The sequence below is a fragment of the Paenibacillus sp. JT22N12 genome, from assembly GCF_056269365.1.
Genome location: NZ_JBWDNU010000002.1, coordinates 865,070 through 922,740, shown reverse-complemented (window position 1 = coordinate 922,740; position 57,671 = coordinate 865,070). Strand labels below are relative to the sequence as shown.

Annotated in this window: 57 protein-coding genes, 1 other RNA gene and 1 pseudogene (2 of these 59 running past the window's edge); 8 read left to right on the top strand and 51 right to left on the bottom strand. The window is 52.4% G+C overall.

All coding sequences use genetic code 11. From position 1 onward, the window contains the following. The 3 genes from AC0YOA_RS09375 to AC0YOA_RS09365 form a co-directional block, all read right to left on the bottom strand. A protein-coding gene (locus tag AC0YOA_RS09375; RefSeq protein ID WP_475786367.1) for a DUF3397 domain-containing protein crosses the window boundary here: on the bottom strand, positions 1-313 show its 5' portion. 77 nt of this gene lie to the left of the window's left edge; only the first 313 of its 390 coding nucleotides appear in the window; its start codon is at positions 311-313; the stop codon falls past the left edge of the window. Positions 314-340: 27 nt separating this feature from the next. Then, complete coding sequence (locus AC0YOA_RS09370; RefSeq protein ID WP_475786366.1) at positions 341-1,294, bottom strand: ketopantoate reductase family protein; 954 nt, start codon at positions 1,292-1,294, stop codon at positions 341-343. 108 nt (positions 1,295-1,402) lie between these two features. Beyond that, complete coding sequence (locus AC0YOA_RS09365; protein ID WP_210037666.1) at positions 1,403-2,050, bottom strand: RsfA family transcriptional regulator; 648 nt, start codon at positions 2,048-2,050, stop codon at positions 1,403-1,405. Between the two features lie 270 nt (positions 2,051-2,320). On the opposite strand from AC0YOA_RS09365, the gene AC0YOA_RS09360 reads away from it, so the two are divergent. Beyond that, positions 2,321-2,557, top strand: coding sequence for a DUF2626 domain-containing protein (locus AC0YOA_RS09360; RefSeq protein ID WP_210037667.1), 237 nt, complete (start codon positions 2,321-2,323; stop codon positions 2,555-2,557). A gap of 87 nt (positions 2,558-2,644) precedes the next feature. Here AC0YOA_RS09360 and AC0YOA_RS09355 read toward each other — a convergent pair whose 3' ends face one another. Beyond that, positions 2,645-3,829, bottom strand: coding sequence for a class I SAM-dependent methyltransferase (locus tag AC0YOA_RS09355; protein ID WP_475786365.1), 1,185 nt, complete (start codon positions 3,827-3,829; stop codon positions 2,645-2,647). Between the two features lie 135 nt (positions 3,830-3,964). Between AC0YOA_RS09355 and AC0YOA_RS09350 the strand changes: the two genes are divergently transcribed. Further along, entirely contained in the window at positions 3,965-5,053 is a 1,089-nt protein-coding gene (locus tag AC0YOA_RS09350; RefSeq protein ID WP_475786364.1) for a hypothetical protein, read from the top strand. Positions 5,054-5,089: 36 nt separating this feature from the next. Here the strand turns inward: AC0YOA_RS09350 and AC0YOA_RS09345 are convergent, their stop codons facing one another. Continuing rightward, complete coding sequence (locus AC0YOA_RS09345; protein WP_475786363.1) at positions 5,090-6,367, bottom strand: extracellular solute-binding protein; 1,278 nt, start codon at positions 6,365-6,367, stop codon at positions 5,090-5,092. 127 nt (positions 6,368-6,494) lie between these two features. Between AC0YOA_RS09345 and AC0YOA_RS09340 the strand changes: the two genes are divergently transcribed. After that, positions 6,495-6,983, top strand: a complete 489-nt coding sequence (locus AC0YOA_RS09340) for a hypothetical protein (protein WP_475786362.1) — start codon at positions 6,495-6,497, stop codon at positions 6,981-6,983. A 45-nt stretch (positions 6,984-7,028) separates the two neighbouring features. Here the strand turns inward: AC0YOA_RS09340 and AC0YOA_RS09335 are convergent, their stop codons facing one another. Continuing rightward, positions 7,029-8,360, bottom strand: coding sequence for a PhoH family protein (locus AC0YOA_RS09335; RefSeq protein ID WP_210037672.1), 1,332 nt, complete (start codon positions 8,358-8,360; stop codon positions 7,029-7,031). Positions 8,361-8,476: 116 nt separating this feature from the next. Here AC0YOA_RS09335 and AC0YOA_RS09330 point away from each other — a divergent pair, with 116 nt between their 5' ends. Then, positions 8,477-9,022, top strand: a complete 546-nt coding sequence (locus tag AC0YOA_RS09330; protein WP_475786361.1) for a YhcN/YlaJ family sporulation lipoprotein — start codon at positions 8,477-8,479, stop codon at positions 9,020-9,022. A 62-nt stretch (positions 9,023-9,084) separates the two neighbouring features. Here AC0YOA_RS09330 and AC0YOA_RS09325 read toward each other — a convergent pair whose 3' ends face one another. The 7 genes from AC0YOA_RS09325 to AC0YOA_RS09295 form a co-directional block, all read right to left on the bottom strand. Then, on the bottom strand, positions 9,085-9,537 hold the full coding sequence (locus AC0YOA_RS09325) for a PNPOx family protein (RefSeq protein WP_475786360.1): 453 nt from the start codon (positions 9,535-9,537) through the stop codon (positions 9,085-9,087). A gap of 82 nt (positions 9,538-9,619) precedes the next feature. Continuing rightward, positions 9,620-10,555, bottom strand: a complete 936-nt coding sequence (locus tag AC0YOA_RS09320) for an LCP family protein (RefSeq protein WP_475786359.1) — start codon at positions 10,553-10,555, stop codon at positions 9,620-9,622. Between the two features lie 135 nt (positions 10,556-10,690). Then, positions 10,691-10,963, bottom strand: a complete 273-nt coding sequence (locus tag AC0YOA_RS09315) for a hypothetical protein (protein WP_475786358.1) — start codon at positions 10,961-10,963, stop codon at positions 10,691-10,693. A 48-nt stretch (positions 10,964-11,011) separates the two neighbouring features. After that, positions 11,012-11,326: a YlaH-like family protein gene (locus AC0YOA_RS09310; RefSeq protein ID WP_475768148.1), complete on the bottom strand. Its 315-nt coding sequence runs from the start codon at positions 11,324-11,326 to the stop codon at positions 11,012-11,014. Between the two features lie 114 nt (positions 11,327-11,440). Further along, the gene (gene typA / locus AC0YOA_RS09305; RefSeq protein ID WP_475786357.1) at positions 11,441-13,282 is read right to left on the bottom strand and encodes a translational GTPase TypA; all 1,842 of its coding nucleotides are present in this window, start codon (positions 13,280-13,282) and stop codon (positions 11,441-11,443) included. A gap of 67 nt (positions 13,283-13,349) precedes the next feature. Further along, entirely contained in the window at positions 13,350-13,832 is a 483-nt protein-coding gene (locus AC0YOA_RS09300) for a hypothetical protein (RefSeq protein ID WP_475768149.1), read from the bottom strand. Positions 13,833-13,940: 108 nt separating this feature from the next. Next, on the bottom strand, positions 13,941-14,600 hold the full coding sequence (locus tag AC0YOA_RS09295) for a TerC family protein (RefSeq protein ID WP_475786356.1): 660 nt from the start codon (positions 14,598-14,600) through the stop codon (positions 13,941-13,943). A gap of 161 nt (positions 14,601-14,761) precedes the next feature. On the opposite strand from AC0YOA_RS09295, the gene AC0YOA_RS09290 reads away from it, so the two are divergent. Further along, positions 14,762-15,466, top strand: a complete 705-nt coding sequence (locus AC0YOA_RS09290) for a TerC family protein (protein WP_475786355.1) — start codon at positions 14,762-14,764, stop codon at positions 15,464-15,466. A gap of 36 nt (positions 15,467-15,502) precedes the next feature. Here the strand turns inward: AC0YOA_RS09290 and thiI are convergent, their stop codons facing one another. From thiI to AC0YOA_RS09260, 6 genes are all read right to left on the bottom strand, one after another. Then, positions 15,503-16,723 (bottom strand): tRNA uracil 4-sulfurtransferase ThiI, encoded by a 1,221-nt coding sequence (thiI, locus tag AC0YOA_RS09285; protein ID WP_475786354.1) that lies wholly within the window; start codon positions 16,721-16,723, stop codon positions 15,503-15,505. Next, positions 16,720-17,883, bottom strand: coding sequence for a cysteine desulfurase family protein (locus tag AC0YOA_RS09280; protein ID WP_475786353.1), 1,164 nt, complete (start codon positions 17,881-17,883; stop codon positions 16,720-16,722). The genes thiI and AC0YOA_RS09280 overlap by 4 nt, the downstream gene beginning before the upstream one ends. A gap of 119 nt (positions 17,884-18,002) precedes the next feature. Continuing rightward, the gene (locus AC0YOA_RS09275) at positions 18,003-18,713 is read right to left on the bottom strand and encodes a lytic transglycosylase domain-containing protein (protein ID WP_475786352.1); all 711 of its coding nucleotides are present in this window, start codon (positions 18,711-18,713) and stop codon (positions 18,003-18,005) included. 160 nt (positions 18,714-18,873) lie between these two features. Beyond that, positions 18,874-19,260: a DUF4190 domain-containing protein gene (locus tag AC0YOA_RS09270; protein WP_475786351.1), complete on the bottom strand. Its 387-nt coding sequence runs from the start codon at positions 19,258-19,260 to the stop codon at positions 18,874-18,876. 9 nt (positions 19,261-19,269) lie between these two features. Beyond that, positions 19,270-19,482, bottom strand: a complete 213-nt coding sequence (locus tag AC0YOA_RS09265; protein WP_210037686.1) for a DUF1540 domain-containing protein — start codon at positions 19,480-19,482, stop codon at positions 19,270-19,272. Positions 19,483-19,535: 53 nt separating this feature from the next. Continuing rightward, positions 19,536-20,036, bottom strand: a complete 501-nt coding sequence (locus AC0YOA_RS09260; RefSeq protein WP_475768156.1) for a YpuI family protein — start codon at positions 20,034-20,036, stop codon at positions 19,536-19,538. A gap of 190 nt (positions 20,037-20,226) precedes the next feature. Between AC0YOA_RS09260 and AC0YOA_RS09255 the strand changes: the two genes are divergently transcribed. After that, positions 20,227-22,095, top strand: a complete 1,869-nt coding sequence (locus tag AC0YOA_RS09255) for a S8 family peptidase (RefSeq protein ID WP_475786350.1) — start codon at positions 20,227-20,229, stop codon at positions 22,093-22,095. Between the two features lie 91 nt (positions 22,096-22,186). Here the strand turns inward: AC0YOA_RS09255 and rnpB are convergent. The 28 genes from rnpB to AC0YOA_RS09115 form a co-directional block, all read right to left on the bottom strand. Further along, positions 22,187-22,622, bottom strand: an RNA gene (gene rnpB / locus AC0YOA_RS09250) — RNase P RNA component class A. 131 nt (positions 22,623-22,753) lie between these two features. Further along, positions 22,754-23,875 carry a Nif3-like dinuclear metal center hexameric protein gene (locus tag AC0YOA_RS09245; RefSeq protein WP_475786349.1) on the bottom strand — a complete coding sequence of 374 codons (1,122 nt, stop codon included), beginning with the start codon at positions 23,873-23,875 and terminating at the stop codon, positions 22,754-22,756. After that, complete coding sequence (locus tag AC0YOA_RS09240; RefSeq protein ID WP_475786348.1) at positions 23,851-24,633, bottom strand: tRNA (adenine(22)-N(1))-methyltransferase; 783 nt, start codon at positions 24,631-24,633, stop codon at positions 23,851-23,853. The genes AC0YOA_RS09245 and AC0YOA_RS09240 overlap by 25 nt, the downstream gene beginning before the upstream one ends. Before the next feature lies 1 nt (position 24,634). Beyond that, positions 24,635-25,462, bottom strand: a complete 828-nt coding sequence (locus AC0YOA_RS09235; RefSeq protein WP_475786347.1) for a hypothetical protein — start codon at positions 25,460-25,462, stop codon at positions 24,635-24,637. 121 nt (positions 25,463-25,583) lie between these two features. Beyond that, positions 25,584-26,711, bottom strand: a complete 1,128-nt coding sequence (gene rpoD / locus AC0YOA_RS09230) for an RNA polymerase sigma factor RpoD (RefSeq protein WP_210037692.1) — start codon at positions 26,709-26,711, stop codon at positions 25,584-25,586. A 33-nt stretch (positions 26,712-26,744) separates the two neighbouring features. Then, positions 26,745-28,580, bottom strand: a complete 1,836-nt coding sequence (dnaG, locus tag AC0YOA_RS09225) for a DNA primase (protein ID WP_210037693.1) — start codon at positions 28,578-28,580, stop codon at positions 26,745-26,747. A 38-nt stretch (positions 28,581-28,618) separates the two neighbouring features. Further along, positions 28,619-29,086, bottom strand: a complete 468-nt coding sequence (locus tag AC0YOA_RS09220) for a YaiI/YqxD family protein (protein ID WP_475786346.1) — start codon at positions 29,084-29,086, stop codon at positions 28,619-28,621. Positions 29,087-29,166: 80 nt separating this feature from the next. Continuing rightward, entirely contained in the window at positions 29,167-29,985 is an 819-nt protein-coding gene (locus AC0YOA_RS09215) for a pyruvate, water dikinase regulatory protein (protein WP_475786345.1), read from the bottom strand. A gap of 59 nt (positions 29,986-30,044) precedes the next feature. Beyond that, complete coding sequence (glyS, locus tag AC0YOA_RS09210) at positions 30,045-32,126, bottom strand: glycine--tRNA ligase subunit beta (protein ID WP_475786344.1); 2,082 nt, start codon at positions 32,124-32,126, stop codon at positions 30,045-30,047. Beyond that, complete coding sequence (gene glyQ / locus AC0YOA_RS09205; protein ID WP_210037696.1) at positions 32,119-33,006, bottom strand: glycine--tRNA ligase subunit alpha; 888 nt, start codon at positions 33,004-33,006, stop codon at positions 32,119-32,121. Before glyQ ends, glyS begins: the two co-directional genes overlap by 8 nt. 333 nt (positions 33,007-33,339) lie before the next feature. Beyond that, the gene (recO, locus tag AC0YOA_RS09200) at positions 33,340-34,086 is read right to left on the bottom strand and encodes a DNA repair protein RecO (RefSeq protein ID WP_475786343.1); all 747 of its coding nucleotides are present in this window, start codon (positions 34,084-34,086) and stop codon (positions 33,340-33,342) included. Between the two features lie 34 nt (positions 34,087-34,120). Further along, on the bottom strand, positions 34,121-34,276 hold the full coding sequence (locus tag AC0YOA_RS09195) for a YqzL family protein (RefSeq protein ID WP_475786342.1): 156 nt from the start codon (positions 34,274-34,276) through the stop codon (positions 34,121-34,123). 125 nt (positions 34,277-34,401) lie between these two features. Then, the gene (era, locus tag AC0YOA_RS09190; protein ID WP_475768167.1) at positions 34,402-35,319 is read right to left on the bottom strand and encodes a GTPase Era; all 918 of its coding nucleotides are present in this window, start codon (positions 35,317-35,319) and stop codon (positions 34,402-34,404) included. Positions 35,320-35,346: 27 nt separating this feature from the next. Next, positions 35,347-35,772, bottom strand: coding sequence for a cytidine deaminase (locus AC0YOA_RS09185; RefSeq protein WP_475786341.1), 426 nt, complete (start codon positions 35,770-35,772; stop codon positions 35,347-35,349). A 25-nt stretch (positions 35,773-35,797) separates the two neighbouring features. After that, positions 35,798-36,160: a diacylglycerol kinase gene (locus AC0YOA_RS09180; RefSeq protein WP_475786340.1), complete on the bottom strand. Its 363-nt coding sequence runs from the start codon at positions 36,158-36,160 to the stop codon at positions 35,798-35,800. After that, on the bottom strand, positions 36,160-36,657 hold the full coding sequence (ybeY, locus tag AC0YOA_RS09175; RefSeq protein ID WP_475786339.1) for an rRNA maturation RNase YbeY: 498 nt from the start codon (positions 36,655-36,657) through the stop codon (positions 36,160-36,162). Before ybeY ends, AC0YOA_RS09180 begins: the two co-directional genes overlap by 1 nt. After that, complete coding sequence (locus AC0YOA_RS09170; RefSeq protein WP_210037703.1) at positions 36,654-38,867, bottom strand: HD family phosphohydrolase; 2,214 nt, start codon at positions 38,865-38,867, stop codon at positions 36,654-36,656. The genes ybeY and AC0YOA_RS09170 overlap by 4 nt, the downstream gene beginning before the upstream one ends. 126 nt (positions 38,868-38,993) lie before the next feature. Next, positions 38,994-39,965: a PhoH family protein gene (locus tag AC0YOA_RS09165; RefSeq protein WP_210037704.1), complete on the bottom strand. Its 972-nt coding sequence runs from the start codon at positions 39,963-39,965 to the stop codon at positions 38,994-38,996. Between the two features lie 6 nt (positions 39,966-39,971). After that, entirely contained in the window at positions 39,972-41,165 is a 1,194-nt protein-coding gene (gene yqfD / locus AC0YOA_RS09160; RefSeq protein ID WP_475786338.1) for a sporulation protein YqfD, read from the bottom strand. A 31-nt stretch (positions 41,166-41,196) separates the two neighbouring features. Next, a complete protein-coding gene (gene yqfC, locus AC0YOA_RS09155) occupies positions 41,197-41,475 on the bottom strand; it encodes a sporulation protein YqfC (RefSeq protein WP_475786337.1) in 279 nt (92 codons plus the stop codon). Positions 41,476-41,653: 178 nt separating this feature from the next. Beyond that, positions 41,654-42,154 (bottom strand): hypothetical protein, encoded by a 501-nt coding sequence (locus AC0YOA_RS09150; protein ID WP_475786336.1) that lies wholly within the window; start codon positions 42,152-42,154, stop codon positions 41,654-41,656. A 55-nt stretch (positions 42,155-42,209) separates the two neighbouring features. Beyond that, complete coding sequence (gene floA, locus AC0YOA_RS09145; protein ID WP_379114069.1) at positions 42,210-43,205, bottom strand: flotillin-like protein FloA; 996 nt, start codon at positions 43,203-43,205, stop codon at positions 42,210-42,212. A gap of 17 nt (positions 43,206-43,222) precedes the next feature. Then, on the bottom strand, positions 43,223-44,608 hold the full coding sequence (locus AC0YOA_RS09140; RefSeq protein WP_475786335.1) for an NfeD family protein: 1,386 nt from the start codon (positions 44,606-44,608) through the stop codon (positions 43,223-43,225). Positions 44,609-44,726: 118 nt separating this feature from the next. Then, positions 44,727-46,079 carry an MATE family efflux transporter gene (locus tag AC0YOA_RS09135; protein ID WP_475786646.1) on the bottom strand — a complete coding sequence of 451 codons (1,353 nt, stop codon included), beginning with the start codon at positions 46,077-46,079 and terminating at the stop codon, positions 44,727-44,729. A gap of 176 nt (positions 46,080-46,255) precedes the next feature. Continuing rightward, positions 46,256-46,699: a GatB/YqeY domain-containing protein gene (locus tag AC0YOA_RS09130; RefSeq protein ID WP_475768175.1), complete on the bottom strand. Its 444-nt coding sequence runs from the start codon at positions 46,697-46,699 to the stop codon at positions 46,256-46,258. A gap of 16 nt (positions 46,700-46,715) precedes the next feature. After that, positions 46,716-46,889 (bottom strand): 30S ribosomal protein S21, encoded by a 174-nt coding sequence (gene rpsU, locus AC0YOA_RS09125; protein ID WP_188992903.1) that lies wholly within the window; start codon positions 46,887-46,889, stop codon positions 46,716-46,718. A gap of 162 nt (positions 46,890-47,051) precedes the next feature. Further along, positions 47,052-47,393 (bottom strand): histidine triad nucleotide-binding protein, encoded by a 342-nt coding sequence (locus AC0YOA_RS09120; RefSeq protein WP_210037710.1) that lies wholly within the window; start codon positions 47,391-47,393, stop codon positions 47,052-47,054. A 139-nt stretch (positions 47,394-47,532) separates the two neighbouring features. Further along, positions 47,533-47,922 carry a hypothetical protein gene (locus tag AC0YOA_RS09115; RefSeq protein ID WP_379114065.1) on the bottom strand — a complete coding sequence of 130 codons (390 nt, stop codon included), beginning with the start codon at positions 47,920-47,922 and terminating at the stop codon, positions 47,533-47,535. A 251-nt stretch (positions 47,923-48,173) separates the two neighbouring features. Here AC0YOA_RS09115 and AC0YOA_RS09110 point away from each other — a divergent pair, with 251 nt between their 5' ends. Both AC0YOA_RS09110 and rpiA read left to right on the top strand, forming a co-directional pair. Beyond that, entirely contained in the window at positions 48,174-48,761 is a 588-nt protein-coding gene (locus AC0YOA_RS09110; RefSeq protein WP_475786334.1) for a hypothetical protein, read from the top strand. 11 nt (positions 48,762-48,772) lie between these two features. Then, a complete protein-coding gene (gene rpiA, locus AC0YOA_RS09105) occupies positions 48,773-49,435 on the top strand; it encodes a ribose-5-phosphate isomerase RpiA (protein WP_475786645.1) in 663 nt (220 codons plus the stop codon). A 156-nt stretch (positions 49,436-49,591) separates the two neighbouring features. Here the strand turns inward: rpiA and AC0YOA_RS09100 are convergent, their stop codons facing one another. From AC0YOA_RS09100 to addA, 4 genes and pseudogenes are all read right to left on the bottom strand, one after another. Next, positions 49,592-50,209 carry a hypothetical protein gene (locus AC0YOA_RS09100; protein ID WP_475786333.1) on the bottom strand — a complete coding sequence of 206 codons (618 nt, stop codon included), beginning with the start codon at positions 50,207-50,209 and terminating at the stop codon, positions 49,592-49,594. 178 nt (positions 50,210-50,387) lie between these two features. Then, the gene (locus AC0YOA_RS09095) at positions 50,388-53,879 is read right to left on the bottom strand and encodes an AAA family ATPase (protein WP_475786332.1); all 3,492 of its coding nucleotides are present in this window, start codon (positions 53,877-53,879) and stop codon (positions 50,388-50,390) included. Next, positions 53,876-55,101: pseudogene (locus AC0YOA_RS09090) on the bottom strand (metallophosphoesterase family protein). The gene AC0YOA_RS09095 and the pseudogene AC0YOA_RS09090 overlap by 4 nt, the downstream one beginning before the upstream one ends. 25 nt (positions 55,102-55,126) lie before the next feature. Beyond that, positions 55,127-57,671 carry the 3' portion of a helicase-exonuclease AddAB subunit AddA gene (gene addA, locus AC0YOA_RS09085; protein ID WP_475786331.1) on the bottom strand. 1,601 nt of this gene lie beyond the right edge of the window, so 2,545 of the gene's 4,146 nt are visible here — the last part of the coding sequence; its start codon lies off the right edge, out of view; its stop codon occupies positions 55,127-55,129.

Here is a 57,671-nt window from a genome sequence, read left to right as displayed (position 1 = left end):
GCCGCCAGACGGCTCTGCCGATCCGCCGGACATCAAGGACGCCCTTCGATTGATACTGCACATTTCCGAGCAGACCTCCGCCAAGCAGCAGCATCAATAAAATCCCGTATAAGCCAAAGTTGCTGTGAAAAATCCGATTGAACAAAACAGCCACGCAGCCGATCAGCAGGGCTGTGGTTATATCCATCGCCAATCGGAAAGCCCGTTTGCGGTCGCCGCTGATTGCCGCATATCCGAAATAAATCAGAATAAAAGGAACGATCGGAATCACAGCCAGCGAGGCATAGACATTTTTGATACTTTCCCAAAGCAATTGTATAACGGCCGACTCCTCTCGCCATTAGCTCTTGGATAACGATTTAACTGCGTTCGTTACAGCATCATTTAATGGAGAAAGCAGGCCATACCGCTTGGCAAGCGAGGAAATTCCTCCGTTGATCCAGTCGATTTCCGTTAAGCGACCCGCTTTTATATCACCCAGCATGGATGATTCGTTATTTGCGGTTTGCCTGCAAACCTGCAGCAGCCGTCCCCAGGAATCTCCAGCCGCCGTCATGCCTGCAGCAAGCAGGATTTTCTCGCTCTCCGCATGCAGATCCGCCATTTCTTGTCTTAATCCCGGGTCCTCTGCCAATATTCCGTTAGGGATGCCATGTATGGCCGTAAGCGGATTAACAACCGCATTGATTAACAATTTCTGATAAATCCGATTAACCATGTCATTCGACAGTTCCGCCTCAATTCCTGCCGCATGCAGCGTTTCAAGCAACATTTTTTGCGTTTTGTCCGCATCTTCCGCGGCTTTTGGCCATTTGCCAAAGGTAAAGACGCCGTGTCCGGTGTAACGAACCCGGGTATCCGCTGTACGCAGGGCGCCTTCTGTCGTAACGGCGGCATAGAGCGGATTTTCCGGAAAATGCGACTGCAGTCTTTCCATATGTCCAATGCCATTCTGCAAAGCTAGCAGGGATGCCCCCCGTGCCAATAAACCGGACAGCCTGAGTTTGTCCATAAACGCGTCAGTCAGATGCGATTGTTTGACGGTCAGCCAAATCCAGTCATCTGCCCCAGGCTGCATGCCAGCCCCTGCCTTGTCAAGCTCGGTGGCCATGACAGGATATCGTCTGCTCTGCAGGCCGGCCTCTTCGAGGCAAATACCGCCGTCACGCAGCGACGCGGCTTGCTTTTCCCCGCGTGCGGCAAGCATAACCTCAGCGCCCGATCCAACGAGCCGCGCTGCGTACATCAGTCCAAGCGATCCGGCTCCAACGATTATGATTTGCATTCTCATCATCCTTCGTCACATCCTAGTAGTATCTGTATCGTAGCATGCGAACAGCAAAAAATCCCGCCATTCCTGCTCGGATGGGCGAGATTTCTTCATTTGCAGGTATTTAATTTGTTACTCAATACGCTCAAGATTACCGTTTGCATCCATTTTGAACCGCGGCTTTGATTCGTCTTCCTCCGTCAACACCGTGAGCCTGCGCGCCCGATCCATAATCTGGATCAGCGTTTTGTAGTCATCGTTGACGGTACGGTAATCCGTTTGCGCGCTGTTCACTTCAAGCGAAAGCTTCTGATTCTGCTCACGAAGCGTGTACAGCTCTTCATCCTTGTCACGGACATCCCGTTCAAGCGTTTTGATCTGTCTTGTGAGCTCTTGATAAGTCCCTTTCCATTGACGAAGGAAACGAATGACCATATCGATGGATAACGACTCTTCCGTCAGCGGTTCACTTTTGTACGTGCGCTCTTCCCCATCGATAACGGCAATCGAAGAAACATGAGGAGCCGCCACAAACGTTTGTTTTTTCATATAGTTCCGTTTTTGACGCTGCTGTTTCGCGATTTGTATAGCTTCTTCATAACGCTTGCGGACACAACTGTTCCATCGAAATCCACATGCGGCGGAAGTTCGGGCGATCCGTTCACCCACTTCTTCGAAAGCGGCCAGTTGTGTGCTGCCTTCGCGAATGTGACGCAGGGTTACCTCGGCGAGGATGAGATCGTCATCCGGGCTCCACGCATCTTGTCTGACTGCTGTCATGCAACGAAAACCTCCTAACATTAGGCGCTTACTTTATCTCTATGCGCTTGGTAGAGTTCATAGAATCTATCGGATACTAAATTGTATATCCATTTTTTCGAAAGCTCATACATGTTTTACTCCGAATTGTCACAAACTAAATAACATGCATCACCAAAAAGCCGTAAAGTTTGCCAATTCGTCACCGGTCACTGGTTTACAGCGGTTTCCCAAAACGATATAATGGGCAATAGAAATCGGGTCTTGTACTTGCGAGAGGGGGATGAAATCATGGCACGTATGTTTCGGGTGCTCGGCTTTTGGACGTTGGTCATTGCGCTGATGGCGTTTGCCGGGGATATGAACGAGATGGCGTTGTTGTTCTTTATCCAAACGGTCGTGTTTGTCCTGTTAGGCTATCTGAACTTTTCTGAAAAAACCTACCTGCTGATGTTCTGGGGTTATATGTTTATCTCATTCGTCGGCTTTACGTATTGGACCGTATTCGTAATGGGCAACCCTTTCTAATACATCCTTTCGTGACAACAAATAAGCAAAAGGCTGCTGAACGAAGAAATCCCTCTTCGTTCAGCAGCCTTTTTTCCGTTCCTGCCGTTATTCCTTGCGCAGCACCAGTACCTTGAATGTCTCGCTCATCCCATTTCCCAAAAGAAGCTGCGCAATGGCCCGATTGCGCCTGGCTTCATCGCCGAACGGATTTCGCCCGTCATGCGCAATGAGGTCGTCAAGCACACCCTGATCCACCAGAAAGCGCTTTTGTGTATCGTAATAACTGATTTGCCAGCCTGAGGCTTTGGCGGCCCGCATACAAGCGGTAAAATTCACATGGGAGGTTATATCCTGCTCGCCGATGGAAACAAACGGGTCCTCATGTGCGATATGATCCTTATAGCATTGCAGCGTTCCGTTCATTCGATGCGGCGCATAAAGCTCTTTCACCTCATATCCGTAGTCAATCAGAATCATCGCTCCCTGCCGGATGATCCCGGCCATCGCAGCGATCCACCGTTCCGCAGCAAGATTGACTTCCGCTTCCTGTCCCTCCTGCAGCTCCACCCCGTCGAGACTCAGAGACTTCTCAATATCAGGGTCGGTCAGCGGCATACAGGCGTATTGAAAAGCTGCCCCCTGCGGCCCGGAAGAGATGCTGCCTCCACCGGTGCTGGCGACGCCGAGCTCCCATAAGCTGCCATCCAGCTTGACAACCCGATGAACGGGGAAGGCATCGAGTAGTTCGTTGGCAACGACAATGAGCGGCCCTGAGCGCCAATTGGCAGCCTCTGCTTCTGCCGGGGACATAAACCGCATACTGCCAAGCTCCTCGCAGTTCGGCTCCAGCAGACTTTGCGCAGCGGCCAGATGTACCGGGTTGGCATCAACAACCGTGTAGTGCATCATTCCAAGCGGCATATGTCCGGTCCGTTTCCAGGCAGCCAGCATCTGCCGGGACAATCTGCCGGTTCCCGCTCCCCACTCGGCCGCATTGGTTTCTTTCCCGAAGGATTCCGCAAGCCCGGCAATAAATTCCGCCAACTTGTCGCCCATCACGGACCCCAGATGCGAGCTTGTGTAGAAGTCTCCCGTTTTGCCAACGCGCACCTCGCCCGAACGATAGTATCCGCCCTTCTCATCATATAAACACATATCCATATAGTCATAAAAAGACAGACAGCGAACCGTATGTTCTCCACCTGTATGTTTATTGTACAGCCTTCCTTGCGTGCCATTCCGTTCAATCCGCTCAGCAATCCGGACTCTCAACGGCTCTGATTCATTCACCTTACGCCTACCTCCATGTCAAGGACAAATTAGCCTTTTCAAGATATAATAGAAAATTATACCGCATATATTAGTTCATGATAAAATCCTGATTTCGTACGGCCGCTTGAAAATCATAAAGGGGGAGCTTTATTCTTGAGAGCAACGAAACGCCGTGGGCTTCTGGCTTTCGCCGCCAGCGCCCTCGCCATTTGGCTGACGGTTTACCCTGTTCTCGCCCAGTCGCCGGAGGATGAAGAAGTAAGACGCATTATGGAGAAGAGCCTCTCCGTCGTGGAATTGGACAAGGAGATCACCCGGATAGCCGAGCAGCAGAAAGCGATTGCTGGCCAGCTTGATCAATCCCGTTCCTCGCTTCAGACACAGGAGCTGATCATGGATAAACAGAGAGAGGAAGCCGGAGCTGTCCTGCGAGCCTATTACACTGGGGAACGCGATATTCTGATGACTGCGCTGCTGAAATCGGGAAATCTTGCGGATTTACTAACAATGCTGGACTATTTCAACTTTATTTTCTCTCATGACAAGGTGACATTGAATGAATATAAGCAGCAGTATAATGGCATCCAGAAGGGCATTCAGCAGTTGGACCGCGAATCCAAGCAGCTTGCTGAAGTGGAAGTCCGCTTGAAAGAACAGCGCGACCGCGTCTCCGCTCTTTCCAAAGATATTGACAGCAGCCTGAGCGGCCGGTCCGACGAAGAAAAGCTGCGGCAGATGATATCGGAGCTGACTGATTTCTGGCAGAACGTCGGCCTGCTTGAGGTCAGAAAATATTTCAGCGCATTGTCCAAAGCGATGAAAAATCTGCCGGACTGGGTACAGAGCAATAAGGATTTACTGGAGATTGACGGCTTCAACTATACTCTCTCGATACCGGAGGATAAGCTGAACGCTTTTTTGCGGGAGCAAAATGAAATGTTCAATAATTTTGCATTTGCCTTCACTAACGACGCCGTTATCGTAACCGGCAAACGCGACGGACTTGAGGTTAAGCTCACAGGGCGCTATACGGTGGAGGAAACGGATGAAGGGACGGCCATCTTGTTCCATGTAAACGAACTGGTATTCAACGGACTTGTTCTTCCGGATACAACCAGACAATCGCTGGAGAAAGAATTCGATCTGGGCTTCTATCCTCAGCGGATTGTTTCTTTCCTTAAGGCCAAATCCGTATCAATCGAAGATGGGAAGCTGATCGTCAAGCTGGCTGTCAATCTGTAAAAGAAGCGGCGCATTTTGCGCCGCTTCTTTATATCTTTAAGATCCATTCCAGGTCTCAATCATTTTCTCCATGTCCAGCGCTTCAAAAGGCTGCCGGTCGTCCGTCTCCCAGAGACTTGTCCAGCGCTCCCAACGCTCGGACCATGAAGGATCCGGAATGAAGACCTTGCTTTTGAATAAACTGAGTACCCAATACGGCGGTTTCTTCGCCATGCTGTCAGATTCAAATTCACCTGCATAAGCCGATTTTCTTGCCGGCAGCCTGCCGAACGTTTCATAGCGGTCAAGCTGCGAGCCTTTTATCACCATTTCATTGATCCACAAACGCGCCTGATCCGGCCACAGCGATTGCGCGGATAATACAAAGCTTCTGCCGCCGATCCAGCTCAGCGGACTTCGCTGCGGACCAGCGCTTACAGATCCATTATTGGACAACATCATGCTCCTGTATTCCGACCAGGGCATAACAGCCGAGAGCAGTTCGCCGGCTTTCAATTTGTCCGGAACGGTATTCTTGCCTGATTCGGCACCCTGTTCCGTCTGCGGCCTGCTGAAAGGGCCGAGAAACCGGAGCTGCTCCTTCATCTCTGCGTTCATTGGATGAAGATTGGCTGCATCCTCCGCATTGGAATCGAACATACCAAACCATGCCAGCATCTGCCGGGGATCAGACATCGCAAGACTAACCGGTTCCACCTTAGGTGACGCGGCTTGCAGACCATTATATCCCTTCACGAAAGACTCCCAATTCTCAGGAGGCTCATTCATACCCGCTTGCTTCAACAACTCCGTTTGCCACACGATCAGCATAGGGTTGATATCCAGCGCGACTCCCCACATGGAGCCGTTCCATTTCAACGTATCTGTTAACGCTTCCAATTGATCCGCCAGGGAATCTCCCGTATAAATATCATCGGCAGGCAGCAGATAGCCCTGAACCGCAAACTCGCGAACGCGGTTGTTGTCCAGCAGCATGATATCGAAGGGCTCTCCGCCATGGGCCGCTTCCTTCCACTTGGCATATGCATCAGGTTCGGGAAAATTCGCCAAGTCGACCCTGATTTGCGGGAACCTGCTCTCGAAGTTCTCTTCGCTCTTCTGCCAATACTGAAACTCCGTCTCACTCATAGAGACGGCTATGCGAACGGTCGCCACATCCTCGCTACCATTGTCAACGGTTAACGGCTGCTCCTCTGAAGGCAATCCTCCGGAAATCGTGTTTGGCGAGCCGGGTTTGCCAATCATCGGAACAAGCAGAGCTGCGCATATTGTGCATATGCCCAGCAGCAGTACAACCAGTTTCCTGCGAGACACCTTTTCCCTCCCTCAGTCACCTTTGACTTCAAGTCAGACCAAACCGTATACTTACCTATAGTTTAGCAATAAAGCGGCGTGTTGTCGCCTATAGATTGTCACAATGCTGGAAGGAGATTTACATTTGATGAATGTCATCCATAGCGTAGAGCTTCATCTGCCCGGGGATAAGCTGCCCGGTTATTACGCGCAGATCGTGAAGGGCATTGCCAATACAGTCACCCTGCTTGACCGCGACAAAACCCTATTATTCGTAACCAGTGAGGCAGAAGCGGCGGAGATTGAGAATTTTGTCCAGCATTACCGCGTGGAAACGGACAGGGGAATTTGGTTGGCGCTTGAAGAGAGCTGGGAAGTGAATGAGCGGAAATTCGAAGATTACGGGATCCGGACCCGCTCCGGCAGCCGGTATCTGGATTTGCATCTTGCGGCGGTTATGGAACTGTCCTCCGGCGGCGGCGACTCGGAGCTTGCGCAAGCTCTTGAGCAGTGCGAAGAACACAGCGCCGCGAAGCATAAAGAAGGCCGACAGCTGCTGGCTGTCGACCGTGAACAAATCGAGCTTATTGAGGGCATTGCCCGCGCTTACCGCTGCAGGGCAGATCTTCTGCTGTAAGAGTCGGTCGTCTCATCCTGCCGCTCTGCCGGCTCTGCAGAGGCCTTACAGCAAATCGGCGGCCAATTGGGCCAGCCTTGACCGTTCGCCTTTCTCAAGCGTCATGTGGCCGCTTATGTTCTCCTGCTTGAATGTCTCCACAATATGGGTCAGCCCGTTGCTGATGGAATCCAGATAGGGATGGTCAATCTGCTCGGGATCTCCCATAAGGACGATCTTACTGCCCTCACCGACACGGGAGACAATGGTCTTGACCTCATGCCTGGTCAAATTCTGGGCCTCGTCGATAATAATGAACTGTCCCGGAATGGAACGGCCGCGGATATAGGTGAGCGCCTCAACCTGGATACTGCCCAGCCCCATCAAAATTTTGTCGATATCGCCGGATTTTTTGGTATCGAACAGAAACTCCAGATTATCATAGATCGGCTGCATCCACGGACGCAGCTTCTCCTCTTTTTCTCCCGGCAAATAGCCGATATCCTTCCCCATCGGAACAACAGGTCTTGCGATCAGGAGCTTTTTGTACTTATGCTCATCCTCCACCTTCATCAGCCCTGCGGCCAAGGCCAGCAGCGTCTTGCCTGTTCCGGCTTTTCCCGTCAATGTGACCAGCGGAATATCGTCGCATAATAGCAGTTCCAGTGCCATCCTCTGCTGCGCGTTGCGGGCCGTAATGCCCCACACCGGATCATTGCTCAAATAAAGCGGCTCCAGTCTCGCCCCATCCTGCGTAACCTTGAGCAGCGCAGACTTCGAAGTGCCCATCTCATCCCTTAGAATAACGAATTCATTGGGATGGAGCCTGGTGCCCAGCTGCATATTTTTGATCGTCAGGAAACGGTACGTGTAAAATTCGTCGATGACGCTGGGATGAACGAATATCGTCAAATACCCGGCATACTCCTCCGATGGCGAGACCACCCGGTCGGACAAATAATCCTGTGCGGAGAGACCCAGCACATCCGCTTTGATCCTGACCAGCACATCCTTGCTCACAATGACAACCGGCCTTTTTTCCCCTTTGTTTTCTTCCTCCATCTGATAATTCAGGGCCACCGCCAGTATGCGGTTATCGTTAGACATTTCGCCGAACATTTCCTGCACACGGACGAAGCTCCGATGATTCAGCTCTACCTTGAGGAGTCCGCCGTTATCAAGCTTGATCCCCTCATGCAGCCGGCCTTTCTCGCGCATTTGATCAAGAATCCTTGAGATGGAACGCGCGTTTCGGCCCAATTCGTCGGCCAGTCTTTTTTTCGAATCTATTTCTTCCAACACCACCGCGGGAATAATCACTTCATTGTCATCAAATGCGAAGAATGCTTGTGGATCATGCAGCAGCACATTAGTGTCGAGCACGAATATTTTTTTCATCGTGAGCCCTCCTGGCGTTGGAATTTCGTAACCAAGGCATACATAGCGCGATACCTGAATGGGGCAAACTATGCTCGAATGAATGAAATGTGAATGATGAAAGGCAGGTGGCGATAATGAGTAAGTGGCTGGCATCGGCTATGATTCTTTGCTTGCTCGCAACAGGCTGTGGAACTGTTGCTCGCAATGAGACATCACCCTCTCCACAGAATACTAAAGGTGTGCGTGTGCAGCAGACCACCCCGCACAAAGAGCCCATCAGCAGTCCAAAGCAGGTTGCAGCCCATCTGGAAGCCTTGGCAAACCAAGTTCCAGGTGTAAAAGGTGCGCACTGCGTCGTGTTTAATAATACGGCAGTCGTTGGAATCGATGTGGATGGCAAGCTGGACCGTTCCCGTGTTGCAACGATCAAATATGCGGTTGCGGAAGCTTTACGCAAGGATCCCTACGGCATAGATGCGGCTGTCACGGCAGATATGGATTTAACCCACCGATTGAACGAAATGGGCACCGATATCAGGCAGGGTCGGCCCCTTCAGGGCTTTGCTGAAGAGATGTCCGATATAATCGGACGCATCGTGCCGCAGATGCCGCGGGACACGCAGCCAAGAAATATGGAGCATGGCAATCCGAACCAACCCAAGCTCCAGAAAAATTTGTAAAAGAGCTGATCGCCTAAAAGCGAGACGCCAAACAAAGACACAAAAAGCCTAGCAGCTTTACACTAGGCTTTTTTCATGGCGGCAAACACCTGTCGATCCAGTTTATCCGCGGCTCGTTTATCGTAGGTTTTCTCATACTCCGGCATGACGGACAAGCGCGATCCATAGAACATCGCATCACGGATATGCCCGATTTCAATATCGAAGCAGACCAGCTTGAAAGGAACTTCATCCAGTGAATCCTTGACCAGACGGGCTATGCCGTATATGGTCTGGATACTCCCGGGCACGAACACAGTGACGCTAACGTCGGCTTTGGACAGCATATTCACAGCCAGCCGGGAACGTCCGTCAATGGCAAACCGGAGCGTGGATTCATTCACTGGATAAATCCATGAAACTGCGCTGGAGGTCGGAGAGCCGGCTTCCGCATCAATCGTGTGGAGAAGTGCGAATGGTTCGTTTTGCAATTGTTGGAACAATGATTCAGAGAGCGCAGTAACGGTTTCGGTCATCCGCATAACCTCCTTGCTCAAATAGTCAAGATTGCGCCCGATGCGTCCATTATAACATAGCCGTGAACGCTCTTACCACCCGTCATTCCGCCGCCAGTTTTGACTTCAGAGCCGCTTTGGCTTCAGCAAGCGTAGCTTCGTCCAGATGGACATACGGGCTTTTCCAGACACCCGTCAGCGGAATAAACTCAATATCGTCGCGGCCCATTCCGAAATAGGTCTTAAGCATGTTCTGCACCTCGGCGGAAGGAACATCCATACGCATATTATCGCCTACCGCTTTAATCACGCCTCCGATTTTGGTCACCCCGGAGAACGACTTCAGTTTATCGGCAATCTCGCCCAATACCTGACTTTCACGTTTGTTCCGGTCAAAGTCGCTGGACATATTCTTGCCGTTATTGGATTTGCGGTAACGGACAAAATCCAGAGCCTGCTTGCCGTTTAGCACCTGGACGCCCTTAGACAAGTCTATGTTCGTGCCATCCGCATTATCCACGTAATGCATATCCATATCCACATCGACCTGAATACCGCCCAGTGCATCGACTACATCGGCAAAGCCCTCGAAGTTGATCGTGGCCGTATAATCGATAGGTATATCAAAAAATTCGCCGAACATTTCGCGCATCCCTTGTTTCGCCTTTTTCTCCGCTTCCTTCTGCTCAAGGCCATCTTTCTTGGCACTGGACAGGAATGCCGCATAATAACCATTGGCTTTCCGGACTCTATAACCATCCAGATCGATTTCCGAATCCCGCGGGATGGAAATGACCGTCGATTTTTTCGTGTTCGGATTGAATGTGGCGATCATCATCACGTCCGTGTTCAGGCTTCCTGTTTCTTTACGGGTATCGAAGCCCAGCAGCAAAAAGGTGACCGGTTTCACTTTAACGGACTCTGACGCAGGCACTTCCACAGAAGGATCGGCATCCGTTGTTATGCTACCAAGCGTATCTTTATACAGCCAGTACAGGTAGCCGGCAATAGCTATCAATACGAGCAGGATGACAACCATGATGCGCCGCATCCAATAAACACGCTTTTTTGGTTTTTTGTTGCCTCCGGATCCTTGAGGCCCGTCCGATTTCCTGGAACCTCGCGAAGTCGATCTCGGCGGCATAGAGGACTTACTCATCGCTTCCACCTTCAATCAGTTATATTTCGGGTTTTCCTTGATGTCATTGAGCAGCTGTTCACCCGCTTCACGAGGGATCATCTGGACTTTACTTCGCCCTTCCTTCTCATAGCGGACATGAATCATCGTGTCGTCAATCTTGTCGATAACGATCTGTGTGACATGATGGTCCTCCGTCAGGATTTGCAGAAAAAAATCACGCGTATCCAGAGCGGCGCCATCATGGGGTCTTCCTTCAGCAACGAGCTGAATTTGCAGCCAGTTAAACACGGCGTCTTCAAACCGCATGATGCTGCCACCTCCTGTTCATCAAATGGATTATTTGCCCTTCGCCGGTTAACGGGTCGGCTTATTGCTTGGATCGGCGGGAGGTTCGGAGCTCGAGCCCTTGCCTTTCCACTTGTCGTAAAGCTGGCGCCCGCGCAGCATCAGCATCATAATCACGGCAACCGACATACATTGAATAATCGGCAGCTTATCGATTTGAAATACGAACAATACGAATGCGCCGGCAGCCATGACGAGATGAACCAGAATTTCCTTGATAATGGGCAGGCGCTGTACCCGGAACACTGAATTGAAGATATAGATAACCAAGCACAAGATGATAATATACGTAATAACGGGATGGCTGTGAAACCAGTTTTGCATCCTGCAGCCTCCTCCTTCTTATTCTACGTTATAGGTTTCTAATGAAAACGGCAGGGTAATCGAACCGAAGTCGGTCCGCCACCCTGCCATGAAAGAGCTACGTGAAATAATGGATTATACGCCCGATTGTGCTGTTCTGCGCTGCTTATCGGCACGCTCACGTTCGCTCTTATTCAAAATCTTCTTGCGCAGACGAATGGATTTTGGCGTTACTTCGCAATACTCATCGTCATTCAAATATTCAAGTGCCTGCTCCAGCGAGAACAATACCGGTGTTTTCAAACGAACCGTATCATCCTTGGAGGCGGTACGAATATTGTTCAGCTGTTTCTCCTTACAAATGTTGACGATAATATCGCTGTCGCGATTATGCTCGCCTACAATCATGCCTTCATAGACTTCAGTTCCCGGTTCGAGGAACAGCACTCCGCGGTCCTCGACACCAAACATCCCGTAAAATGTGGATATGCCATTCTCGCTGGCAACCAGAACCCCTTGATGACGTCCGCCAACCGAAGTGCCGACGAATTGGCCGTAATTATCAAAGGCATGATTCATGATGCCATAGCCGCGAGTCAGTGTCAGGAAGTTCGTCCGGTAACCAATAAGCCCGCGAGCAGGAATGATGAATTCCAGACGTACCTGGCCTGTTCCATTATTAATCATATTGACCATTTCCGCTTTGCGCGCTCCAAGGCTCTCCATGACCGAGCCTGTGCTTTCTTCCGGTACATCGATCAACAGGCGCTCGTATGGCTCCATTTTCTTGCCATCGATTTCCTTCACGATAACTTCCGGCTTGGACACCTGCATTTCAAAGCCTTCACGACGCATATTTTCGATCAATATGCCCAAGTGAAGCTCTCCGCGTCCGGATACGACAAAGGCATCCGGGCTGTCCGTTTCATCGACGCGCAGGGCAACATCAGTCTCAAGCTCTTTAAACAGTCTCTCACGGAGTTTACGCGAGGTTACCCATTTTCCTTCACGACCCGCAAACGGGCTGTTGTTGACCAGGAAGGTCATCTGCAGGGTAGGCTCATCGATCTTAAGCACCGGCAAAGCTTCAGGGTTCGCAGGGTCCGCGATGGTTTCCCCGATATTGATCTCACGGATGCCGGCAATCGCCACGATATCGCCCGCTCCGGCTTCTTCAACCTCGATGCGCTTCAAGCCCTGGAAGCCGAACAGCTTCTCGATACGCGCCTGCTTCACCACGCCTTCGCGGTTAATGACAGCTACGGATTGACCCTGGCGGATCTTGCCGCGGTTCACACGGCCGACTGCGATACGGCCCAAATATTCATTGTAGTCCAGCAGGGTAACGAGAAACTGCAGCGATTCATCCACGCTCTCAGTCGGAGATGGAATATGTTCGATGATCGTTTCGTACAAAGCCTGCATATTCTCATCCTGTTTATCCACATTCAAACTGGAAGTCCCCATCAATGCGGATGCATAAACAACCGGAAAGTCAAGCTGCTCGTCGCTTGCGCCGAGTTCGATAAACAGATCGAGCACCTCGTCAACCACATCGGAAGGGCTGGCATTGGGACGGTCGATTTTGTTCAATACGACAATCGGCGTCAAATTGCTTTCAAGCGCTTTGCGGAGCACGAATTTCGTTTGCGGCATACAGCCTTCGAATGCGTCGACGACCAGCAGCACGCCGTCAACCATTTTCATAATCCGTTCAACCTCGCCGCCAAAGTCGGCATGTCCCGGCGTATCTACGATATTGATCAAATAATCCTTATAGTTGATCGCCGTATTTTTGGCAAGGATGGTAATTCCGCGTTCCCGTTCCAAATCATTGGAGTCCATGGCCCGCTCCTGTACGGCTTCATTGTCCCGGAACGTACCGGATTGTTGAAGCAGTTTGTCGACGAGAGTTGTTTTCCCATGGTCAACGTGTGCGATAATCGCGATATTGCGTAAATTTTCTCTGGCTTGCATGTTCAGTATCCACTCCACTTTGTTTAGTTTATCTTTATTATAATCCAACCGTCACTTGCGCACACACTTACCAGCGGGTCTTTCTCCCGGCTACCAGCCAGGCGCCGATCGCAATAAGACCTGCCGCAACAATATACAACCCCCAGCCCCAGAATACCATGATTACGAAAAAAGATGCGGCAATCAACGCAAGAGTTATAGCAAGCGTCAATGGAAATTTGGGATGGGCCATTTCAAACAGATGGAATTCGTATAACCCGACCGCAGCCCCAAAAATAAACAAAGGCCATAAGTACTGCATATTGCTCCACCCGAATGCAATACAAAAGAAAAAAATTAAGGCGCTTATCGACAATATCGCCCCAGGCACAAGCACAAATGTGGGAAGCAATCTGCCGAAAAACAGCACGTGCAGCAATATGCCTGGGATCAGCACGAAAAGCGGCCAGAAGTTCGTCCCGATAAACGCAAACAGGCCAAGCTTCCCGAGCAGAATTACAGCGCCGGCGAATAAAAAAAGAAAACCGACGGTGTATTGATTTTTCGACATGCCCAAAGTTCCTTTCTCTCGACACTTTTTATCATTACTATAGTGTACTGGAACGGACAGCAAAAAACCAGTGCAACAGACTAAAATCCACACAAAAAAAACACTGCTTCATCTTTTCAGACGGAGCAGCGCGATAATTATGACAAATGGAACACATAAAATCGGCAGCGCCTGCTGCATGGTGGGGAAGCTGTGAAGCCCCAATCCGGCAAGCCCGGGATCATGTACAAGCATCTCCCCTGCGGCGTAGCCGAGCAATCCGCCTCCTGCATAAACCAGCGGCGGATAGCGCTTCAACAGATTGCCGAGCAGTTGGCTTCCCCAAATAATGATAGGGATACTGAGTCCGATTCCCAGCATAATCATTATAGGCTCGCCTTCGGCAACGGCAGCAATGGCAAGCACATTATCCAGACTCATAATAAAATCGGCGACCACAATGGTACGGATCGCCCCCGCTAGGGAACCGGGTTTGCGGATTTGATGGGACTGCTCGGCAGGAGACGCCGCATCCATCACCAGCTTGACGGCAATCAAGAAGAGCAGCAAAGCGCCCAATGCCTGGAGATAAGGTATTTGCAGCAGCGTAATGGCCACCAGAGTCAGCAGACACCGCAAGCCTATAGCCGCAGCCGCTCCCCACCATACCGCCTTGCGCCTCTGCTCCGGGGGCAGCTGCTGGCTGGCAAGGGCGATGACGACAGCATTGTCGCCGCTGAGCAGTACATTAATGAAGATGATTTGAATAAAGACCCACAGGCTGTCCATTCCCTGCCACCTCTCACATGCTAACCGTAATACGAGCCTCTTTATGAAACGGTATGTCCCGGCAGAGCTTCTTATGTTAGAAAATAATTATGAATCGAACCTAAAGCTTGCACGTATATACTAAAAAATCAGGTAACGGTTGGAAGGGAGAGGACAAGAGGATGGATTTCTTTTCGCTTGATTTTTTTTCAGCCTTGCTTACTATCGTATTCATTGACCTCATTCTTGCAGGGGATAATGCCATTGTAATCGGGCTTGCCGCCCGCAAATTGCCTAAATTACAACAAAAGAAAGCCGTCATCTGGGGAACGGTAGGAGCGGTCGGCATCCGGGCATTAGCCACCATATTGGTCGTTTATTTGCTGGATATACCGTGGCTCATGCTCACAGGAGGAATCCTGCTGCTGTGGATTGCCTACAAGCTGCTGGTGGACGAGAACAATCATGGGGATATCAAGGCAGGCAATAATCTTTGGCAGTCCATACGAACCATCATCATTGCCGACGCCGCGATGGGGATAGACAATGTTATCGCAGTCGCAGGCGCAGCGCACGGCAATATAACCCTCGTCATACTCGGACTTTTAATCAGTATTCCGGTGGTTGTTTGGGGAAGCACCCTGTTTATCAAAATCATCGAACGGTTTCCATGGATCATCTATCTGGGCTCAGGCGTTCTCGCCTACACAGCAGCAAAAATGATCACGCATGAAACCAAGATCAACCAGGTGTTTGAGAGCAGCGCGCTGTTCGAATGGTCCTTTCTCATACTGGTCGTGGTTGTCATCATCGTCGCAGGCCTTTGGAAAAACACTGCAAGAAGCCGCAAAATTTCCAATGAAAAAAGCAGGGAAGCCCAAGCTTGACCGGGCTCCCTGCTTTTTCTTTGTATGTGATCCCGCTTAAAACCAATCGTCGTCGCCGGCGGCCTGCGCCCCAAGCTTGTCATCCGGCGATATCTCCAGCGTCTCCACCTCCGAAACCGCCTGCGCAATCATCTCCTCAAGCTCCGGTACAAAAGACTCCACCTTGCTGACTACATTTAAATTTGGATTGGTGCTCGGTGATTTCGGGAGAAACAAGGTGCAGCAATCCTCAAAGGGAAGAATCGAGGTCTCATACGTGCCGATTCGCTTCGCGATCCGGATAATATCTTCTTTGTCCATCATAATAAGCGGACGCAGCAGCGGAAGTTCGGCGCTTCGTCCGATTACATTCATGCTGCTCAGCGTCTGGCTGGCCACCTGGCCCAGGCTGTCGCCGGTAACAATTCCGAGCGCTCCCGACTGAACGGCGAGCATTTGGGCGATGCGAAGCATAGAGCGGCGCATAAGCGTGATAATGAGATTATCCTGCTTGGCCTGGGCGAATGCCGTCTGGATCTCCGTGAACGAGACGAGATGCAGCTTAATCGGAGCACCGCTGTAATGGGATAACCGTCTCGTCAGCTCGATTACTTTCTCCTTGGCCTGTTCGCTCGTAAAGGGATAGCTGTGAAAATGAACCGCTTCGATTTCCAGCCCCTTGCGCATGGATAAATAACCTGCAACCGGGCTGTCAATACCGCCTGAGAGCAGCAGCATGGCTTTGCCGTTGCTGGCAAATGGATACCCGCCGGCAGCTTCTACAACCTCGCTGAAAATATAAGTGCCCTCGGGCTGGATTTCGACGCGAAGCTCCACCTCCGGTTGCCTGACGTTAACCTTGAGGCGCGGCATGGCCCTCAGCACATGAGCCCCTACCAGCTGGTTCATCTGCTGGGAATCATGCGGAAAGGATTTCTCCACGCGGCGCACCGTCACCTTGAATGTGGCGGGTTCCCGGGAAAGAGAAAGCATGGCGTCAAGCGATGCCGCCTGGATGGTTTCCAATATATTTTCAACCCGTCTGACCGGACTGAAGGAGCCGATTCCGAATATATCCTTCAACCGTTCAGCTATGGCAGCATATGGCTCTCCATTCAAGGCAACGTAAATCCGCCCGTAGCTGCGGGTGATCGCTGCCCTGCTGTGGGGAGCGAGCACGCCTCTCACCTGCTGTAGCATGCGTTTCTCAAACTGGCTCCGGTTGCGTCCTTTTATCGTATGCTCGCCGAAGCGAATCAGGATGATGTCTGGTGTCATGAACGTATTTCCTTCCTCTCCAGCGGCTTCAGCTTCTTCACAACCGTCTCCAGCATGCTGCAAAGCCATTCGAGTTCGCGACTTCCATGCTCATCGCCGAAGCTCACGCGAATGCCGCTCGATGCTCTCGCCTGGCCCACTCCCATGGCTTCTAGCACACGGCTTGGCTTATTGTCTTTGGACGAGCATGCCGATTTGGTCGACGCCGCGATTTTATGCTTCTCCAGCAAATGAATAAATACCTCCGGCTTCATTCCGGGATAAGAGAAGCTGACAATATGCGGGGCCATATCCTCCTGCTCCCCTCCATTGAGAACAAGCTCCGGAATTTGAGCGATTGCTTCTGTTAGCTGTCGCCTCAAGGCTGTCATCCGCTCATACCGTTCCGGCTGGCTTTCCATAGCCATGCGAAACGCTTTGGCAGATGCAACAATGGCTGCCACATTCTCCGTGCCTGAGCGCATCCCGAGTTCCTGATCCCCCCCTGCAAGCAGAGCATGCAGCTTGACGCCGCTCTGTATATATAAAAGGCCTGCGCCTCTTGGCCCTCTCACCTTATGCGCGGAAGCGCTGAACAAATCAATGCTATCGCTCCGCAGATCGATGGGCAGCTTGCCCACGCTTTGAACCCCGTCCACATGAAAAACAATCCCGCGGCGCCGATCTTTGAGCATCCGGCCGATTTGGTGGACCGGCTGAATGGAGCCGACCTCATTATTCACATGCATAATGGTAACAAGTATCGTCTCGTCGGTTAAATGAGCTTCCACGTCTTCAAGGCTCACAATCCCGTTCCTTGAAACAGGCAGGAAGCTGATCCGGAATCCTTCACGCTCCAGCTGCTTGCAGGTTTCATAAACAGATGGATGCTCGATGGCTGTTGTAATAATATGCTTGCCCTTATGCGCATTCGCTCTGGCTGCGCCTTGAATAGCCAGATTGTTGCTCTCCGTCCCGCCCGAGGTAAAAACCCATTCCTTCGCCTCTGTTCCGAATAATCCGGCAATGGCGCTCCTGGACCGCTCCAGCAAATGGCCGGCTTCCATACCGCTCCGGTGCAGGGAGGAAGGGTTGGCATAATGCTTCGCCATCACCTCGGCCATTGTACGAATCACTTCCTCATGCGGCGGGGTGGAAGCGCAGTGGTCAAAATAATACATGCGCCACTCTCCTTTCTTCCTATGCACAAAATAAAAAGATCAACGACAGAATGCCGGCGCTAAATTCTGCGCACGATATTCTTCGCGATCTATTCAAGGCTAAAGATCTTCGGCTTCAATTAGAAATTGGACGGGCTGTATTGTTCCAAAGCCGCCAATACCTTGCCCACATACCGATGTGTCTCCGCAGGCAGAGCGCCAAGCTTCTGTGCAAAATCCTCATTGCTTGAAATACCGGCGCGGTCGACACGTCCGGGACCGGCATTATACGCCGCCAAAGCCACCTGCTCGCTGCCGCCGTATTTTCCCAGCAAATAAGCGAGATAACGCGTGCCGCCCTCGATATTTTGCTGAGGGTCAAATGAATTCTCAACTCCCAGCCCGCGGGCAGTTCCATCCATCAGCTGCATAAGGCCTTTGGCGCCAGCGCTAGACACGGAATACGGATTGAAGGCGGACTCCGTATCAATGACAGCTTTGACAAGTGAAGGGTCAACGCCGTATTTGGCCGAGGCTTCGTTTATATAGGGATCAAATAATGTTGGAGTCGAGGTATCCATGGACAGATCCGGTTCATTATAAAAAGGCAGCGGTTGTTTGAATAAAGTCGTTATGGAAGCCAGTTCATCGTTTAATGCCTGCAATCCTGAATTCTCCTGCAAGGAACTGCCGCTCCCGGACAGCATTTGGGATAATAGCGTACCAAACAAGGAAGGGTCTTCCTGACTGCCGGGGGATAGGATATTGGGACTGCTGCTTCCCGTAAAATCAAGACTGGGCATCCATTGCAGCTGGAGCAGTGTTTTCATAATACGCGGATCTATGCTCATCGTGGCCTCCAGTTGGTTGCATTGCATAAAATGACAGCTTTTGCATCTATTTTACATGGTTTCAGGAAGAATCGCCAGTAAGACAATAGTCCTATGCCGTATTGAAATTGTAAGATATGTAAAAACCGGCGAATGCAATTCCGCCGGTCCTAAAAGAATTTTAGGTAATGGAATAATAAAGCGGGATAATCACCAGATAAGCAATAACAGAAATCAGTCCGAGTATCATGGACCACAGGCCAAGACCTCTGGCGTCCTGCCGGTAGGCGATAAAACCGACGACAATTCCTGTAGCTCCAAGAAGCAAAGGCCACACAAACCAGGATAGTACGGATAAAACAAGAGCTGCCCAACCTGCGGCTTGGCCTGCTGAACGTGTTTGCTCAACTGCTTCTTCGACATGCTCCTTCGTGTGATCTTTCTGATAAGCCTGTGGAGGTACAGCAAGCTCTGCGGACATTTCTTCATTGTAAGGATGATGATCATGTCCGTAACTATGATGTTTATGGCTGTCATCATGCGATTCATGCTCCGAATGCTGTTCCATAGCTTAGCCTCACTCCTTTGGTTTGAATGTGTGGCAGCAGGTGGACGCCGATTCGGTCGCATTATCTTGGTGGCTTGCCTGAAAATGTTCTCCGGCAAATTCGGAATCAAGATTGGTGTGTGCATGACTGTCGATGTCGATCATGATTTGATCGGCATTGCATTGGTTGCCCTGCCCCCAGAAGGAACAGTTTGCAACGCTGCAGCTTACGCCTTTTGGCATAAAAATCACCCCCGGTATCAATTTGCCCGCACCGGGGGTGACTTATGCCTGCCTTATTTTTGCCCTTGCATACGGCGCTGGGTCATGTAGTCGCTCTCATAATAAGACAAGTCGTCACGGAGCTCCTCATACACCTTCGATACCGAAAGCACGGTGTCGCGGGCATCGCGAACCGGTTTCTTGCGGAATCGGATCGCATCCTGGCCCGTATAGGCATAACGTCCGTCTTCGGAATAACATTCATTTTTAGGGTAGAAAAATGCGTTTACGCATTGGTGATACACTTCATAAAGAACCCGTGCGGCAAAATCATCGTCAAAATTCGGCCGTCTGAGAGCAACTCCCAGTTTCTCGTAAGCTACTTCCGAAAAAACAAGCAAATGCCTTAGGTCAGACAGCAATCCTTTATAGAAAAGCTCCGCTTCGTTATCCTGATCTTCACTTGCAAGCTGCGGAAGCGCATGCTGGTTAAGGAACAGCTCCAATTGACCGATGGCGAGTTTTAACTTGTCCCTTGTCGATTCGCTCAGCGATTTCACGTTTGTCGATGGCATGATCGGTAGATCCCCTTTCGTTCTCCAAAACAATACTTAGACCATCAACATCGTACCACAAAATGCATGCAGATGGTACTGCCGTTTGACGTCCTCGACCGTATATTTTCATTCATTCCACCGAATTCTAAAGGCAGGGAGCTTCAGTGAGGCTCGTGAATACTGCAAATTCGAGGAGGCAGCCATTAATATGCGACGCAAATGGATCGGCTGGTTCGCGGTGCTTGCCGCCGCGGCATTATTAATTCCTTTATCCCCCTGGTTCGGTGCTCCTAAACAGCAGCCCGGCAAGATTCAGGCTCCGGTGAAAGCAACGGCCGCATCCCGGGAGCATACGGTCAAGATGAAGACAATTAACCGGGATATGGAAGCAACGGCTTTAATGTGCACCAGGGAATGTTCAAGAAATCTCCATCAAATGATGATGAGCCATTCAATTGGAGACCCGAATCCCGTCAATATGGCAGACATAATGAAAAAGCACAAGCAAATGGTGTATCTCGTCTGGATTCACAACGGTAAAACGATGACCCATGGCAAAAAACCGCAGGATGCAAACAAAATGCTTCAAACGCATTTGGCAGCCGCCAAGGCCAGTCTCCGGCAGGGCAAGGATTATACATCCACATCCCTGAAGCTGCAAGGACACCGCTATGCCATCGTAGCCGTACCGGACCATCGCCGCCGGGGCGACGGCATTATCGGTGTCATACTCCAGGATGTCATCACAGAGGTCGAGCGGCATCAGAAGCGCAATTTAAGAATTGTGCCTTATCCGGCGGAGGGGCATTACAAGATCGAGTCCGTTATTCCCAATACGACTACCGATATGACGGTTGAGCAGGGTGAGGATAATGGCAACGCCAGTCATTATCATATTAATGAAGTCGTCGTGAAATTCAGTCATCCGCCCACGAGACATGATTTGGATCGGATGAAAACGGATATTGGTGCCATTTCAGTAAAAAAACTGGCCCATACCTTTATTTTCCGTTCCAAACTAATGGATGCCGAAAGCATGATGGAGTATTTTAAAAGAACATGGCAGCCGGAGTATGTTGAACCCCATTACTTGTATATGACGAACGAAATTGCTCCAATCATTCCTAACGATGCGCTGTACTCGCAGTATCAGTGGAATTTACCATCAATTGAAACGGAGAAAGGCTGGACGCTCTCCAAAGGCAGCGAGCGTGTGCTCGTCGCCATATTGGATACCGGCGTTCAAGCCGATCATCCCGATCTTCAGGGGAAAACGGTGGATGGCATCAATCTCGTCAGCGAAGATGATCCGCCTGAAGACGATGTCGGACACGGTACGCATGTTGCCGGCATTATTGCCGCCAACGTGAATAACGGCGAAGGCGTAGCCGGCTTATCCTGGTATAACAAATTAATGCCTGTCAAGGTCCTGGATTCCAGCGGAGCCGGCTCTACCTATACGGTGGCGCAGGGAATCATCTGGGCGACGGACAACGGGGCCAAAGTCATCAATATGAGCCTGGGCAACTATGCTGAGGCGGAATTCCTCCATGATGCCGTCAAATATGCCTATGACCATGATGTGGTTCTGGTCGCGGCAAGCGGCAATGATAATACCGATCGTCCGGGATATCCTGCGGCTTACCCGGAGGTGTTCGGCGTGGCTTCCACGGATGCCGACGGTTCCCGGTCGTCCTTCTCCAACTTTGGCGATTACATCGATGTTGCAGCACCGGGAGCAAGCATCGCGAGCACGTATCCCGGCAGTCAGTATGCAGCACTGTCAGGGACATCGATGGCCAGTCCCCATGTTGCCGCATTGGCGGGTCTGATCCGCTCCATCAATCCCGATCTGACCAATGTCGAGGTGATGGATATCATGCGCAAATCCGCAACCGACCTGGGTGACAAAGGCAAAGACAATTACTTCGGCTATGGACAGATCGATATCGTCCAGGCATTGGAAATGGCGAATCAATCGAAATTATCGCTGCAGCAGTTTGAGCAGCAGGTGGAACAGCGGCTTGCGAAGATCAAGAGTAAATACGAGTCCCATCTGACAGCTGCCAAAAAATAAGGATCAAACGAAAAAACTGTTCCGAGTGCGCCTTGAAAGACAAAGGTGCAAAAGGAACAGTTTTTAATTTTAATGGTGGATTTGAATCGTTGCGGAAAGCTTGCCGTAAGCCGGGTTCTGTACTCCATGTGGTCCAAACGGGAACGACCCTCCCACTTTCGAAGCGACAATCATCTATCTAGGCCTACCATTGCTGATCGGCTCAAGCAACCAACCCGAACGCTCCCCGGGCAAGGGTGCAGCATGAGTGCCTCTGCAAAAGCAGGTGCAAGCTCGTACTGCCGCGTTCTCTCGGTCTTGCTCCAGATGGGGTTTACCAGCACCGTTGTCACCAACGGTCCTCGTGGTCTCTTACACCACGGTTCCACCCTTGCCTGTGCTGACGCAAAGCCAGCCATCGGCGGTCCATTTCTGTGGCACTATCCTTCGGCTCGCGCCGACTGGACGTTATCCAGCATCTTCGCCCTGCGGAGCCCGGACTTTCCTCTCGCAGCCTCACAGCTGCCAGCGATTGTCTGTCAAACTTTCCGTCATTTAGCTAGTATACTAAGAAGCGGTCAAAAGCTCAAGGCGAAAACGACTCCATGTTTTCATATTTCTTCAAAATTTCTTGATAATCCGAATTTTCTGCTCCAAGCCTGGAGATAAAGTTTTAAATTTAAATGAACCGGAAAGGTTCCGTCTCTACCTGGGACGCGGCCGCGACCGTTTTGTATTTACGCTTAATCAGCTCATGGGTCAGCCACTGCGCCACCCTCGGCTTCATGATTTTCTCAATATTATGTCCCGGATCAATAATGCACAGGCCTGCCACCAGAGCGTCATGAGCAGTATGATAATCAATATCTCCAGTAATAAGCACATCCGCTCCGGCGAACTGGGCGTGTTTCACATATCTGCCCCCGGAGCCGCCAAGAACAGCCGCTTTGCGGACAACCGTATCCGGATCGCCCACCATTCTGACCGCAGGCACATCAAACACCTGTTTAACCAGCTCAGCGAGTTCAATCAGCTTTACAGGTTCCGGCAGCTTCCCGACTCGTCCCAGTCCATAAGAAGGCCCATTGATTTCAAGCGGATAAAGGTCATAGGCGACCTCCTCGTACGGATGTGCTTTAATCATCGCCTGAACAACCTTCCGCTGCAGGCTTTGCGGAACAATTGTCTCCACTCTTACTTCGGATACTTGTTCGAATTGGCCATGCTTTCCTATGAAGGGCTGCGCCTGCTCTCCAGGCTGGAAAGTTCCCGTTCCTTCCACCTTAAAGCTGCTGCAGCTGTAATTTCCCGTCTCTCCGGCTCCCGCGTTCCAGATCGCCTGCAGAACAGCATCCTCATGCGCCGCAGGGACAAAAACAACAAGCTTAAACAGCTTGTCGGTATGGACAATTTCAAGACTTGCTCTGCTCTCTTGGGCAATACCGACTAGATCGGCCATCCAGTCATTGATGCCGCCTTCAGCCGAATCAAGATTGGTATGAGCGATATACACGGCAATATCATGCTTGATCAGCTTCTCATAAAGTCTGCCGGTTGGCGTTGAGGTGTCAATCTTCGCCAGCGGTCTGTAGATGATGGCATGATGGGCAATGATCAGCCCGGCGCCTGAGGCAATTGCCTCATCAACCACCTCATCGGTGACGTCAAGAGCAACCAGCACCTTGCTTATTTCCTTCTGCAGCGTACCTAGCTGCAGGCCGATTTTATCATTCTCGACGGCCAAGTGCTTGGGTGCCAGCTGCTCCATTAATTGAATTACGGTTTGACCATGGGCAAACATTGAAGCACCTCCTCCATTTGCTGCATTTCATCTCCAAGAGCCGCTTCTTTCTCCCTGGATTCGCTGAGCGTCGACAAAGCCAGCTGATTACGGATCCGCTCGAGCTTTCCAAGCTCCATCCGCCACTTCTTCTTCAAGAGCTCATCGCCTGCTTGCAGCAAATACGGTCCCATCCGGTACAGCCATTCACTGCGATAGCCTGCAGACATTTGAAGAGGAAGCTCAGAAGCATCGTATAAGCGGGTGTTCCACGCCTCTGCCGCCTCTATATTCTCACCGGCGAGGGCATGCAGTATTTCATAAATACGGCCGTCTTCTTCCATTATCGTCTCACTCTGAAGAACATAATCGCGGCGTACGAGCCAGCGGCGCACCAGATCCTCTCCCACATTCGGCTGAAGAACCAGCTCCCGCACGCCGTCAAGGCGGCCATCTGTCCAGCCCGCATCCAGAATATCGGACATCAGGCTACCTCCCATGCCCGCAAGGATGACTGTATCCGCTTCTCCTGGCAAGAGGACCGACAACCCGTCTCCTTGACGGACATCGATTGCCCCGGTCAATCCGGCTTCAGCAGCACCCTTCTGCGCCGCCAGAAATGGTCCGGTATTCAGTTCCCCGGCAATTGCCGACGGGCATTTGCCGCACTGCACCAGATATACCGGAAGGAGGGCATGGTCAGAGCCGATATCGGCTGCCCGAGCGCCCGCGCTGACACGATCTGCTATCGTTTGCAGTCGTTTGGATAATTTTATCATGTTAAGCAACCCACGCAATCCACTGTTTTCTTAAGCTGAAGAGGAGCAAGCCCCCTGCAATGATTTTGGTGATAAGCTGCAGCTGCAGCCACATTTGTTCCTTGGCAAATACGGCGGAATACAATTCCGGCATAAACCAGATAAGCGCTCCCGCCACGAATAAAATAGCCGCCACGGGCCTTGACCAGCGGTGAAAAAACCAGCTGCACCAACCGAATACAAATGACGCCGGAAGCCAGAAAAGCTGAATTTCATACCATTTTGGAGAATCGAAAGTATTGGAGAGCAGCCAGGCATAAACGAGAAAAGAAGCTACCCAGCCGCATAGATGAAGCAGCGGAATGCGCACGCTAATCCCAAAAACGATCCAGACAAGCGAGCAGAAAGCAAGCAACCCCGCCTTCCAGCCCCAGGCTTGCAGCTCATGCAGCTGCAGCATATAGATCCCTGCGCCTAGCATCAGCAGCATGCCAATTCCGATGAGTCCCAGGCCGGCCGATTCATTTTTCCGGCGATAACGCTGGCCATACAGAAGAAGAACAAGCACTGCCGACAAGGATATGCCAATTTGCAATAAAGGATGAAAAAAGCTAAAATAAAGAACAACAAAACAAATCAAGGAAAAAATTCCAAATGTAAGGAACCATTGCTTCCATGAAGCCTTGGATACCGCCTGGGCCGCTTTACCGGTAATTGTCGAAGGCGTGCGGGCCGCTCCCTCTTCCACATATAAATTAAGCAGGAAATCGCAATATTGCTCCGGGAGCAGCTTGCTTCGCTGCCAGTGTTCAATTTCTTTTACAATCGTTTTGCGGCGCTCCTGATCCATGTTGATCCTCGTTCCTTTCGGGCAGCAATTTCTCAAACCTGTCGCGAGTTCATCATGATGCGGTAATTCTTAAGAAAAAAAGACCTTTGCTGCCGCAGCAGAAAGGTCCTCGTCTTCATCCTTATTCGAGAAAATCCTTCAACCGCTTGCTGCGGCTCGGATGTCTCAGCTTGCGCAGCGCTTTGGCTTCGATCTGACGAATCCGCTCCCGCGTGACGCCAAACACCTTGCCCACTTCCTCAAGGGTCCGGGTCCGTCCATCATCCAGTCCAAAACGCAGACGGAGCACATTCTCCTCGCGTTCGGTCAATGTATCCAGCACATCTTCCAATTGCTCCTTGAGCAGCTCGTATGCGGCCGCATCCGCCGGTGCAAGTGCTTCCTGGTCCTCGATAAAATCTCCCAGATGGGAATCGTCTTCTTCACCGATCGGCGTCTCCAGCGATACAGGCTCCTGGGCGATCTTCATAATTTCCCGGACCTTCTCCGTACTGAGATCCATCTCCGCCGCTATTTCCTCTGGACTTGGCTCACGGCCGAGCTCCTGCAGAAGCTGACGGGAGACCCTTACCAGCTTGTTGATCGTCTCCACCATATGAACCGGAATCCGGATTGTTCTGGCCTGGTCGGCGATGGCTCTTGTTATCGCTTGGCGGATCCACCAGGTTGCGTACGTGCTGAATTTGTAGCCCTTGGTATGATCAAACTTTTCAACGGCTTTGATCAGGCCCATATTCCCTTCCTGAATCAGGTCGAGAAATAACATACCGCGTCCCACATACCGCTTGGCAATACTGACTACGAGCCGGAGGTTGGCTTCGGCAAGCCTACGTTTTGCTTCCTCATCGCCATTCTCGATCCGTTTGGCCAGCTCAACCTCATCATCCGCGGACAAAAGCGGAACTCGTCCGATCTCCTTCAAGTACATCCGGACGGGATCATTGATTTTGATACCGGGCGGGAGCGCCAGATCATCGTCAAAATTAAATTCATCCGGTTCTCTCTCCTGATCTTCACGTTCTCTGCTTGTTGGAAGATCATCATTCTCATTCAACACTTCAATTCCGATATCATCGAGCTGTTCGAAAAATTCATCAATTTGCTCCGGATCCTGATCAAACGGTGAAAGCTTCTCCATGATCTCTTTATAGGTTAAGGAGGATCTTTTTTTACCGTGTTCAATCAGCTGCTCTTTGACAATCTCCAGCTTCTGTTCGATATCCAATTCAGTATGTTGATCATTCGCCATATTCCGACTCCCTCCTCCCTAGAAACGATCATCCTACTGTCCTTTAAGCTGTCTCTCTAGGGCTATAATCTCACTTGCAATTCGAGCCGCCAACAACATGTCGCCGGATCGTTCCGCCTGCACCATTTCCTCTTTCTTATGCTCGATTCCACGAAATCTGGGCACTTTGAGAATTTCCATAATATAGTGAGCGAGCAGCTGCTCGTCGAACGGAAAATCATCGTCCATCATTAAGATTGAAGCGGCCGTCCTCTCCAGACGGTCGTCCTGAAGCGAAGCGATAAATCGGCTAATATCCGGATCATGACCTTGTGCATAATAAGCATATAAGTAAGCAGCAAGCGCTGCGTGATCCTCAACGTTAAATGCTTCTCCGAGCTGGCCGTGCACCGTTTGCGCCGTTTCCCTGTCCTGCAGCATGCGGGCCAGAAGTCTGCGTTCCGCTACCTGATAAGCAGGCAGCACAGGCGGCGAAGAAGGCATACGACGGATTTCATTCCTACCATTATTCCACGAATTGTCGTTATTATCCCTTTGCGGCTTCAATTTCTGGTGCTGCTGTCTATGCTGGAAGCAGTCTTGTTTGAGCGCCTCTAAAGATATATCGAATTCACGGGACAGATCTTTTAGATAAAACTCACGCTCGGTGGGAGAATCAAGCTCGGCAATAATGCCGACTGCTTCGAGCATATAGTTCTTCTGTCCTTCTTCTTCTAGGAGTATATGGTTTTTCTTCGCATATATTAGTTTAAATTTCGTGACGGAAACGGGGTGTTCAATCGTCTCTCTGATAAATGCCTGCGCCCCGTTCTTTTCAATAAACTCATCGGGGTCCATGCCTTTGGGCAGCATGGCCACCTGCACGCGCAGACCTGCCTTTTCGAGCAGTGGAATGGTCTTCACGACTGCAGCTTGTCCGGCGCTGTCGCCGTCGTAACAAAGCAGTACTTCATCCACATTCCGCTGAAGGATCATGGCATGGCTCTCTGTCAGAGAAGTACCCATCGTGGCCACACCGTTATTGACTCCGGCGGTCCATGCTTTGACCACATCCATGTAGCCTTCGAACAATACGGCGCGCCGGCTCTTCCGCATGGCTGCCCTGGATTGATTGAAATTGTACAGGCTGCGGCTTTTGTTGAACAGCATGGTTTCGGGCGAATTCAGGTATTTGGGCTGCCCTTCGCCAAGTATCCGCCCTGCCAGCGCAATTGCCTTGCCTTCACCATTACGGATTGGAAACATAATCCGGTCCCGAAACCGGTCGATATATCCGCTTCCATCCTGCTTGGCAATCAGGAGACCGCCCTTTTCCATCAGATCCAGTTTGAATTCCCGCTTGTCCAGAAAACGCACCAAGGTATCCCATTCCGGCGGCGCGTAACCGATCAGGAATTGGTCGATCTGCTTGTCCGTTACTCCGCGCGAGCGCAAATACTCCAAAGCGGGCTGGCCATGAGACGTATTCATCAGCAGGTAATGATAAAGCTTTCCGGTAAGCTCATGCGCTTCAATCAGCTTATCCCGTTCACCCGATTCGACTGAATCGAAACCGTCGGAATTCCCTGTCCACGTTACCGGGATACCGGCCTCCTCCGCCATTACGCGGACCGCTTCAGGGAACGAATAGTTTTCGATTTCCTCGATGAATTTTACAGCATTGCCGCCTTTGCCGCATCCGTAGCAGTAGAAAATCTGTTTCTCGGGCGTAACGGTGAACGAAGGAGTCTTCTCTGAATGAAAAGGGCATAACCCTTTCATATATTTGCCTTGTTTTGAGAGGTTAACGTACTTCCCAACCGTCTCGACGATATCGTGATGCCGCAGCACCGCTTCTATGACGGAATCAGGTATTTTAGCGAACGCCATATATCCCCACCTTCATCCTAAACATGTTTAAATATTCGCTAAGATTCACCATTCTCCTGCCGGGTTCGCAAAACTTTTGTCAGCTTTTGCTGAAAACGGATCCGGTCCTCGCTTGTCATGGCCTTCGGCCCTTTGGTCTTGCCGCCGCTTCTTCTACGCTTCGCAAGCTCATGTCTGCGCTCCATGAGATAATCAATATTGCTGTCGTCATACTGCTGCCCCCGATTCGACAGCGCAATTGCCCCTTTGGCCAGCACGATCGTCGCAAGCCCGAAATCCTGCGTAACGACAATATCTCCCCGTGCGACATGATTGGCGATATACAAATCGACAGATTGATCGCCTTTATCCACCTGAACAATCTGAATGCCTGCCCCCGGCTCCAGACGATGGTCGTATGAGGCAACCATCAGCACGGGAATGGACATATTCCGCGCTACCTCGACGATTTCGCGCTTGACCGGGCAGGCATCGGCATCCACCACAATTGTAGGGGTATTCGCCACGTTTATGCATCACCGCATCCCTGGAATAATTCTGTACTATGTTATATACGGCAAAAGATAAAAGAATCCTGCAAGAAAAATCAGCTGGAAGGAATACATTCCATGATTAAACTTGCCGTTTCCTCCACCGCCCGATGCGAAACATCGATTACAACGCAGCCGATCCGCTTCATTATATCCGCAGCGTAAGCAAGCTCCTGCTCAATTCGCGCTGTCGTCGCATACGCCGCACTGTCCGGCAAGCCAAGAGCCTTAAGGCGCTCCTTGCGGATGACGTTCAAATAATGGACATCAATCGTCAGCCCAACTATTTTTCCCTTGGGGATCTGAAACAGCTCGTCGGGCGGCTTGAGCTCCGGCATCAACGGCACGTTGGCTACTTTGAATTTCTTGTGTGCCAGGTACATCGACAGCGGAGTTTTGGAGGTTCGGGAAACGCCGACAAGCACGATGTCCGCCTTGATAATCCCGGTCGTGTCGCGCATATCGTCATACTTGACGGCGAACTCAACAGCCTCCACTTTGCGGAAATAATCCTCGTCCAGCACATGATTCAGCCCCGGCTCCTTGCGGGAGGGACGGTTGGTCTTCAGCTCCAGGCTGCCGATCAGCGAACCTAGCAGATCAATCGCCACGACGGAATGCTCCAGCGAAAACTTGCTCAGCACGTCACGAAGCTTGGGAATCACAAGTGTGTACAAAATAATCGCATTATGCTCCTTGGCCTGCAGCACCATCCGTTCTACAGCGGACTCATCCTGAACAAAAGGAGCCCGGCGTATATCCGCGTAAATGGGATGGAACTGGGCAACCGCAGCACGCACAACCAGTTCGCCGGTATCCCCGGCGGAATCCGAAACCACATAAATAATCACATCAGGATGAAGCCCGGTTGTCATGTTGGTCCCCTCCTAAAATGCTAAATTATGATGGCTGTGCAGGCCGAGCCACCTTTTTATTACCACACAAGTCTGGATAAATCTGCAACTGTACCCGCTCCGTCGGCGATAAGAGCCAATAAAGCCAACCGGTTTGCACGGACGTCTTCATCTTCAGCCATAACCATAACGCGGTCAAAGTACGCAGTGATCGGTTCCTTTAATCCCGCGAGCTTGGCGATTGCACCTGCAGCATCATCATTATTAATACATTCCGCAATGCTTTCGCTTACGGCCTGCCATGCGGCGTACAATTCACCTTCAGCCTCATCCGCAAAGAGGGAAGGCGCCACATTCTTAGACGCAGCTTTAGAGGCAAGGTTGCTCACCCGGTTCAGAGCATCGACCGCCAGCTTGAATTCATCCCGCCGCTCGCCCGCAGCGAAAGCTGTCACAGCAGCGGCTCTGTTGACCGTCTGGCGCAAATCATTATAGCCTGCCGCCATAACCGCATCGACAACATCATAACGGATGCCCTGCTCGGAGAGCACATTTTTCACCCGCAGCGCGAAGAACTCATAAAGGTCTTTTCGAATATCTGCGGCTTCGCGTTTCAATGGCTTCCCGCTGTGCACATCCAGCGAGAGATCGAATAGTCTGTCCAGCGGCAGCTTCAATCCATGCGCCAGAATAATCTGGATAATGCCCGCTGCCTGGCGGCGCAGAGCATAGGGATCCTGGGATCCTGTGGGAATAATGCCGATGGAGAAGCAGCCGACAATCGTATCGATTTTGTCAGCCAGGCTCACAATCGCACCTGTCAGGGAGCCTGGGGCACGGTCACCGGCAAAACGCGGTTGGTAATGTTCATTGATGGCGACCGCAACCGCCTCCCGCTCCCCTGCCTTGCGGGCATAATCCTCACCCATCACACCTTGCAGCTCCGGAAACTCGTATACCATCTGAGTGACCAAATCAAACTTGCAGATCTCCGCAGTGCGCGCAATGTCGTCCACTGTCTGCGGATCAAGACCAAGTGCGTTTGCCAGCTTGGCCGCCGTTGCCTGAATGCGGCCAACCTTATCCGATACCATTCCCAGCTCCTCATGATAAACGATCTTCGCAAGCTTTTGCAGAGAATCGGAGATCGGAGTCTTCTGATCTTCGGCATAGAAGAATCTGGCATCGGACAGACGAGCTCTTAGAACCTTTTCATTGCCTTTGGCTACCTGCTCGATAGAGGTACGATCGCCATTGCGGACGGTAACGAAGAAAGGAAGCAGTTTGCCCTGCTCATCCAGCACCGGAAAATAACGCTGATGCTCACGCATCGAAGTAATCAAAACCTCCTGCGGGATCTTCAGGAAAGCTTCATCGAAGGTTCCGAACAGCACATTCGGATATTCAACAAGAAACACAACTTCTTCCAGCAAATCCGCCTTCACGTCGATTTTCCAGTTTTTCTCGGCAGCCAGCGCATGGATCTGATCCAGAATCAGCTGCTCACGTTCCGCTGCATTGACAACGACCTGCTGCTCGCGCAGCCGTTCCACATAATACGATGGGGAAGTGACTGAGGTTTCTCCTCCCAGGAACCGGTGGCCTCTGGTGATCGTTCCGCTCTGAACATCCGTGATTTCAATCGGTATGACCGTTTCCCCGAATAAGGCGAGAAGCCATTTGATCGGGCGGACAAATTTCAGCTCGTGACTGCCCCAACGCATGTTTTTGGGAAAAGACATGGAAGTAATCAGGCTCGTGAGGCCCTCTGGCAGAACATCAAAGGTAACCGTGCCGATGCTGCTTTTGTTGGCATAGATATACTCAACTCCGCCAAGCTCCTTGAAATAGAAGGCCTCCGGTTCAACGCCCTGGCTGCGGGCAAATCCAAGAGACGCTTTGCTCCAGGCCCCTTGGTCGTCGAGTGCGATTTTACGGGAAGGACCTTTTACTTCTTCGCTGACATCCGCCTGCTTTTCTTCCACATCCCGGACCAGCACGGCGATCCGGCGCGGCGTGGCATAAGCTTCCACCTCACCATGGGCGATGCGGGCGGTATCCAGCCATTTGACTGTCTTTTCCTTCAACTGGTTCATCGCTCCCCGCACAAAACGCGCAGGAACCTCTTCAAGTCCGATTTCCAGCAGCAAATCCTTAGCCATTCGCGCTCACCTCTTTCTTCAATAGCGGGAAGCCGAGCCGCTCGCGCTCCTCCAGGTACGTGGCTGCACAGGCGCGCGCCAGATTGCGGACCCGCATAATATAGCCTGTGCGCTCCGTCACGCTGATTGCCCCGCGGGCGTCCAGCAAATTGAATGCATGCGAGCATTTGAGCACATAATCATACGCTGGGAAAACAAGCTTGTGCTCCATCGTTTTCTTCGCTTCTTCCTCGTACATGTTGAACAACGAGAAAAGCATCGCAGCATCCGAGGTTTCGAAGGTATATTTGGAATGCTCGTATTCCGGCTGCAGAAATACATCTCCGTAAGTAACGCCTGCAACCCATTCCAGATCAAACACATTTTCCTTATCCTGAATATAGGAAGCCAGACGCTCCATCCCATAGGTAATTTCCACAGCGACCGGATTCACGTCGATACCGCCAACCTGCTGGAAGTACGTAAACTGCGTAATTTCCATACCATCCAGCCAAACTTCCCATCCAAGTCCCCACGCGCCAAGCGTCGGCGCTTCCCAGTTGTCCTCAACAAACCGGATATCATGATGAAGCGGATCAACACCAAGCCGCTTCAGGCTCTCGAGATACAGCTCCTGGATATTGTCGGGCGAGGGCTTGAGAATCACCTGGAACTGGTGATGCTGATAGAGCCGGTTCGGATTCTCGCCGTAGCGGCCATCCGCAGGACGTCTGGAAGGTTCCACATAAGCCACATTCCAGGGCTCCGGTCCGATTGTGCGCAGAAAAGTCATCGGATTCATGGTGCCTGCACCCTTCTCCACGTCATAGGGCTGAACAAGAATACAGTTTTGCTCCGCCCAAAACTGCTGAAGCGTCAAAATCATGTTTTGAAAATTCATCTGCCGACCTCTCTCCTTTATTATTCAAATTCAGACATGGCCAAAACGATATAAAAAGCTCTCGTCCCTATGTCTGACAAAGCTCAGACATAGGGACGAGAGCTGATCTCCCGCGGTTCCACCCTACTTGATCTCCCAATATGTGTTGGCACATACAGGAAATCCGCTTTTCACGTTCATCCGAACTCCGAAGCGCCTTTCGCCGATTCGTCCGCCCAGGCTTTCACTGTCCCTGGTTCGCTGCCGCTGACGACTGTCCATCGACTACTTTCTTCATCATCGTTCCTATTCTAATAGTATATCTTAGCTATTCACCACTGGTATGTCAAGCTGTTAAAGGGGATATTTATCCATTTGATCAAGAAAGGTACGAGATTTAAGCGGAATATTAATATGAGTGTCGATGAGCAGCCGCATCGCCTGTTTAAGCTGAGCTTTGGTTTCATCCTTGACCTGGATATTCCCAAGCCGCGTCAGATCCATTCTACGAAACAGCTTCAGCAATTTGTGCGCGCTCTCGCTGAGCGGCATTGCGGAGGAATCCTTATATCGGCAGCGGCTGCAAAGAACGCCGCCTGAACGGGCGCTAAGTGCCATCGGACCAACGGCATTCCCGCAGGATACGCATTCATCGAACATGGGAGCATACCCGGAAGCCTCAAGAATTTTCATCTCGTATAACTGAATAATCGTTGGACCGTCTTTGCCGTCGGCCAAAGCGCGCAGGCAAGCCAGGAGCTGCATAAACAAGTATCCGCTTGCTTCCTCGTCGTTGGTCGTCCGGTCTGTAAGCTCGACAGCATAAGCCGCATAGGCGGTCAATTCCAGCCCTTCACGCAAAACATGGTGAGATTCAATAATCTCACCATGCGTCAGCGTACCAAGCCCGCTATTGCGGTAATAAAGATATTCCCCATGGGTAAACAGCTGAGTCAGCGAGCCGTGACGGCTCTTCGCTTTTTTGGCGCCGCGGACAAGAATTGCCGCTTTGCCGTGGGAAGGAGTAAGAATCGTAATGATTTTGCCGCCTTCCCCATAATCCATACTACGGATGACAATGCCTTCAACCCGGTACTGCATCGCGGTTCTCCCCTTACTCGCATGTAAAGACGCATCATATGGAAGGAGCACTCTCCATGTCGGATTCCAGCTGCGTTTCTTCATCAACGCCTGGCTCATCGGATTTGCTCAATTGATCCACGTCTTTATAAAGCAGAAAAGCATCCACATCCCCGGTCAGCGCAAAATACTTCCACGAAAAGTCTCGCATTCGTATCATCCCTTCCGCTCTATCCGAAATGGTTCTCAACAGTTAGGATGCGATGAATGGGGATGTCCTATGCCAGACAAATAACGGGCATTCTACGCTATGGCAGGAAATGTGGACAAGCCGTTTTATTCGTTTTTGTAACCGAGATCCTTCAGAACCCGCTCCTGATTGCGCCAATCCTTCTTGACCTTGACCCACAGCTCCAGGAACACCCGTGAGCCAAGCAGCAGCTCGATATCGCGCCTTGCCAGTCTGCCCACTTCCTTGAGCAGTGCACCCTGCTTGCCAATGACGATTCCCTTCTGCGAATCGCGTTCGACAAAAATAACTGCCCCGATGTAGACAACTCCATTGTCCTGCACCTTCATATCTTCAATTGACACCGCGATGGAATGCGGCACCTCTTCGCGCGTCTGATGCAGAATTTTCTCCCGGATCAGCTCTGCGCAGACGAACTGCTCCGGATGATCCGTCACCTGATCTGCCGGGTAATATTGCGGCCCTTCGGGCAGATAACGGGTCAGCACACTCAGCAGCGTATCGATGTTATTGCCCTGCAGCGCGGAGATCGGAATGATCTCGGCAAAATCATGCAGCTCCTTGTAGGTGGCGATCAGAGGCAGCAGCGCTTCGGGATGAATTTTATCGATTTTGTTCATCACCAGAAAGATCGGCGTTTTGACAAGCTTGAGCTGCTCGATGATATAACGGTCTCCGCCCCCAAGACCTTCGGAAGCGTCAATCAGGAACATTGCGGCGTCCACTTCGCCCAAGGTGCCGACAGCGGATTTATTCATGTAATTTCCAAGCTTCGACTGCGGCTTGTGTATTCCGGGCGTATCGAGAAATACAATTTGCGAATTGTCTTTCGTATATACACCGTGAATTTTATTGCGGGTTGTCTGCGGCTTGTCCGACATTATTGCGATTTTCTGGCCGATGACTTCGTTCATCAGCGTCGACTTTCCAACGTTCGGCCGGCCGACAATCGCTACGAAGCCGGAATGGTATTTTTCTTTTTTACCGGATGGTGTGTGATTCATAATAGACTATTCGATCCCCTTCCAAACTTAGCCTTTCCTTAACGAAAATGCTCCCGGCAGCAGCTCTTCGACCGTCATTACTGATCGGCCGCCTGTCAGGTTTGCCATAATGACGGGCATGTCCGGCTTGCAAAGCTCAACCAGCACTTGTCTGCACACCCCGCAGGGCGTGATGGGAAGCATCGTATCTCCAACAACAGCAATTGCCGTGAACTCGCCTGGGCTCCGCCCGTCGGCAATCGCCCGGAACAATGCGGTCCGTTCCGCGCAATTCGTCGGACCGTAGGCTGCATTCTCGACATTGCAGCCCAGATGTACATTTCCGTCCTTATCCAGCAGTGCCGCGCCTACGGCAAAGCCGGAATACGGTATATAAGCATGGCTCCCTGCTTCCAATGCCTGCTCCAGAAGCCGCTCCCAATCCGCGGAGAGCGGCTCATTTGATACCTCCATCCCATTGCCTCCTTCTTCACTTTAGCTAATGGTAGACCAAATTCCATATACGCGGACAGAAGATGATCAATCCGATAACGACGGCCGCAATAGCCGCAACCAGTACAGCCCCCGAAGCTGTATCCTTCGCCGCTTTGGCCAGCGGGTGAATCGCCGGGCTTGCCAGATCCACGACGCTCTCGATCGCAGTGTTCAGCATCTCGGCACATATGACCACCCCCATCACAAGCACCAGCACAGCCCATTCCATTTGCGTAATCCTGAAAATGAAGCCTGCTGCCGTTGCAATAAGAGCGGAGATTATATGAATACGCATGTGAAGCTGCGTGTCCAGGGCCAGACGAATGCCAGCCACTGCAAATTTACAGCTCTGAATGAACCTGCGCATTAACGGTGCAGACCAGCCTGCCGGAGGACGTCTTCCTGCTTTTTCGTCATAATTGCCTCGCTCGCTTCGTCCTGATGATCATAACCGATCAAATGCAGGAATCCATGCACAAACAGAAATCCAAGCTCCCGCTCCAGCGAATGACCGTACTCCAGACTTTGCAGCTTCGCCCGCTCGGCGGAGATAATGATATCGCCAAGCATGCCGTCCAGCGGCAAAGGAACATCCTCTTCCTCAACATCATAAATAATATCCAGCTCTTCGTCGGTATGTTCCTGCATGGCAAAGGACAACACATCCGTCGGCCGGTCGATGCCTCTGTATTCCCGATTTAACTGATGAATTTCTTCATCATCGACAAATGAAAGAGTTACCTCGCCTTCTGTCAGCCCTTCCGCTTCCCCGGCAAGCAGAAGCAGCTCCTCCAGGCGTCCCAGAAACGCTTCGGGTATTTCAACTTTATTCTGTTCATTATTCCATTCCAAGCGCAAACTCATGCCAGCCGCTCCTTTGGTTTACTGTCTTCGGGATATTCGATCCGCGAATGGAAGATACCGATAACGGATTCCTTCAAAGTCTGCGCGATTTGATCAAGCTCCTTGAGGGTCAAATCGCATTCATTAAACTGGCCGTCATCCAGGCGGTTTTTAATGATTTTGTTGATCATCGATTCCACCTGCTCCATGGTGGGACTTCGCAAACTCCGGACAGCGGCTTCGATGCAATCCGCGATGCCGACAATGGCGGCTTCCTTCGATTGCGCCTTTGGTCCGGGATACCTGAAGTCATCCTCGGTGAAATCCGTTTCTTCCCCGGCCGCTTCAGCCTGCTTCCATGCTTTGTGGTAAAAGTACTGCAGGAATGTCGTTCCATGATGCTGCTCCGCAATATCCCGGATCGGTTTGGGAATGTTATGGTTCTTCAGCATCTCCACGCCATCGCGGGCATGCGCGATAATAATCGATTTGCTCAGCTTCGGATCGATGGAATCATGCGGATTCTCGATATTGCTCTGATTTTCGATAAAATAACTGGGCCGTTTGGTCTTGCCGATATCATGATAATAGGAGCCGACCCGGCACAATAGACCGTTGGCGCCAATGGCTTCGGCAGCCGCTTCGGACAGATTGCCGACCATTACGCTGTGATGGTACGTACCCGGCGTCTCCGTCAGCAGCTTGCGCAGCAGCGGATGATTGGGATTTGACAGCTCCACAAGCTTAAGCGCGGACAAGATGCCGAAGGTAATCTCGAAAAAAGGCATCAAGCCGATAACCAGAATCGCCGTCAGCAGGCCTCCGGCAAAAGCAAACGCAATCGTGGTGACCATTTCCGTCTTCTCCGGCAGCTCGCCCCCAAGCAGAATCAACGCAAGCACGGAAGCAGATCCGAACAGGCTGACCATAATGCCTGCCTTTAATATCGTAGACCGCTGGCTCGCCCGGTGAATGGCAAAAATAGCGGCAAATGAGACAACCGTTGTCATAAATCCATAATTAAAATCAAAGATACGGTTGGAATCGACGTTGAATAAGATACTGCCGGCAATAGCGAACAGAAACGAGCAGACAACCGCGAGCTGAACATCCAGCAGCAGCGTAATGAGCATCGCTCCCATTGCTGTCGGCGCCAAATATCCGACATAGGAAATGGTATCGGTCTGCGTCAGCTCGACGATCCGCATAATCAGCAAATTCAGGATAAAAATAAGCAGCAGCATCGCAAGCTGGGCATTATTGTATCGCACATTTGCGGTATTAAGGCCCGATGATTTGTCCAGAAAGCTGTAAATAAACAAGAGGAATAACAAAGAAAGCAGCAGCAGGCCGAGCTGCGGCCAATAGGATTTTTTGTCCTGCAGCAGATTGAACGATGAGAGCCGGTCGTATAACTCCTGGGTGACCATCTCTCCCTTATGGACGATGATATCCCCTTGATTAATGACGACCTCAGGCGTGTTTTCTTTCGCCGCTACCTTCGCTTCGCTCGTTGCCTCGCTATCGAGGAATTTGTTCGGCATAATGGCGAATCGAGCCAGCTCCTGAACGATCTCCCTTGTTTTGCGCTCGCTCAGCGAGCTTGCGTTCACAAGCTCCGCCACCTTCGTGCGGGCCGTCTCCGCTTCCCGCAGCGGATCGCTCATCAGCTTGCGGACGATGGTAAGCCCCACCTGCTGCATATCGGCAATCTGCACAACGGTAAGCTGCGGCAGCTTGTAGTACGTTTCCTCCGGAATGCGGTATTCCTGATTCTTGACTGTCGTTGCCATCTCCTGCAGCAGGGTATCGTTATAGGCATCCTTGCCTGTATTGCTGCGTACGAACTCGTCGACATAGTCGCTATAGAGCTGCGGAATTTCCGTCCTGTAGATGGTCACTTTATTATCGGTCGTAACCTGATCATCCTGATTCAACTGCTCCATACGGGCAAAAATCTGCTCCAGCAGCTGCTCGCTCCGCATCGCGACAATGGAATAAATCGGTTCCACGCGATCCGCTGCTTCCTCCTGCGCCTTGATCCTTGCCTTATCATCCTTGATTTGCGCAGGCGCTACAACGTCGCGTTCCATCCGCTTGCCTTCTTGAATATCGTAGGTTTTGGGAAGCAAATAAGGAGCTAGAGTGATATAAAACAACAAAACAAATAAAAACAGCAAGATCCATCGAACCGCTGCGCTCTGCTTCCAACCACTCCATGAAAACTGCACGTATTATGTCCCCCCTCGTGCTGCGACCACCCCATAGGGTTGCTTCAACTGCGGGGCCGTCCATGCTGGGTATGATAAAACCGTACACCCGGGTAATCTGTACGTTCTATGCTGGCCTGACGCCATTTAGCCCTGATTATCGGCATCCATGTTGTAAGCCACGATGATTTTTTGAACCAGCGAATGACGGACGACATCCTGTTCAGAGAAATGCACGAAGCCTATCTCGTCAATATTCTGCAAGATACGCTGCGCTTCATTAAGTCCGGAACGTTTGCCGCGGGGCAAATCGATTTGCGTGACATCACCGGTCACCACCATTTTGGAGCCAAAACCAAGCCGGGTCAGAAACATTTTCATCTGTTCCGGAGTCGTGTTCTGCGCTTCGTCAAGAATTATGAATGAATCATCAAGCGTACGGCCGCGCATATAGGCAAGCGGCGCAACCTCGATCAAGCCCCGTTCAAAAGCTTTCACCGTTTGATCCGGACCCAGTACGTCATGCAGCGCATCATAGAGAGGGCGCAAATAAGGATCCACCTTCTCCTGCAAATCGCCTGGCAGGAAGCCAAGGTTCTCGCCGGCTTCTACTGCGGGACGGGTCAATATAATCCGCTTGACGGAGCCTTCCTTCAAAGCCGCAACCGCCAGCACAACCGCCAAATACGTTTTGCCTGTCCCGGCAGGACCAATGCCGAATACCACGTCCATTTTCTTGATCATCTTCACGTAGTGGCGCTGGCCTATCGTCTTGACGCGAATCGGTTTGCCGCGGAATGTGGAGGTAAGCTCCGCTTTGAATAAATCCAGCAGCTGGTCAGCCTGCAGCGTCTTTGCCAAATCGAGCGCATACATGATATCGCGTTCCGATGGCGTATACCCTCCGCGGAACAATTGCTGCAGCACGGTAAAAAGCTGTTCCATGGACTCTACCTCGGCAAGAGGCCCGGAGATCATGATTTCGGCGTCGCGGGACATAATATCCGCTTCCGTCTGCTGCTCGATCAGTTTCAGAAATTTGTCCTGCGGTCCAAAGAGCGCAAGTCCTTCCGCCGCGCTCGCGAGCGGGATTTTGATAATCTTGGTTTCATTTGGCAAAAATGCTCAATCTCCTTGTATATGAACTAACGGTCTTTCAGCTACGATCGACTGTTCCACCTCAAAAAGCACTTTCATATAAACTTTACCATTGTCCGCCTTTTCATGCAAAATGTTTTCGGCGCGGATCTTCGATCCCGCCCCTGCTTTGGTCAATAAATCGGCTTTGGCCTGAAGCAGTCCCGCCTCTCTTGCCTCCTGCTGCGTGAGCGTCTGTTCATCCACGCGGACCTCCCGGATGGTCTCCTTCATCCGGCCGAGCGGCAGCTTCAGGGAACGCCAGGAGGCCTGCTCCAGATGTCTTTCGGTCTCAAATTGATCATAGGGAACCTTGCCAAAGCCGCTGACCCGAAGAGCGCGTCCCCATGCTACCCCATACCAGCGGGTAATACTCTCCCCTGTGTAGGTTTTCATTTTCTGCTGCATCGGTGAGACAATCATATATTCATGCCAGACCAGACCTTTAACGATTCCCTTAGCCACTACCGTGCGTGTATGAGCTTCATCCCCATAGATTCCGGAGATCAGCACGTCGCCTTTCTTGACCTTCGTATTCCGTTTCACGACAGGCCTTCCGGTATCGGCCAGAATTTCAGTCACAACGGCATCGGTCGAGGCCACAAGATGGCGGGGACTGAGCAGCTCCTGCTTTTCGGGGATAGTTGTCTCCACCACCTGGATCGTAATCTTCGTTCCCTGCTTTTCCACACCGATCCAGGCTGCTCCAGGCAGCTTCTGCGTCAGCTTCTTGGACAGCACGTCCGACTTTTCAAGTCGAAAAGACCATTGGAACGGATAAAGACCTTCCTGCTTGGCAGCCTGCAAAATCTGCTCTTCGGACAAGCGGTCGTTCCCTTTAATATCGATGGTCCAGATCAACGAAGATAAAATGTACATGCCAATAAAAAAAATGAGAAGACCCGCGCCGAAAAACAGCCTTTTCTCCAGCTTGACAAGCCAGAAGGGGAGCCCCCTGCGGGACTCGACATGGACCCGGGAGCTTGTCTCCCTGAGAAGCGGCCGAAGGCGAAAGAAGTCATTGACGGTTAAATCGCAAATCAGTTCCCCGCTGCTTGTCCGGCGGATGGACCACAGCTCAAGTCCGCTCGCCAACGCGCGGTTGACAAGCAATTCCAAGGATTCTCCTCTGATGCAGACCGTTACGATTCCCCGCAGCCATTGCAGCCATGAAGCATTCATCCTTTCTTCCCCCTTTACGATCCATTTATCGTCATTCCTTGATTTGAATATGTTTGATTTTCCCTTCCACGAAGACTTCTTCGGTCCAAATGGTCCTGATAATCAGACCCTCTCCCGTTACTTCCAGCTCCCCTTTGCTGAGCGCGAGGCGCAGACTATCGCTGGAGAAATAGAGCACGCCGCGGTGGTTTTCAATATACAGCTGACGATCGCCAATCATCGTCAAGCGGGGCAAATCGAATACGACATCCTGCGGTAAATCGAGCAAATCGGCAGCCATTTTACGCAGTTTGCGGTTTATGCGGCGCATGCGGACAACAAGCCCCCTTCCCATACTGTACCAACGTATGCTGGAAACCGCTGAAATATGAGGATACCGATGCAGATGAGACTGAAAAAGCAAAGAAGCCCTCAGCATCCACTTTCCAGTGGCCTGAAGGCTTCTTAAGCGCTTTGATTATAGCAAGCTAATAATGCACGAAAATCGATCAGGGACGGCGGTGGGGGCGCTTGGAGCGCGGTGGACCCAGAACCTCGGCAAGAACGACCGCACGCCGGAGTTCATTCTTATCCAAATTACGCAATAAGCCGCCTTTTGGAGCAGCGGATGGCTCAGAGATGCGTGCCTGCGCAAGCGGTCTGCGCTGAAACGGCGAAGTTCTCTCGGTGATCCTGACCTTCGGGGGCTCGTCATATAAAGGCTCCTCAAATACAGGTTCATCATATTCCAGACTAACCCCTTCTCCGTCCTCTGAGCGGTTACCGCTATCGTAGCGAGCAGGCTGAGCCGGTTGATTCACAGGCTGACCAAACTGCCGCTGCTGAGGATCGCGGCTTCTGCGGGGCCCCGCCGGGCCGCTTCCAAAGTCGGGCATCCGGTTCTCCCGCGGATTGCCCTTTCTGGCTTTATTGATCAGGGAGAAGAGAAACCCGACCACAATAATGACAATAAAGAAATTTTTCAAAATAAATTGAATCAGGTCGTTCACTGCATCACCTCCGGCAATCCTTTACGAGGACTGTTTATGCGGGTTAAAAAAAAATCTATTTATCCTCTTTGTCCGGCTGGTTGGATTCCTGGTTGCCGATTGAACCGCGCATTTGCGTGTCGGCCTCAATGTTTTTCAAATTCATATAGTCCATCACGCCAAGCTTGCCGCCCCTGAGCGCCTCAGCCATCGCAATCGGCACTTGTGACTCCGACTCAACGACAAGCGCGCGCATTTCTACGACACGGGCCTTCATCTCCTGCTCATGAGCAACAGCCATTGCACGCCGTTCTTCGGCTTTGGCCTGGGCGATTCTTTTGTCGGCTTCCGCCTGCTCGGTTTGCAGATGGGCTCCAATGTTTTTGCCTACATCCACGTCCGCGATATCAATGGACAGAATCTCAAATGCCGTGCCGGCATCAAGTCCCTTGCCAAGCACAGTACGGGAAATCAGATCCGGATTCTCAAGAACATCCTTATGAGAGCCGGAAGAACCGACTGTCGTTACAATTCCCTCACCGACGCGGGCAATAATCGTTTCTTCGCCGGCGCCGCCGACAAGGCGTTCGATATTGGCGCGAACCGTAACACGCGCTTTTACCTTGACTTCAATTCCGTTTTTGGCTACAGCAGCTACAATCGGCGTTTCAATTACACGGGGGTTTACGCTCATTTGCACCGCCTGAAGCACATCGCGTCCTGCCAGATCAATTGCCGCCGCGCGTTCAAACACCAGCTCGATATTCGCACGGTGAGCGGCAATCAGGGCATTGACAACGCGGTCTACATTACCGCCTGCCAGAAAGTGGCTCTCCAGCTGGTTAATATTCAGCCCAAGCCCCGCTTTGGTCGCTTTGATCAGCGGATTGACGATCCGGCTTGGTACGACTCGCCGCAGGCGCATGGCCACAAGCGTAATGATTCCGACCCGAACGCCCGAGGACAGCGCGGCAATCCAAAGCATAATCGGGAAGAAACTCAAAAATACGGAAAGCACGATAATAGCCAGTACGACGATGATTATAATGGTAACAGTTGGATCCAGCTCCATAAATTCCCCTCCATGGTTTAAATGTTTTCGTTCAACTGCTGCACAACGACACGCGTTCCTTCAACTTTAATGACTTGAATTTCCGCATTTGCCGCGATAAATTCTCCCTGCGTTACAACGTCGACCCGCTGTTCGCCGATAATCGCCGTACCGGCAGGCCGCAGCGGCGTAACGGAGCGTCCGCGCATGCCGAGATATAACGCTTTATCGGCCGTTGAGACATACCCCTGCTCCGTCGTCAGGCTTTCACTGAGGATAAACCGGTTCCATACCCCTTTGTGGGCAAAGCGTTTGGCAATGATAAAGACGATTACTCCTGCCGCAAGCAGAGCGACGAACAGGGATAGAAAGGCTGATTTCGGGCTGGGCGCGGCAAGCACAACCCCTGCAATAAGCGATGCTGATCCCAGTATTCCCAGTATTCCGAAGCTTGACACAAATACCTCGGCAATGAGCAGCACAACTCCGATTACAAACAGAATAATTTCTTCCATCCCGGCAAAGCCCGTGATGTAATGACCGAAGAAATAAAGTCCGAAGCCGGCAAGCCCGATCAGACCGGGGATGCCGAAGCCGGGAACGATCAGTTCAATCGCTACACCTGCTATGCCGATAACGAGCAGCAGCGTCATGATGGCGGGCTGGGTCAGAAATTGCGAAATCCGCTCCATTACGCTGGCTTTGACCTCCACCAGATTGGGCTGCTCGATGCCCAGATGCGCCAGTACCTCATCAACGGAGCTTGCCGTGTAATCGGCATAGCCCACTTTCACCGCATCGGCGGCGGACAAGGCCAAAAGCTCGCCTTTCTCGACCGTGCGTCCAAGCGGCTTGATCTCCAGCGTCACATTCGGATTGACCATCGCAGTTGCCAAATTGGGATCGCGGCCGTTTATTTCAGCGGCTGCTCTCATTTTTTGCGTCCAGTACGCGACTGTTTTCGGATTGTCAATCAATGTGCCTGTTCCGTCCACAACTGCCGCCGAGCCGATCACACTATTAGGCTCCATCACAAGCTCATCGGCATTCAGGGCAATGTAAGTACCTGCGGATACCGCCCTCCCGTGAACCAATGCTGTCGTCGGAACCTTACTGGTACGGACGAGATCGCCAATTCCCTCTGCGCTGACTACGCTGCCTCCAAGGGTGTCAATAACGAGCACAATACGCTCAGCGCCGGCTTCTTCCGCTTCCTTGTAAGCACGCTTGAGGAATTTCTCAAGCCCTGATTCGATTGGCTGTTCAGCCGGAATAACATAAACCGTGGAGCCGATCTTCCCCCCGCCGGTATCGCTATCGGCCGCAAATGCAGCGGGAACCATAGCGCCAACCAGATTCATAAAGATAAGCCCAACAACAACAGAAAGCGTCCCTCTGGCTATCAGCCGTCTAAACCATTTCAATAGTTGACCCTCCTCTCCTTACTGTAACCAAGAAGAAGCTGACGCCATTCCTCACCGCGTCAAAATCTGCCGCAATCGTAATCCTTCATACGGTCTGACAGTGCCCCCGTTCCAAGTATTATCCGTGGGAGGCCTCCTTAAGCCTGACTGAAGTCCAGTCCGTACGGTAAAAACGCAGCATGACCGACGTGCCGAACACCGTGAGGAAGGAGTAAAGCGCGATCCAGGCTCCCAGGCTGCCCCAATGAAACACAAAGATAAACAAGTAAGCAACCGGCACAAAGAAAAACCAGCTGAGAAAAAATGAGATGCGCATGAGAAAAGTGGTATCGCCGATTCCCCGCAGTCCGCCTGCATAGAAATTAAGCAGGCCATCAAAAATTTGCAGGTAGGCGGAAACCTTGATCAGAAACGCCGCCAGCTCATAAACTCCGGGGTCCTTGGAATACAAGTGGGCAATCTGCTCGGAAAACACCAGCTCCACCGTGCCAAGCGCAATAATGAACATGGTACCCAGAATAGCGGTATCGGTTCCAGCTCGGCGTCCAATCAGAGCCATTCCTCTGCCCACGCTTTGCCCTACCAGAATTGTTGCCGTCGCTCCGAAGGCAAAGGCCGGCATAAAGCCGAAGGACATCACATTCAGCGCCACCTCGTTGGCAGCAAGCGCGTGGTCGCCCAATCTGGCTACGAAGGCGGTGAAGATGAACATGGATACGCTGAGCGAGAATTCCTGCATGCCCAGCTTGCCGCTCTCCTGGGCGATCAGTTTTATTTCCGGCCAGTCAAACGAGAAAGCAGCAAGACGGCTGCGGGTTTGGTAACGTTTATGCAAAATAAAGAAAAAGATGTATACGCAAATGAACAGCTGGACCCCTTCACCAATGAGCACGGCGAGGCCTGCGCCGGTCAAGCCCAGATGCGGAAAACCCCAGTGGCCGAATGTGAGAACGTACGTCAGAAAAATCATCAATAAGTTGGATATCAGCGACACAATCATGGACATGGTGGTCGATCCGATTCCACGCAGAAAGCCGTGGAAGGCAAAATTAATAATGCCAAAGGACATGGCATAGAAACGCAGCTCCAGATAATAGCCGCCTTGATGGACCAATTCCTCCGATCCCCCGGTCCAGCGCAAAATATCGTCAGCAGCTAGCCAGCCCGTTACGAATATAACAACCGCAAAAAATATGCACATGTACATAGCCAGATATGTCCGCTGCAGGCCTTTGCGCATATCGTTGGATCCGTAATTCTGTGCGACCAGATAACTGACCGTATGGCCGATACCGGAAAAAATGGCAAATGCATTATACATAATAATATTGGAAACGCCAACAATTGCGATTATTACAAAGCCCAGCTGACCCACCATTATCAGATTAATGGTTCCTGTCACGGTCTGTGTGGCGAAGGTGACAAGAGAGGGTATGGCAATCAGCAGGATTTGAAGCCAGTTACGCAGCATAGTAAAGTGTTCCTCATTTCCCATCTATTAGCCCCTATTCTGGAGCAGTCTGTAGGATGTGTCAATAGCTCCGAATAACGGGAAACAAAAGAAAACTGCCCGCTTTCAATGAGACAACACGGGCAGTTCATGAAAAAACACCCCCTTCGCAGGGAGTGTCTGGCTGTCAGCCTATGTTATTGCAGAAATTGCTGCACATATGTGTTTACTAGTTTACCATCAGCACGCCCTTTGGTCTTGGGCATGAGGGCGCTCATAACTTTGCCCATATCGGCTTTCGATGAAGCACCGGTTTCCGCTATGGTCTGCTGAACAATTTCTTTGATTTCATCTTCGGTCAGCTGCTGAGGCAGGTACACACTAATAATTTCAATTTCTGCGGCGACGTCTTTTGCAAGATCATCGCGGCCGGCTTTTTCGAATTCTTGGAGGGAATCTTTACGTTGTTTGATCTCACGACTTAGGATATCAAGCACTTCGTTATCATCAAGCGGTCGCTTTAAGTCAATTTCCAGATTCTTGATGGAAGCACGAATCATACGAATCGTGGAGAGCTTGAACTTCTCTTGACCTCTCATGGCTTGCTTCATATCATCGTTCAATCGTTCGCTAAGGTTCATTAGTGGAAGGATCCTCCTAAAACTTTCTCTTACGCGCAGCCTCGGACTTCAGTTTGCGTTTAACACTAGGCTTCTCATAATGCTTGCGTTTCTTAACCTCGGCAAGGACACCATCTTTAGCGATAGTCTTCTTGAAGCGGCGGAGTGCAGCATCGATTGTCTCGTTTTTGCGAACTTTTGTTTCAGACACCAGTTTTCCCTCCCTCCGAGCAGACCGTCTAAGAAAGATCACACGGTTCATCACATTTAATTATATGGTATAACCAAAGTCAGTGTCAACTTGAAAGGACCAGCTAATTTCCTTCTTTTACTATAAAATGCGCATCTGCTGTACATCCATGTATTCCGTGATTCAACCGGCGAGCGATTTCATCTGATGCCCGCCCAGAAGATGCAGGTGCAGATGATACACAACCTGGCCGCCCTCGGCGTTGCAGTTATTTACCAGCCGGTATCCTGACTCGTCAATATTGTGCTCCTTGGCGATTTGCCTGGCTGCTGCGAACAGCTCTGCAATCAGCGCATTGTCCTCATCCTGAACATCGTTCATCGTCGGTATGTGCTTCTTCGGAATGATGAGAATATGTACGGGCGCAGCCGGCTGAATATCGTGAAAAGCCAATATGCGCTCATTCTCGAACACCTTCTTCGAAGGGATATCACCGTCAATAATTTTGCAAAATAAACAGTCCATTTCCGCTGCCTCCTGTCCAAAAGCATTCTTTATTTATCCATAATAACGAAAAAAGTCATTCACGTCCAACGGAAGGAAGAAATGATAGACCGGTGCCACCGGCGCCGGTCTTGGTTTAAGCTTATGGATGGCCAGCGATTTAAAAAAAGGGAAGCAGCGAGAGTCCCAGCAGCGCAGCAAGCGGAAATGCTTGACGGTAGAAACGGCGGCGCGGGTAATACGGATATGGATAGAGCGGCGGGTAAAGCGGCGGATACGGGAAAAACCCCCGCGGATCGTACTGGTTGTCACAATGAGGAACTGCGAGATACACCATTTCATCATCGATATGCTCCACAAATCCGTCACAGCACCAACCATCCTTGGTGTGGGCCAGGACATAACGGTACTTATGATCCTTACACCATTTTTTCATTTCATGTTTTTCCATCGGCTGTGTGACCGGTGCGGTTGCAGTCGGCATTTGTGCCATAGGCTTTTGGTTAACGGGCATTGTTGCAATAGGCATTGTTGTAACCTTTTTCTCCATGCTTGATCCAGCCTCCTTCATTCTCCTTTTATCCTATTCGTCTATGGGCGTTTGGCGCCTATGGCGCCCAAAAATGGGCAGATGACTACTCAGCATGACAAAGCGTAAAGCGCCCGGCAGCAGATGAACAGCAATATACGCCTCAATAGAAAGCTCTGTGACAAGGGTTGGCAGAGGATTGACTTGGAAGGTATACTTGCAGCAAAAGGATCATGAACAGCAGGGCATTATGTAAGAAGGGCGGAAATTCATTGAAGGCACGAACCCGAACGATTATGTTTATTCTCCTCATTGGGGCAGCGGCGTTCGCCGGCTACAAAGTATATGATTATTACCGGGATGACAGCTTGCTCCACCGTATCGTGACACAGGATGGGTATCAGTTGACGCAGGCAAATACGGCAGACTCCACCAGGCTGGAATTCAAACCGGAGTGGCTGGAGACACAGGATCAGGAATCGAGGACGCTGAACGTTCCTGTCGGGTACGATCACCAAACCCTCTTCGTGCTGGAGAAGATCCGGAGCGAAGCGGATGCCGTGATTTTCAGCATGAAAGCCATACCCGAGCTTAAGAAAGAAGAAGGGGAATTCTTGTATACCGCCGAAATCCACGGGAACGGCGCGCTTTCCCCTGCAGCACCTGATGTGCCGTGGACCTTTTTGGATCAAAGCGGTAACAAAATTGATATAAATGGGGTAAAATATAAGATAGAACCAGAGGCAGGCCCCTCCGCAAGGTTTTCGCTGGAGATTAGCAAAACAGGCCTGGACAAGCTTGCAGCTGGCTTCACCGCAGAATACACCGGATTTAATTTGTATACCTATTCCAGGAAATAGCAGGTGAGATGATGGAAAGCAAACGAATCGCCGCAGAGCATGCCGTAACGCATATAAAAGATGGGATGGTAGTCGGACTGGGTACAGGCTCAACGGCTTACTGGGCCATTCGGAAAATCGGGGAGCGCGTCAAGGAAGGCCTTCTTGTGCGGGCAGTGGCAACTTCAAGACAATCCGAGCAATTGGCGCAAGAGCTTGGGATTCCTCTCGTCGCTTTTGAAGAGATTGACGGAATTGATATTACGATTGACGGAGCCGACGAGGTTGATGGTGAGCTGAATCTCATCAAGGGCGGCGGCGGCGCCCTGCTGCGCGAAAAAATCGTAGCCGCATCCAGCCGCAAGCTGATTATTATTGCCGACGAAAGCAAGCTTGTGAACCGGCTCGGCACTTTTCCCCTGCCGGTGGAGGTAACTGTTTTCGGCAGCTCCCTCACCATGAATAAGCTCGCCAAATTCGGCTGTCCGCTGAAGCTCCGGACTGTGAACGACCAGCCTTTCGTCACCGATAACGGGAACTATATTATAGATTGTCAGTTTGGCGCGATTGAACAGCCGCAGCAGCTTCATGATGAAATCAACGGAATTCCGGGTGTGGTCATAAACGGGCTGTTTATCCACATGGCGGATCGGGTGATTATCGGACAAAATGACGGGACGGTAAGAGAGCTCTAGCATGCAGGGCTGGTTTTCCCACCGGGCGCAGCTCCCAGCGCGCGGTGCGAATTTGAAGAAACCGTTCGGAGCGTAATCAAAGAGCCTGCATTCCTGGCGAGGAATGCAGGCTCTTTGATTTTTAATGCTGGCAGGTGGTGCGATAATTTTGATCTTTTAACTGCCTGACTGGTACATGACGCTTGCCGGCTCGTTCATGATATCCAGCAGCTTCCTGCTCATATCCACCCATTTGGGGTCGATCAGAATGGTCTGCGCCGAGGTTTCCGATAAGGTGTCCTCATCAAAGGAGGCTATGGTTGTTTTCAATTGCGTATACCAGCTCTCCAGCTGCTGAAGATAGCTTCGTTCCGCTTCGGTGAGCGGTCCTTCATGATTACCGATCATCGTGGTGGACTGCTCGACCTGTGACAAGAAGGTTTGCGCATTGCGGTTCTTGAAGGCAAAAGGCTCCTTGCTCACCGCACCGGCCTGGTCCAGCAATATAATCAGGCTTTGAGCCTGCTTGAAGGCAGCCTGCAAAGCCGTTTTGGTTGAAATCCGGCTGTCGGTCGCATCATTATCCAGCAGCTTTTGAACATTCGCTTGAACGGCATCCACATGCAGCTTCGTCTGATTGCCGGCATTAATGATGCTCATGCCCCGGCTGACACGATCATCTTTGTCATGCTGTATCAGCTTGGTGACGAAAAAAACGTTGCCGATCAGACTGATTACGAGCATTAAAAGGACAATAGGTGTGAATATAGGCCGTTTCGGTTGATGCTCCTCCACGAAGATTCCTCCAAACAGACGTTGATCAGCGACACAGCGCTTTGGGGTGTTCATTCCTGCTATATCTTCATTTACGTTACAATGTTCCCGCTTGCAATGCAAGTCGAAACCGGAAGCAAATGTGAGCAATTATTGCCGAAATAGGCGCAGCCGGCAAGTTTAAATGACCGCCTGGCGGTCACATCGTTTCCAGTTCCACGCTGCTGCCCCGGCCGGATGAATCTGCCGCCGTGACAATCAATCTGCGCGGAAGGCGCGCCCGAAGCTCGGGAACATGGCTGATCACGCCGACGGACAGCGTCTCGTTATGAAGCTTTTCCAGTGCGGTAATAACCGTATCCAGCAGTTCCGGATCCAAGGTGCCAAAGCCCTCATCCAGGAAAAAGAACTGCAGGGGATATTTGCCGCGAAGCTGAATCTGGCTGGACAATGCGAGGGCCAGTGCAAGCGAGGCCAGAAATGTTTCGCCGCCGGACAAGGTGGAGACAGGGCGCCGCAAGCCTCCGTTCGCATCATCGCGGATGACAAAACCGCCTCCCGAATCAACCTCTAGCGCATATCTCCGCTTGGTCAGGAAGCCTAGACGTTCCGAAGCGGCTCGGCATACCTGGACCAGCTGCTCCTCAGCCACATATTCCACAAAGGTATTGCCGCGAAACAGGGTCTGCAGCGATTTCAATCGTCCGCACAGAAGGTCCATCTCGGCCCGCCTGACCTCCAGCTGCTGCCAGCGCTCCTGCTTGGCCTTCAGCTCGTCCCAGTCACGCTCTGCCTTCGCCGTCAGCTGCAGCATGGCTTCGTTGTTGACGCGGGCCTGCTGGAGCGCGGCAGCGCACTGCTCCCATTCCTCGTCCGTAATGCTGCGGCCCTGCAGTTGATCCCACAGCAGCCCGGTCTGGGCGGCAAGCTGCTGCTCGGACTCCCGGAAACGGGCAATCTGTTCCGCAAGGCTATTCTGCTGACCGAGCAGCGGCTTGAGGGAAGCGGCCTCTTCGGCCGTATCGAACGGGGATTGCGCAAGCGCAAGTCCCCAAATCTCTTCGGTTTCCTGACGGCGTTTGATGGCGGAGCTTTCCCCTTCGGAAGAGGCGCTTCTCTGCTCCGCAGCAGCTTGCAGCGCAGCCTGTGCTGCTTCATGCTTCTCCTTGCTTTGCCTGAGCAAGCTGCGGACATCCGCAAGCTCCCGCTCAGCCTCCGCAATAAGTGCGTCAGCGGCCCGCCCTCCTGTCCACTCCTTGAGCTGGGTCTGAATTCTCTCCAGCTGCTGAGACAGATGCCCAAGCTTCGCTTTTTGTTCCACAAGCTCCAGCTGGGCAGCTCCGGCCTGCTTCTCACCTTCGGCGATCTGTCTGGTTGTCGCATCGATAAACTCGACGCTCCGCTCCACTCTGCTGCGCAGCTCATGAGCGGCATTATCCCTGCGCTCGTAGTTGTCCAGAACGGCGTGAGCCTGCTCCGGAAGCAGATCGCTGCCAAACTGCTCCTGCCACAAAGCCAGCTCCCGGTTCATGAGATCAGCGCGTTCGCTTGCTTTGTCCCTGGCTGTCTGATCGATTCTGGCACGCGATCCCAGCTCTCCAGCCTCCAGACCGCAGCGGCGCAGGCCGTCGTTGAATCGGGAGCGTGCTGCGCCAAGGCCAGGCTCAATCGATGAAAATCCGCTGCTATGCAAGGCGTATGTCTCAGCAGCATCGATCAAAGCCCGCTGCATGATATCCAGGGCATCCTCGCTGGTTAGCTCCAGATTCCGGGAGTCGGGCATGGTCTCGGCCCGGTCGACTGAAACCGCCGCCTCCAGCATGGATAAATCCCGGAAAAACGAATGATACGCCCCCGCTTCTGGCCGATCGTTAACGGAAGACTGTGAGCCAAGCTCCAGCAGGCGTTCCTGGGCGGACTCCACTTTGCCAAGCAGCGGCGTGACGCGCATCAGCTGTGTCTGCACCCGCTGATGCAGGTCTTCCCAAGGAGCAGCATCTCCTTGAGAATTGTCGGAGACGGCGGCTTCCCTTATGCCGTGCAGGGACGGATGATCGCAGGAGCCGCATACCGGGCAGGCTTCCCCTGCTTTCAATTCTTCAGCAAGCTGCGCGGCAAGCTGCTGCCTCCGCTGCTCCGACTGCTCCTGGCGGACGCGAAGAATCCAGCCTGGAAGCCTGTCGCTGAGCAGCTGCAGCTGTGATGCGAGCTGGCGCAGCCCGGCGAGCATCGGGCTCAGCGCGGAGAGGCGGTCGTTCAAGACGGCTGATGCCTCCGCTTGTTCCGCTTCTGCAGCCGCCAGCGCAGCTTGCGCTTCGGCAAGCTGACGGGCTGCTGAAGCGGCTTCCTGCTGCGCCGCTTCCAGCTGTTCGCGCAGCGCGTCCAGCTGCTGCAGCCGCTTAGCCAGCGCTCCGCGCTGCTCGCGCTCGGCGGCAGTAAGCTCGGCGGCCCGGAGCTCGGCCTTGAGCTCGCTCTGCTTTGCAACGGCGCGGCCGAGCTTGTCCTGCGCTTTGGCGGCCTGCTCGCCAAAGCTGCGCTGCCGCTCTGCGGCGTCCGCACAGCGGCGCTCGCCGGCGGCGATGCTTGCCGCAAGCGCGGCGGCTTCGCCTTCAAGCCGCTGCGCTTGCGCGAGCTGATCGAGCCGCAGCGCAAGGCGCGGCTCGGAAGCCTCTGCGGCGTCGGCCGCCGCGGTCCATGCGGCGTCGGCCGACGCCGCCTCTGCCAGCCGGGCGGCATACGCCAGCCCGGCGGCTTCGCGGCGCGAAGCGGCGGCGCGAAGCGCCGCTTCGGCCGCTCCCGCGGCTGCGAGCGCGGGCATCAGCCGCTCCGCCGCCGCCAGGCGCTGCAGCTCGCGCTCAAGCGCCGCAATGCGCGGCGCGTCGGCCAGCAGCTGTGCCTGCTGCGCCTCCTTCGCGCGCAGCGCCTCCACCCGCTCGCGTACATGCAGCCGCTCCGCATAGAACCGCTCCGCTTCGGCAAGCGCTGTCCGCGCCGCTGCAGCCGCCGCGGCCGCTTCGCGGTGACGCTCCGCTGCCGCAGATACTGCAGCGGCAGAAGCATCGCCTAGCCCCAGCTGCTCGGCTGCGGCTTCTCCCAGCGCGGTCTCCGCCGCTTTCATCCGCTGGCTCAGCTTCAGCGACAGGCCGTCGCCGAACCGCTCCAGACGGAACAGCCGCTGCAGCATGGATCGCCGGTCCTTACCGGCAAGCGATAGAAATTCAGCGAATTTGCCCTGCGGCAGAACGACAGCGCGGGTAAAATCCTGCATGTTGAGGCCGATGCGCTCTTCCACGCAGCGCGTAACATCAGCCAGTTTATCGGCAATCACGATATCACCGGCATCCGTGATCTCCACAAAGCGGCTCAGCGTGCTGCTCACCGAAACATCCCCGCTCCGTTTGAACTGCCTTTCCACGCGGTAGCGCTTTTTCTCTCCTCCGCCGGCAAGCTCGAAGGTAAAAGCAACGGAAAGCTGCTTCTCCTCCTGATTCAAAATGCCCTGGGTACCGTTAGCTGCCCGTTCAACCTTGCCGTATAAAGCTAATGTGACCGCATCGAGGATGCTCGATTTGCCGCTTCCTGTCGAGCCAAATATCCCAAATACCCCTGCTTCGCACAGACGCTCGAAGTCGACAAACTGCGTCTGGCGGTAGCTCTGTAGCCCGCTTAATCGAAGCCCTATCGGTTTCATCCTTCATCCTCCCATTCTGCCCGTACCGCTGCAGCCTCGGCATCCGCTCTCGTGGATGGATCATCGTCCTCTGCCACCAGTTCCAGAAACAGCCTTACCGTCTCCGCATCCGGCTCCGCCCCTGCGCTCTGGCGGGCAAAAAACGCCGGAACAGCTCCTCTGCCGGCAGCTGCTCGCGCAAGCGGGTGTCTCCTTCAGAAGAAGACACCATTTCGGGATAAATCGGACGAATATGTATAAGCCCGTCATGCAGGCGGCGCAGCTGCTGGATGTCGGCAGCCGTCATCGCTTCCTTCATCCAAATGTCCAGATTGATCCAAGCCCGCGCATCCCGGCCCTCTTCCAGCCATCCATGCACATCGGACAAGCCGCCCTTCGCCGTCCAGTTTACGAGCGGACGTCCGCTGCTGAGCAGCATCTCCTGCGGTTCAATCTGTTTGCCCGGAGATGCGTCGAAGACCATGACCGACTTGGCCTGCCCGGCCTCGGAGAAGCTGTATGCCAGAGGGGATCCGCTGTAGCGCATCGTCTCGTCGCCGTCAACCCGCTGCGGGCGGTGCAGATGGCCAAGCGCCACGTACTGGGCGCCAACCCGCAGCGACGAGGGATCGACGGTATAGGCGCCGCCGATTTGAATCGGTCTCTCCGAATCTGTCTCCAAGCCGCCCAACACATAAATATGGCTCATCGCTAAATTGACAGTGTCCGGCGTGAAACTCTCCCCTAATTTCCTCATGAGCCGTCCTACCCGCTCCGAATAAGCGGTGCGCAGCAGCGCTTCATCCGTTTCCTCGCTGAGCAGCTCTCTCAAACGTGATTCCGAAGGGTATGGTAGAGCAGCGATAACAGCTCTCTCTCCCGTGCGGACAACATCGACCGCAAGCGGCCGGTCCGAGGGCAAGCCGACAAGCCTGATGCCGCTGCGGGCGGCAAGCGGTGAAGAAGCTGCTACCCGCTCCGGGTGATCGTGATTGCCGGCGATAACAGCAACCGTTCTCCTGCCCCCGTCCGCGAGCCTGGACAACGCCTCATAAAACAGCTGCTCGGCCGCTGCCGGCGGATTGACTGAATCGTACACATCCCCGGCAAGCAGGACAAGATCAATATCTTCCGCTTTGACGAGGGTTGCCAGTTCATCCACGAAAGCCGCCTGTTCATCCAATCGGCTGCGTCCTTCCAGCGAGCGTCCGAAATGCCAATCGGCGGTATGTAAAATACGCATGGTAAAATTCCTCCTTCCCGCTATGTTAAAACAGCTGGACCGCTTGTCCCCCGTCAAAGAAAAACACATAACAGGCCATGACAGGCCTGTCAAGAATACGGCCGATCGCTTCCGCATAGAGCGACAGCTGGAAACGATGCCTCTCAGCGGCAGCTCCCCACTGCTTCATATAAATTTTGTCAGTTTTGTAATCGAGGAGAACAAGACCATTCCCGTCATCAAACATACAGTCGACGATACCCTGAATCAGAATCGGCTCATCGCCAACAGCTCCCGATTCGCGATGATAGATGCGGGAAGCCGGAAACGTGCAGCTAAAGGGCGTTTCCCGGCGGACCCAGCTTGCCGCAAGCAGCCTTTGACCGATTTCGCTTACGAAGAATGCAGCAATCTGGGCGGTATCAACAGCACTTGCCTGCTCGGCCGAAAGCATGCTTTTTTCCTGCAGAACCGCGACGGTATCCCGGATAACGCCTTCATCCACCGCTGCATCAAGGGGAATATGCTGCATAACCAAATGACTGACCGTCCCGCGCTCCGCTGCGGTCAACGCCTTCTCCTCCATGAATTTGGGCCGGCGCAGCCGGAAGGTATATTCCCCGCCTGAGAAATTTTCTGCCGCCCGGGCCGTAAACTCCCTGTCACGTGAAGCCGCTCGTTCGTGCTCTGCCAAAGGGGCATCCTGCCCGTGATCAACCTTCTCCGCCGGAGCGCCGGACAGTTCCGAATTCCCAACGTTCCACAGAGTGGATGCTTCCGCGTCCGGAGGTAATCCGGCCTGCTCAGGCAGCAGTACGACAGCGGCATTCTCATCTGCCGCCGCTTCGGCATGCATCCTCTTCATCTCGGTAACCGATGTTTTGGCCGCAATCACGGTTGCCGCATAATGCGGGTAGGTCCATGCCAGACGGCGCTCGATTTCGGTCGCTGCCGCAGGCGATTCCGGAATTGGCACAAGCGCCTGGACTGCCTGCATCCGCTCTGCGAATTCCGCTTCTGCCGCTTCATCCGTCTCCACGGCTGCGGCCGCTTCCAGCCTGAACAAAGCCGCAGGGACAATGCCTGTCCTCCAGGCTCTGCCTGTTGCCCGGCTCGTCTGCTGTACCGTATAGCTAGCCGCGGATTCACCGGCGTCCGCTTCAGCATCCAATCCAAAATCCGACCGCTCTTCCACTTCGTTGATTACATCCGTAACGCTGTAAGGTGAAGCTCCACCAGCCACCTCGACCGTAATGGGGACTCCTTCCTGTATGGCCAGCGGTCCAAGCCAATCTATGAATCTTTTGGCCTGCGAAAGGCGGTAATCCGGAATCCGCCCTTCCCCGTCCAGCGAAGACTGCCAGCGCAGCAGCTGCTTCGCAGCATCGGATACCGTACCGATCAGGAACATTTTCTCCTTGGGACGGGTAAGCGCCACGTACAGAATGCGCATTTCCTCGGCCAGCGTCTCCATCCGCATCCGCTCCCGAATCGCCAGATAGGGCAGTGTGGGGTAACTCACCCGCAGCTCTGTATCAATAAAGCGCGGCCCGAAGCCAAGCTGCTTATGCATCAGAAACGCTCCGTTCAGGTCCTGCCGGTTAAACAGCTTGCCAAGTCCTGCGACAAAGACGACGGGGAATTCCAGTCCCTTGCTTTTGTGAATGGACATGATCCGGACAACATCCTCCTGTTCGCCAATGGCCCGGGCCGTACCCAGATCGCCCCCATTCTCCCGCATCCGGTCGATAAAACGCAGGAAACGGAATAAACCCCTTAATGTTGTGGCCTCGTATTGCCGCGTCCTGTCATGCAGAGCCCGCAAATTGGCCTGCCTCTGTACACCTCCGGGCATTCCGCCAACCAGATCGTAATAACCCGTCTCCCGGAAGATATTCCACAGCAGCTCGGCCAGCGCCCCCCGCCTGGACTCTTCCCGCCAGCGCTCCAGACGCGTGAGAAAATCAGCCAGCTTGATGCGGGTCGTTTCCTCGATGAGCGAAGCGCCGGCTGCTTTTTTTACGGCATCATAATAGGAGGCGCGCCCACCGATAATGCGGATTTGCGCCAATTCCTCGGCTGTCAGTCCAAATATGGGAGAGCGAAGCGCGCCGGCAAGCGGTATATCCTGGTACGGGTTATCGATAACGCGCAGCAGCGAGAGCATGGTCTCGACTTCCGTCGCCTCAAAATATCCCGTGCTTAGTTCCGCATATGCAGGTATGCCGCTGGACTGCAGCTCCTCTATAATTACCGGCGCCCACTGCTTGTCCGCGCGCAGCAGAATGACAATATCGCGCCAGGCCAATACACGCTTCCGCCGGCGTTTTCCGTCATAAACTTCAAATGGGGCTCCACCTCCTCCAAGCGCGGAATCAAGTCCCTTGAGCTTGGCGATTTGGGCCGCGATGTAGCGGGCCTCGAGCTGAACGGTTTGCAGATCAAGCGCCTCTTCACCGGATGGCGAAGCGGAGTCTGGCCCGTCTTCGCTCTCGTCACTGGCGTAGGCAGGCTCGCCATCCTTGACGCCGCTGCCTCCCCCCTTGTCGATCAGCGCGAATTCAACATCGTAGCGCTCCGCCGGGCCGCCT

Bases quoted from the DNA above. Each gene is read 5' to 3' on its own strand.
- AC0YOA_RS09370 (WP_475786366.1), bottom strand. From the start codon at position 1,294: ATGATGAGAATGCAAATCATAATCGTTGGAGCCGGATCGCTTGGACTG.
- AC0YOA_RS09365 (WP_210037666.1), bottom strand. From the start codon at position 2,050: ATGACAGCAGTCAGACAAGATGCGTGGAGCCCGGATGACGATCTCATC.
- AC0YOA_RS09360 (WP_210037667.1), top strand. From the start codon at position 2,321: ATGGCACGTATGTTTCGGGTGCTCGGCTTTTGGACGTTGGTCATTGCG.
- AC0YOA_RS09340 (WP_475786362.1), top strand. From the start codon at position 6,495: ATGAATGTCATCCATAGCGTAGAGCTTCATCTGCCCGGGGATAAGCTG.
- AC0YOA_RS09335 (WP_210037672.1), bottom strand. From the start codon at position 8,360: ATGAAAAAAATATTCGTGCTCGACACTAATGTGCTGCTGCATGATCCA.
- AC0YOA_RS09330 (WP_475786361.1), top strand. From the start codon at position 8,477: ATGAGTAAGTGGCTGGCATCGGCTATGATTCTTTGCTTGCTCGCAACA.
- AC0YOA_RS09325 (WP_475786360.1), bottom strand. From the start codon at position 9,537: ATGACCGAAACCGTTACTGCGCTCTCTGAATCATTGTTCCAACAATTG.
- AC0YOA_RS09320 (WP_475786359.1), bottom strand. From the start codon at position 10,555: ATGGTTGTCATCCTGCTCGTATTGATAGCTATTGCCGGCTACCTGTAC.
- AC0YOA_RS09315 (WP_475786358.1), bottom strand. From the start codon at position 10,963: ATGCGGTTTGAAGACGCCGTGTTTAACTGGCTGCAAATTCAGCTCGTT.
- AC0YOA_RS09310 (WP_475768148.1), bottom strand. From the start codon at position 11,326: ATGCAAAACTGGTTTCACAGCCATCCCGTTATTACGTATATTATCATC.
- typA (WP_475786357.1), bottom strand. From the start codon at position 13,282: ATGCAAGCCAGAGAAAATTTACGCAATATCGCGATTATCGCACACGTT.
- AC0YOA_RS09300 (WP_475768149.1), bottom strand. From the start codon at position 13,832: ATGTCGAAAAATCAATACACCGTCGGTTTTCTTTTTTTATTCGCCGGC.
- AC0YOA_RS09295 (WP_475786356.1), bottom strand. From the start codon at position 14,600: ATGGACAGCCTGTGGGTCTTTATTCAAATCATCTTCATTAATGTACTG.
- AC0YOA_RS09290 (WP_475786355.1), top strand. From the start codon at position 14,762: ATGGATTTCTTTTCGCTTGATTTTTTTTCAGCCTTGCTTACTATCGTA.
- thiI (WP_475786354.1), bottom strand. From the start codon at position 16,723: ATGACACCAGACATCATCCTGATTCGCTTCGGCGAGCATACGATAAAA.
- AC0YOA_RS09280 (WP_475786353.1), bottom strand. From the start codon at position 17,883: ATGTATTATTTTGACCACTGCGCTTCCACCCCGCCGCATGAGGAAGTG.
- AC0YOA_RS09275 (WP_475786352.1), bottom strand. From the start codon at position 18,713: ATGAGCATAGATCCGCGTATTATGAAAACACTGCTCCAGCTGCAATGG.
- AC0YOA_RS09270 (WP_475786351.1), bottom strand. From the start codon at position 19,260: ATGGAACAGCATTCGGAGCATGAATCGCATGATGACAGCCATAAACAT.
- AC0YOA_RS09265 (WP_210037686.1), bottom strand. From the start codon at position 19,482: ATGCCAAAAGGCGTAAGCTGCAGCGTTGCAAACTGTTCCTTCTGGGGG.
- AC0YOA_RS09260 (WP_475768156.1), bottom strand. From the start codon at position 20,036: ATGCCATCGACAAACGTGAAATCGCTGAGCGAATCGACAAGGGACAAG.
- AC0YOA_RS09255 (WP_475786350.1), top strand. From the start codon at position 20,227: ATGCGACGCAAATGGATCGGCTGGTTCGCGGTGCTTGCCGCCGCGGCA.
- AC0YOA_RS09245 (WP_475786349.1), bottom strand. From the start codon at position 23,875: ATGTTTGCCCATGGTCAAACCGTAATTCAATTAATGGAGCAGCTGGCA.
- AC0YOA_RS09240 (WP_475786348.1), bottom strand. From the start codon at position 24,633: ATGATAAAATTATCCAAACGACTGCAAACGATAGCAGATCGTGTCAGC.
- AC0YOA_RS09235 (WP_475786347.1), bottom strand. From the start codon at position 25,462: ATGGATCAGGAGCGCCGCAAAACGATTGTAAAAGAAATTGAACACTGG.
- rpoD (WP_210037692.1), bottom strand. From the start codon at position 26,711: ATGGCGAATGATCAACATACTGAATTGGATATCGAACAGAAGCTGGAG.
- dnaG (WP_210037693.1), bottom strand. From the start codon at position 28,580: ATGGCGTTCGCTAAAATACCTGATTCCGTCATAGAAGCGGTGCTGCGG.
- AC0YOA_RS09215 (WP_475786345.1), bottom strand. From the start codon at position 29,985: ATGACAACCGGGCTTCATCCTGATGTGATTATTTATGTGGTTTCGGAT.
- glyS (WP_475786344.1), bottom strand. From the start codon at position 32,126: ATGGCTAAGGATTTGCTGCTGGAAATCGGACTTGAAGAGGTTCCTGCG.
- glyQ (WP_210037696.1), bottom strand. From the start codon at position 33,006: ATGAATTTTCAAAACATGATTTTGACGCTTCAGCAGTTTTGGGCGGAG.
- recO (WP_475786343.1), bottom strand. From the start codon at position 34,086: ATGCAGTACCGGGTTGAAGGCATTGTCATCCGTAGTATGGATTATGGG.
- AC0YOA_RS09195 (WP_475786342.1), bottom strand. From the start codon at position 34,276: ATGCGAGACTTTTCGTGGAAGTATTTTGCGCTGACCGGGGATGTGGAT.
- era (WP_475768167.1), bottom strand. From the start codon at position 35,319: ATGAATCACACACCATCCGGTAAAAAAGAAAAATACCATTCCGGCTTC.
- AC0YOA_RS09185 (WP_475786341.1), bottom strand. From the start codon at position 35,772: ATGGAGGTATCAAATGAGCCGCTCTCCGCGGATTGGGAGCGGCTTCTG.
- AC0YOA_RS09180 (WP_475786340.1), bottom strand. From the start codon at position 36,160: ATGCGCAGGTTCATTCAGAGCTGTAAATTTGCAGTGGCTGGCATTCGT.
- ybeY (WP_475786339.1), bottom strand. From the start codon at position 36,657: ATGAGTTTGCGCTTGGAATGGAATAATGAACAGAATAAAGTTGAAATA.
- yqfD (WP_475786338.1), bottom strand. From the start codon at position 41,165: ATGAATGCTTCATGGCTGCAATGGCTGCGGGGAATCGTAACGGTCTGC.
- yqfC (WP_475786337.1), bottom strand. From the start codon at position 41,475: ATGCGCCGCATAAACCGCAAACTGCGTAAAATGGCTGCCGATTTGCTC.
- floA (WP_379114069.1), bottom strand. From the start codon at position 43,205: ATGGAGCTGGATCCAACTGTTACCATTATAATCATCGTCGTACTGGCT.
- AC0YOA_RS09135 (WP_475786646.1), bottom strand. From the start codon at position 46,079: ATGCTGCGTAACTGGCTTCAAATCCTGCTGATTGCCATACCCTCTCTT.
- AC0YOA_RS09130 (WP_475768175.1), bottom strand. From the start codon at position 46,699: ATGAACCTTAGCGAACGATTGAACGATGATATGAAGCAAGCCATGAGA.
- AC0YOA_RS09120 (WP_210037710.1), bottom strand. From the start codon at position 47,393: ATGGACTGTTTATTTTGCAAAATTATTGACGGTGATATCCCTTCGAAG.
- AC0YOA_RS09115 (WP_379114065.1), bottom strand. From the start codon at position 47,922: ATGGAGAAAAAGGTTACAACAATGCCTATTGCAACAATGCCCGTTAAC.
- rpiA (WP_475786645.1), top strand. From the start codon at position 48,773: ATGGAAAGCAAACGAATCGCCGCAGAGCATGCCGTAACGCATATAAAA.
- AC0YOA_RS09095 (WP_475786332.1), bottom strand. From the start codon at position 53,879: ATGAAACCGATAGGGCTTCGATTAAGCGGGCTACAGAGCTACCGCCAG.